Here is a 56,289-nt window from a genome sequence, read left to right on the forward strand (position 1 = left end):
ACTTGCTCCCGATAGCGGTGGGTCAGTCACAAATACAGTGGCTGACACTCTGCTATCGGGAGCAAGTCGAATCGTCGCACCGCCCCTCCCACATTTTCAGACCTCTGTGGTTTCAGCGTGTGCGGCTTTCCTTGGCTCCTGCGCCACCAATGGAATTTCCTTGCCCTCGGCATCAAATAACTTGCCACCCCTGAAATAGTCCCCATCACGCAACGCCGCTACGTCGTGGAAACACAAACTGCGCTCAGTCCCCGCTACAAACACCGACTGCTGGTCCGAATTGCCTACGGTGAAATGGTTGAACGCCAGGTTCAGCAGGATCGCCATGATCGCCGACGAACTGATACCCGAATGGAAAATGGTCGCGAACCAGCTGGGGAACTGGTCGTAGAAACTGGGTGCGGCAATCGGGATCATGCCAAACCCGATGGACGTGGCGACGATGATCAGGTTCATGTTGTTGCGGTAATCCACCTTGGACAAGGTGCGAATACCACTGGCCGCCACGGTACCGAACAGCACAATCCCGGCACCGCCCAGTACCGAGGTCGGCACCGCCGCGATCACCCGCCCCATAAATGGCAGCAATCCGAGGATTACCAGGAACAAGCCGCCGGTTGCCACCACAAAACGACTCTTCACTCCGGTCACCGCCACCAGGCCAACGTTCTGGGCGAAGGCACTCTGGGTGAACGAACCGAAGATCGGCGCGAACATGCTCGACAGCATATCGGCGCGCAGGCCGTTACCCAGGCGCTTGGAGTCGACCTTGGTATCGATGATTTCCCCCACCGCCAGGATGTCGGCCGAGGTTTCCACCAGTGTCACCATCACCACGATGCACATGGAAATGATCGCCGCGATGTGAAAGGTCGGCATACCGAAATGGAACGGCGCAGGGAAACCGAACATGGGCCCCTGGCTGACCCCGGAAAAATCCGCCATGCCGAGGAACACCGCGATCACCGTGCCGATCACCATCGCCAGCAGGATCGACAGGCGCGAGATGGTCGCGCTGCCGATCTTGCTCAATAGCAGCACCAGCACCAGGGTCAACGCCGCCAGGCCGATATTGGGCATGCTGCCGAAATCCGCCGCGCGGCTGTTACCGCCCATGGCCCAGCGCGCCGCCACGGGCATCAGGGTCAGGCCGATGGTGGTGATCACAATACCGGTCACCAACGGCGGGAAGAACTGGGTGATCCGCGAGAACACCGGGGTGATCAACAGCCCGATAAACGACGCGGCCATCACCGCGCCGAGAATCGCCGGTACCCCGCCGGCGCCATCGCTGCCGACAATCGCCACCATGGTTGCCACACCGGCAAACGACACGCCCTGCACCAGCGGCAACTGACAGCCAAAGAACGGCAGGCCAAGGGTTTGCAACAGGGTGGCAAGGCCACCGGCAAACAGCGACGCGGCGATCAACAGGCCGATATCCGCCGGTGACAACCCGGCCGCCTGGCCCACGATCAACGGTACCGCGACGATGCCGCCGTACATGGTGAGCACATGCTGCAGGCCGTAAGCCATGTTGGCGGCGACGCCTAGATTCTCATCTTCCGGCCGCTGCGGTGACGCCTTCGGGATAGTCATGGTGAGGGGTTCTCTGTTTTTGTTGTGGTGACACTGTATGCAATGTTTAGACTAGATGTCCATAGAGTTGTATACAATCAATCGAACAAGATACCCTCCATCGGCGTTACAAAAACAATCTGGCCGTGATGAGCCAGAACGCCAAAAGGACACTAGAACAATGAAAAAGGCATTACAGGGAGCCACCGTTGCACTCACTCTCCTCGGCGGCGGGGAGGCCGTCGCGGTGGAATGGATGAACAACAGCGTAGGTTTTCGCTACGGCCAGCAATTCACCAATCCGAATAACCCCGACGAATTCAGCAAACGCATCTACAGCGTTACCCACGCCAGCGGCTACCGGTATGGCAGCAACTTCCTGAACCTGGACGTGTTCCTGTCCGACAGCCGCGACCCGCGCAAGGGCACCGACCACGGTGGCAGCGAGGTGTACGCGGTGTACCGGCATCAGTTGTATGCGTCACGGGTGCTGGATGTGCCACTGGGCACCGGGCTGATCAAGGATTACGCGCTGACCCTGGGCTTTGATGCCAACCGCAACAACAACGTCGCGTCGGCGAAAAAACGCGCACTGGTGCTCGGCCCGACATTGAAGTTCAACACCGTGGGCGTGCTGGACCTGAGCCTTCTGTACTACAAGGAGCGCAACCACACCGGCATCCCCGGTGCACGGGAGTCGAACCACACGTTTGACGACACCTACATGCTCAACCTGACGTGGATGCGCCCTTTCGAGATCGCCAACCATGCGGCGAAATTCCAGGGCTTTGTGAACTACGTCGGGGAAAAAGGCGCGGACTACCATGGCCGTGACACGGCACCGGAAACCCTGATGCGCAGCGCGCTGATGGTCGCGGTGCGACCGGGCAAGAGCGTGAAGCCGAACCTGTACCTCGGGGTGGGTTACGAGTACTGGCACAACAAGTTCGGCGTGGACGGCGGCCGGGGCAGCCGTACGTCAACGCCGACGGTGAACATGGAAGTGACGTTCTAGGCGGCGGCCAGTTCCGACTTGTCTGCTTTCGGCCGCGCCAGCCAATAGCCCAAGACGGCCAAGGGCGCGGTCGCCAGCATCACGATCGTCGTGATCAGCAACGGTTGCTCGATCATCGATGACACCAACAGGCTGCTGAGAAAGCACAGGCCCAATTGCAGGGTGTTTTGCAGTGCCGCCGCCTTGCCGGAATGTTCTGCAAACGGCATCAGCGCATTCGCCACCACGATCGGGTAGCTGGCGCCGTTGACCAGCGCCATCAGGCAGAACGGAATCAGCAAGGTGGTGAGCGTCGGCACGGTCAAGGTGGCGACCAGGTACAGCGCCACCATGCTGATGCAATAGGCCAGCAGCAACCACGGCAACAGCGTCTTGCCCTGGAAACGCTGCAAAGCGCTACGGCAACTGTAGCCACCCACCAGAAACGCCAATGTCGGCAGCACGTAGCTCAGGCCGATGTCATTCGGGCTATAGCCCATGTCGCCGAGGATGAAGGGTGAAGCGGTCAGCCAGGCGAAGAAACTGGCCGAGCAGGCGGCGAAGATCATCACATTGCCGGTAAACACCCGGGAGGTGAGCAACTGCCAATAGCCAAGGCGCGAAGGTTCGTCTTCCCGCGTCTGAGGTTTCGACACGGAGCGCAGGAACAACGTCGGCAGCAACAACAGCAACGACACCCCCAGCAATACGCCAAAGATGGCTTGCCAACCGAAGTGGTTCAGCACCATCGCACCCAGCAGCGGCGCCAGCGCCGGTGACAACGACATCAACGGCATGATGCTGGCGAACACGCGGTGGGCCTTGTCGGCCGGGTAGCGGTCGATCACCAGCGCCTGCCAGCTCACGGCTGCGGAACACACGCCAATCGCCTGCATAAAGCGCAAGGCCAGCAACTGCGGCGCGGTCTCGACCCAAAACATCCCCGCGCAACCCACCACAAACAGGCTCAAGCCCGCGAGCAGGATCGGCTTGCGCCCCAGGCGGTCGGACAACGGCCCCCACAGCAACTGCCCCACGGCAAAACCCGCGAGGAAGATACTCAGGCTGGCGCCCACCGCGCCCGCACCAATCTGCAACTGCTCGCCCATGGCGCCGAACGCCGGCAAATACATGTCCATGGCGAGGTAACCGAGCATGCTCAGCCCCGCCAGATACCAGGTGAAACCAAAAGAATTTTTCATTGAAACCTTGTTAATCCTGCCATCAAACTATTTGCTGACTGCCGCCCATTATGAAGCTGACAGTTTTGCTGTGAAGCGATAATAATTGGCGGCTGTTATCAATAATTTTGAAGGCAACCCTCATGTGGTCCGAATACTCCCTGGATGTCGTCGATGCGGTAGCGCGCCATGGCAGCTTCAGCGCCGCCGCCCAGGAATTGCACCGCGTGCCGTCAGCCATCAGTTATACCGTACGTCAACTTGAAGAGTGGCTGGCGGTGCCGTTGTTTGTGCGCCGGCATCGTGATGTGGAGCTGACACCCGCCGGCCGTCTGTTTATCGACGAGGCCCGCGGGGTAATGAAAAAAATGCTCGGCACACGGCGCCTGTGCCAGCAGGTGGCCAATGGCTGGAGTGGCCAGTTGAAGGTGGCCGTGGATTCCATCGTCAAACCCCAGCGCTGCCGACAGTTGGTGCTGGATTTCTATCGACAGTTTCCCGAGGTGGAATTGCTGCTGGAATACGAGGTGTACAACGGTGTGTGGGATGCCCTGGCGGATGAGCGCACCGATATTGTCATCGGTGCCACCAGCGCCGTGCCAGTGGCCAGTCACTTCACCTTTCGCGATATGGGCTTATTGAATTGGCTGTGCGTGGTCAGCGCACGGCACCCGTTGGCGGCCATGGAAGGGTTGCTCAATGACGACCAACTGCGCCCCTTCGCCTCGCTGTGCATGACCGACACCTCGCGCAACCTGCCCAAGCGCGACACCTGGACCCTGGATAACCAACGCCGGTTGGTAGTCCCCAACTGGGCCTCTGCCATCGATTGCCTGCGCGATGGCCTGTGCGTCGGCATGGCACCGGCGCATCAGGTATTGCCGTGGATCGAACGCGGTGAATTGGTGGCGCTGCAACTGACGCGCCCCTTCCCGGCCAGCCCATCGTGCGTGGCCTGGGCACAGAGCAAACTGTCCCCGGCCATGGCGTGGTTGCTGGAATACCTGGGGGATACCGAAACCATGAACCAGGAGTGGCTCAACGGTCCTGCCGTAGCAGCTGTCGAGCCCTAGCGAGGCTGCGTCAGACGCACTGCCGATTCAAGCCCGAGGCTCGACAGCTGCGGTCAGGAATCTAGTTCAATAGCCGACTGAGGGCCCGCACGATCATCTCCACCTCCTTGGCATCCAGGGTCAACGGCGGCAGCAGGCGAATGACCTTGCCCCGCGTCACGTTGATCAGCAGCCCATGCTCTTGGGCAGCACGCTGGGCCAGGTCGCGATAGGGGCTGGCCAGCTCAACACCGATCATCAGGCCCTGCCCCCGAATCGCCAGCACCTGCGGATGTTCTTCCAATTCCATGCGTAACCGCGCCAGCAAGCGCTCGCCCTGTTGTGCAGCGTTCTGCAACAAGCCTTGCTCTTCGATAATGTCCAACACCGTGCAGCCCACCCGGCACGCCAGCGGGTTGCCGCCAAAGGTGCTGCCATGACTGCCCGGCGTGAAAAGCGCGGCTACCGCTGCCCTGGCCAGGCAGGCACCGATGGGCACGCCATTGCCGAGGCCTTTGGCCAGGGTCATCACATCCGGGACAATGCCTTCATGCTGGAAGGCAAACCAGGCGCCGGTGCGGCCGATGCCGGTCTGGATTTCGTCGAGCATCATCAGCCAGCCGTGCCGTGTGCAGTGGTCACGCAGGGCTTGCAGGTAACCCGGCGGCGCTGGCAGTACACCACTTTCGCCCTGGATGGGCTCCAACAAGACCGCCGCGATACGTGTGCCAAACGTCTGGGTGATTGCCTCGATCGCCGCCAGATCACCAAACCTGACCTTGAGAAAATCCCCCGGCAAACGTTGGAAACCCAAGCGCACCGAGGGGCCATCGCTGGCCGCCATGGTACCCAGCGTACGACCATGAAAGGCATTCTCCATCACCACCACCAAGGGCTCTTCGATGCCTTTTTTCCAGCCATGCAACCGCGCCAGTTTCAGCGCCGTCTCGTTGGCTTCGGCGCCGGAATTATTGAAGAAGGCACGGTCCAGGCCGGACAGCCGCGTCAGGCGCTGGGCCAGACGTTGTTGCCAGTCGATGCTGTAGAGGTTGGAGGTGTGCAACAACAGGCCGGCCTGCTCGCTGATGGCCGTCACCAGTTTCGGGTGGGAATGCCCGACGTTAGTCACCGCCACACCCGCCACTGCGTCCAGGTATTCGCGCCCCTGCTGGTCCCACAGGCGCGTGCCGAGGCCACGGGTGAAGCTCAGGGCCAGGGGTTGATAGGTGGTCATCAGGCAGGCGGCGGTCATGGTGGCGGACTCCAGTGCATCGTTGAGATAGCAACAGTATCGTTAGCCATCCCAGCTGGATAAACTGCGCCATCCTGCAATGACTTTAAACCAGGACTTGATAATGGACCTGTTCCAAGCGATGTCGGTGTACGTGAAAGTGGTGGAGAGCGGCAGCATGACCGCCGCCGCCCACGCCTGCGGGATGTCGACCACCATGGTCGGCAACCACCTGCGCGCCCTCGAACAACGCCTGGGCGTCAGCCTGCTCAAGCGCACCACCCGCAAACAGAGCCTCACGGAGTTCGGCGGCCAGTATTACCAGCGTTGCCTGGAAGTACTCGGGCTGGTGGCAGACTCCGAGCAATGGGCCGAACAGGCCCACGGCGACATCCCCAAAGGTACCCTGCGCATCACCGCGCCACCGGCGTTCGGCACTGAACGCCTGGCGCCGGCCTTGAGCGAGTTTTCCCAACGCTACCCGCTGATCAAGCTGTACGTGGTGCTCAGCAACCAGCGCATGGACATGGTCGACAGCGGCTTTGACGTGGCTATCCGCTTGGGCGAGCTGGAACCCTCAAGCCTGATCGCCCGACCAATGCAGGACTACACCATCACCCTGTGCGCCTCACCGGACTACCTGGCCCGACGTGGTACACCCCAGACACCCGAGGACCTGCAACAGCACGACTGCCTGGCATTCGCCTACCCTTCCACCGATGACTGGCGCAACGCCGACAAGCTGTGGCGCATGACCGGCGCAGTAGGCGAAGTGGAAATCCCGGTGTCCGGCTCGCTGACCATCAATAGCTCCCAGGCCTTGCGCCAGGCCGCCGTGCAAGGCATGGGGATCGTCATGCTGCCGGATGCCCTGGTGCAGCCCGACCTGCAAACCGGCAAGCTGGTGGCCTTGCTGACCACCTATCAACTGCCCAGCCGGCCCATGCATTTGCTGTACGGCCAGGACCGTTATCGCTTGCCGAAGCTGCGCGCCTTTGTGGACTTCGCCATGGAAAAGTGGGCGCGCTAGAAGCCCACGCCCAACTCGCGCAATCGCGCCGCCGTCTGCTCGGCAGACACGTGGTGAATGCCTTGCCAGCCGAGGGCGACGGCCGCTTCGATATTGCCGGCGACATCATCGATAAACACCACCTCCCCCGGCTGGATATCCGGCAGGTACACCCGTACCTGGCTGAGACTGGCGTGGTAGATCGCCGCGTCGGGCTTGATCAGCTTCAACTCGCCAGACACCACGATGTTGCGAAATTTCCGAAGGAAGGGGTAATTGGCGAGCGCATAGGGAAAGGTCTCGGCCGACCAGTTTGTGAGCCCGAACAGTGGCATGTTGGCCTGATGCAGCGCGTTGAGAATCGCCACGCCTTCGGGCAACGGGCCACGCAGCATTTCGTGCCAGCGGCCGTAATAGGCCGTGATCAAGGGTTCATGCTCGGGGTATTGATCGATCAGGATCTGTGTGGCTTCGGCCAGCGGCCGCCCCGCATCCTGCTCGGTGTTCCAGGCCTGGGTACAGATGTTATCGAGGAACCATTGCCGCTCTTGATCGTCGGCAATCAGTTTGCGATAGAGGTGCTGCGGGTTCCAATCGAAGAGAACACCGCCGAAATCAAAAACGACTGCACGAATCGTCATCAGATCCTCCGTTAGCATGGTTTGAGAGCTGAGGGAGTCTGGCAGATTTACAAGGAGGGAGGTGCGCGCCGGAGCGTAAGACGGATCTGAAAAACCAAAAAAACAAATATGGGAGGGGGACACGCCTCCTCCCACATTTTTAACCGCGTTTAGGCTTGGACCAGACCCTTGATCTTCACGGTCGGGTTCACGTCAGCCTCGTAGTCCACACCATCGATTTCAAAGCCGAACAAGCGCAGGAACTCAGCCTTGTAGCCGGCGAAATCACTGATCTCGTCGACGTTCTCGTCGGTGACCTGGTTCCACAGTGCCGCCACGGCGTCCTGGACCTTCGGTTCCAATTCGGCCAGGTCGGCGCGCAGGCGGCCGTCGGCGTCAAGCTTCGGTTCGCTGCCGTACAGGCTGTCCTTGAACAGGCCGTAGACCTGCTCGATGCAGCCTTCGTGGGTGCCCTGCTCTTTCATCACTTTGAACAGCAACGATAAGTACAGCGGCATGATCGGGATCGCGGAGCTGGCCTGGGTGACCACCGCCTTGAGAACCGATACGCGGGCGTCGCCCTTCAGTGCAGCGAGGTTGTCGCGCAGGGTCAGGACTTTCTTGTCCAGGTCTTTCTTGGCTTCGCCGATGGAACCGTTCCAGTAGATGTCCTGGGTCAGCTTCTCACCGAGGTAGGTGAACGCGGTAGTCTTGGCGCCTTCGGCCAGTACGTCGGCATCACGCAGGGCGTCGATCCACAGCTGCCAGTCGGCGCCGCCCATGACATTGACGGTGCCGTCGATTTCTTCCTGGGTTGCAGGCTCGAGGGTAGTGTCGACCACAACGCCTTTGTCGGTATTGATACCGCGCAGGGTCACAGCCTTGCCGATTGGCTTGAGGGTGGAGTTGTAGACTTCACCGGTTTTTGGATCAGTACGCCGTGGCGCGGCCAGGCTGTAGACGACCAGGTCGATCTTGCCCAGGTCTTTCTTGATGGTTTCGATGGTCAGGCGCTTGATCTCGTCGGAAAACGCGTCGCCGTTGATGCTCTTGGCGTACAGGCCTTTTTCAACGGCAAACTTCTCGAACGCAGCGCTGTTGTACCAGCCGGCGGAGCTCAGCTTGCCTTCTTCGCCTTCTTTCTCAAAAAACACGCCCAGGGTGTCGGCGCCGCAGCCAAACGCTGCACTGATGCGCGCGGCCAGGCCGTAGCCGGTGGAAGCGCCAAGGACCAGCACCTTCTTCGGGCCGTCTTTGATGGCGCCGTGCTCAGTTACGTAGTCGATCTGTTCCTTGACGTTCGCTTCACAGCCAACAGGGTGAGCGGTCACACAGATAAAGCCACGAACCCGCGGTTTGATGATCATAAAATTTCTGCCTCTTCCAAGGTGCCGAAGGCCAATGGTGGCCATTCAACTTCAATCGTACCGGTCTATGACGTCCGAAAAACCGAAGCGTCACGATAGTCGCAAATCTTCTGTTTACAAAATCCAATCCACACGAGCCCACCAGGTTTAAAGACTGTGTCGAGCCTTCACAATTTTGCACTATTTAAAACGCCAATCCGCTGCTGGACGCCTTATCATGACGAAGATGTTTCATTATGTTTCAAAACCCCACCACTCGCGGCCACGGATCCGGACCTGTCGAATGGCGTCCTTCTGGAGCTGAGTTGCATGAACAAGTCTGCTTTGCGTAAGAAAGCGGTATCGGTCGCCTGGGTACTCGGCGTGTTGCTGATTATCGATGTGTTCCCCGAAACCACGCTGGTGTTCCTCTGCCTGGTACTGGTGTGCGGCGTTTACGACTTCCTGCGTAACGGCCTGTATGACAAGCCGACCGTCAAGAAATACTTTATCGGCAGTGGCCGCAATACCTGGCTGCTGGCACCGTTCAACACCCTCTTCGACCTGCTGAGCGCGCGTAACCGTCACGTCTACACGATGGGCGACCTGCCACCCGCCTGGCGCACAGACCTGCAACAGGTGCTCGATGACGCCATGGCCCACAAGGATGAAATCATCGGCTACCTGGATGAACGCATGGCCGAGAAGAAGCGCGGCATGTTGTTTTTCCAGTGGTACGGGCGACCGATCGAAACCACCCTGGATATTCCTGAACTGCGCAAAAAACTGCCGTTCGTGAAAACCATCGGCGTGTCGGTGTTCAACGAGAACCGCTCGACGTCCTTTCACTTCGGCCCCCTGCGCATGATGTTCCGCGTGCTCTACAACATGGCACCGGCGCCCCATCACGATGGCGTGTACATCCAGGTCGGCAAGCACAAGCACTACTGGCACGACGACCCGCTGTTTATCTTTGATGACACGCTGATGCATGCGTCCTTCAACAAGAACGACGCCAAGCGCTACTGCCTGTTTATCGACATCGTACGGCCAACGCCGCTGCCGTCGGTGCTTAACGCCGTCATCGCGGGTTTTGCCGGGCTGGTATTTACCCTGCGTCGGGTTTTCTACAAAAACTGGAAGCTGATTGAGTAAGTTCTGCGGCATGATGGTGTTGGACGGTATTTGCGCTCGGCCCTGCGCCTGAGGTAAATATCCGGCTCGTGCGCCCTAACCTGCGCCCACCATTCTCACGTCATCGCACCTCGACAGGTGCGGTGGCTGCGTTTTCAAGGAATCAGAATGCCCCAACGCCAAGTCATCAATGCCTCCGTCAGCCCCAAGGGCAGCCTCGAAACCCTGTCCCAACGTGAAGTCCAGCAACTGAGCGAAGCCGGTACCGGCAGCATCTACACCCTGTTTCGCCAGTGCGCCCTGGCGATCCTCAACACCGGCGCCCATATCGATAACGCCAAGACCATCCTCGACGCCTACAAGAACTTTGAAGTGCGCATCCACCAGCAGGACCGTGGCGTGCGCCTGGAGCTGTTGAACGCCCCCGCCGATGCTTTCGTCGATGGCGAAATGATTGCCAGCACCCGCGAAATGCTGTTCAGCGCCCTGCGGGACATCGTCTACACCGAGAACGAGCTGGACAGCCAGCGCATCGACCTGAGCAACTCCCAGGGCATCACCGACTACGTATTCCACCTGCTGCGCAATGCCCGCACCCTGCGTCCGGGCGTGGAACCGAAGATCGTGGTGTGCTGGGGCGGGCACTCGATCAACACCGAAGAGTACAAATACACCAAGAAAGTCGGCCACGAACTCGGCCTGCGCAGCCTCGACGTGTGCACCGGTTGCGGCCCGGGCGTGATGAAAGGCCCGATGAAGGGCGCGACCATTTCCCACGCCAAGCAACGCATTACCGGCGGGCGCTACCTGGGCCTGACCGAGCCGGGCATCATCGCCGCCGAAGCGCCGAACCCGATCGTCAACGAACTGGTGATCCTGCCGGACATCGAAAAACGCCTTGAAGCCTTCGTGCGCGTGGGCCACGGCATCATCATCTTCCCCGGCGGCGCCGGTACGGCCGAAGAGTTCCTGTACCTGCTGGGCATCCTGATGCACCCGGACAACCGCGACGTGCCCTTCCCGGTCATTCTCACCGGGCCGAAACAAGCCGCGCCGTACCTGCAACAATTGCATGCCTTCGTCGGCGCCACCCTCGGCGAAGCCGCGCAGGCGCACTACCAGATCATCATCGACGACCCGGCCGAAGTGGCCCGCCAGATGACTGTCGGCCTCAAGGCGGTGAAGCAGTTCCGCCGTGAGCGCAACGACGCGTTTCACTTCAACTGGCTGCTGAAGATCGACGAAGGCTTCCAGCGCCCGTTCGACCCGACCCACGAAAACATGGCCAGCCTGCAACTGAGCCACGCACTGCCGCCCCATGAACTGGCAGCCAACCTGCGCCGTGCGTTTTCGGGAATCGTGGCGGGTAACGTGAAGGACAAGGGCATTCGCCTGATCGAAGAACATGGCCCATACGAGATCCACGGCGACCCGGCCATCATGAAGCCACTGGATGAGCTGTTGCAGGCGTTCGTTGCCCAGCATCGCATGAAGTTGCCGGGTGGCGCGGCGTATGTGCCGTGTTATCGCGTAGTGCAGTGAGCTCGCCAGGTAATTTGCTTACAGCCGCCAGGCTTTACTGGCGGTCGGTCATAGTTTGTATCTCTTTGCGGCATGAGTAAGCGTGCGGGAGGGCTGAGTTCGGACTAGGTTTTCATGACCCCGACTCATCCTCCACCTGAAGAGCGACCTATGGACCAACGGATATTGTCCTCCACCACTCCTTACCCTAAGGTAAGGAGCATCATGTTGGAGATCTTTACCATGGCGACCGCCACACTTACCTCAAAAGGGCAAATCACCATCCCCGTCCAAGTCAGGACCGCACTTGGCCTGGAAACAGGCGACCGCGTCGAGTTCGTCGAAACGGAAGATGGCAAGTTTTCCATCATTGCAGCGAGCAAGACTGTCCATGACCTCAAGGGGCTGGTCCGGAAGCCTGCAAGGGTCGTGTCCATTGACGACATGAACCGCACCATCGCAGCACAGGGAGCGAAGGCTGGATGATCGGACTGGATACCAATGTACTGGTGCGCTACGTCACCCAGGATGATCCCGTTCAATCCCCCAAGGCCTGCGAATTGATCGAATCCCTCACCACGCTTTCGCCAGGGTTTGTCAGCCTGGTGTCCGTGGTGGAGTTGGTATGGGTATTACAGAGCTGCTACCAATGTGCCAAAAATGACATTGTCGTCGTTCTGGAAACACTGCTGCGCACCCGTGAATTGACCGTCGAACATGCCGAGGTCATCTGGCAGGCGCTTCGACGGTTCACGGCCAACAACGCCGATTTTGCCGATTGCCTGATAGAGCGCTGCGCCCACGCGGCCGGGTGCGAATACACCGCTACCTTTGACCTCGGTGCGGCCAAGGCAGCGGGTATGAAGCGTCTGGGCTGAGCGGCAACATTGCGGCAAGGGGCAGGCTTTGGTAAAAGTCGCTAATCCCTGAACGAGAGAACGCCCCACGTGCGCACGCTTCTTCTTGCTGCCCTGGCCCTGACGCCGTCCCTCGCCCTGGCCGAGATCATCTGGCCCGACCTGCCAAAGAGCTGCTTCGTCAGCGGGCGTTCTGCCACTAGTGTGGATGTGGACGCCGGCTGCGCAGCGTTCCTGATCAATGTGCAAGGCAAGGCCGCAGGTACGCCGATCAAGGTGGATATTCCCCAATATGCTTTTCACATCGACGAAGCCAGCGGCAAAGAGACACCGGTGATCATCATCCAGGCCGAAGAGAACGGAGAGGTCAAGGCCGTGGGATACAAGGAACTGGGCACCGATCAACTCGGTGCCGCGCTGCTGCGGGAAGTACGGCTCCTGGGTACAAAAAAACCCTCCTAGTCGGGGCTCAACGAACCCAGCCCCCCACCTGCCAGTGATAGCCATCATTGCGCTGCACCCAATGCGGATGCACATAACGATAGCCTTCTCGCACCGGCTCCCAATGGCCGTGTACGGCAACGTAGCGCCCGCCTTCCCAGCGCCAGTAACCACGTGACCATATGTAACCTTCACGTACGGCAGGCTCGACTTCGATGATCTGGGTCGGCGGCGGTTGTGGCGCAACCACCTCGACATATTCACGCTGTACAGGCCGGCGCTCATGCACCACGCGCTCCTGCACACACCCGGACGCCGCGACCACAACGGCCGCTAATGCCGCGTAACGTAACAACATACAACCCCCTCGGGCGTTATCGCCCAACACCTGCACCGGTAAAAATGCCCCCGTGTTTCAGCCGTGCTCCTGCTCAGGCCTGGGTACTTTTTTAACAGGTTGTGTCTGTCGGATTGCTGAAGCAGCACGCATCAAGGGTGACCGAAGCGTCCCAACACCGCTTCGACAAAGCGTCTCAACTTGGCCGTACGCTGGCGGTTCGCCGTGTAGACAAGGTGCATCGGCCGGCTCGGCGCTTCAAAGTCCGGCAGCACTCTCACCAATTCGCCCCCGGCCAATGCCCGGCGCAAGAAGTCTTCCGGACCGAGCACGATGCCAAAACCATCCAGCGCGGCGGACATCAAGGCCCTGCTTTCATTGATCTGCAAGCGACTGGCAACCTGCACCTTATAAGGCGTCGAAGCCTGGTAGAACACCCACTCGCGATCCGCCGGCCGCGACCAGAAGGCGTAGCCGAGACATTCGTGATGTTCAAGGTCCGCCGGGGCCTGCGGGGTACCGCGTGCCGCCAGGTACTCCGGCGACGCGCAGACCACCAGGCGGTAAGGTGCCAGTGGCCTGGCTGTCAGGCCGGTGGTCGCCAGGGGGCCGATACGAAAAGCGGCTTCATAGCCCTCCTCCACCAGGTCCACGAAACGGTCGGTCAAGTGCAGGTCGATTTCCACATCCGGGTTGTCGCGCAGGAACCCGGTAATCAACGGCATCAGGCTGTAGGATCCGAAGGTGACGGGCGCGGTGATTTTCAGCTTGCCGCGCGGCGTGTCGTTCATGATCTGCGCCAGTGAATCGGCAGCCTCGGCTTCTACCAGGATATGTTTGCAACGCTCGTAGTACGCGCTCCCCAGCTCCGTCAGGCTTTGCCTTCGTGTGGTGCGGTTAAGCAAGCGAGCGCCCAGGCGCTGCTCCAGCGCGGTGACATGTTTGGCCACCATCTGCGGCGACATGCCCAAGCGTTCGGCAGCCCGCGCGTACGAGCCCAACTCAGCAGCTATCACAAAGGCATTCATGCTCGACAGGCGATCCATCACTCCCTACTCCCAGTAACAACATCCACACTAAAACGACGATTTATCGCCGATTGGTTGCCAATCATCATAACCGCTCCCCCATTCATTGGAGCAAGACCATGAAGATTGGTGTTATTGGAGCAGGCTTTATCGGGCGCGCCGTGGCCCAACTGGCGCTGGCGGCCGGGCACGAAGTGATGTTGAGCAACTCCCGTGGCCCCCACACCATGAGCAGCGTAGTGAGCGGCATACTCGGCGTGCAGGTGGGCAGTGCCGACGACGCCGCCAAATTCGGCGATGTGGTGCTCGTGGCGATCCCCCTGGAGCATTACCGCAGCGTCCCGGCGCAATGGCTGGAGGGCAAGACTGTGATGGATGCGAATAATTACTACCCGAACCGCGACGGCCATATCCCGGTACTGGATCGCTTCGAATCCACCACCAGCCGGTTGCTCGCCGAGCATCTGCCCCATTCACATGTGGTGAAAGTGTTCAACGCGATCTTCGCTCCCGACCTGACGCAGGACGCGCGCCCCCACGGTGCCCCCGACCGCCGGGCGTTGCCGGTGGCAGCGGATGACGCCGCAGCGAAGGCACGCGTCATCACGCTACTCGACGAATTGGGTTTCGACGCCGTGGATGCCGGCAGCCTGGATGACAGCTGGCGGCTGGAACGCGGCAAGCCTGCCTATTGCGTCCCGCTGGACCAGGCTGGCTTGAAAGCAGCGCTGGCCGCCGCCGAGCGTACGGTTGAACTGCCGCCTGTCGAACGCACCCGCCGTTAGACACGCATCGAAAAAGCCCGCTGACCGTTACCGGTTCAGCGGGCTTTTTGTTACCGGCAAGGTCCTGACCCAGGACCTCCCCAGCGGCTTACAGCGCCAGGTCAGACGCCGGCTTGCTCGGCTCAGCCGCAGGCTTGGCAGCCTCGGGCGCCTTGACAGCAGCCTTTTGCGGAATCACAGGCGGTGCAGGCAGTTGCAGGATATTGGCGGTGTAGGCCCATTCCTTGGCAACAGCCTCAGGACTGTCGTTCAGCTTGGTGCCGTAGCTAGGCACGATCTGGTGCAGTTTTGCCTGCCACTCAGGGGTCGCAACCTTGTCCTTGAACACTTTCTGCAGCACGGTCAGCATGATCGGAGCCGCGGTGGACGCGCCTGGCGATGCACCCAACAGGCCTGCAATGGTGTTGTCGGCGGAGCTGACCACCTCGGTACCGAGTTTCAGGACGCCGCCCTGCTCTTCGTCACGCTTGATGATCTGCACGCGCTGGCCGGCCTGCCACAGGCGCCAGTCGGATTGCTTGGCGTTCGGGAAGTACTCCTGCAGCGCCTTGAAGCGGTCGTCATCCGACAGCATCAGTTGGCCGGCGAGGTACTCGACCAGTGGGTATTCACGAATACCGACTTTGGTCATTGGCCAGATGTTGTGGGTGGTGGTGCTGGTCAGCAGGTCCAGGTACGAGCCTTCTTTCAGGAACTTGGTCGAGAAGGTGGCGAATGGGCCAAACAGAATCACGCGCTTGCCATCCAGCACGCGGGTGTCCAGGTGCGGAACCGACATCGGTGGCGCGCCAACCGAAGCCTTGCCGTAGGCCTTGGCCAGGTGCTGCTCGGCGACGGTTGGGTTATCGGTCACCAGGAACGAGCCGCCGACCGGGAAGCCAGCGTATTCCTTGGCTTCAGGAATGCCCGACTTTTGCAGCAGGTGCAGTGCACCGCCGCCCGCGCCGATGAACACGAACTTGGCGTCGGTTTCAGTCTTGGTGCCGTCTTTCAGGTTTTTGTAGCTGACACGCCACGAACCGTCGGCGTTCTTGGTGATGTCCTGCACTTCGCTCGACAGTTTCAGGTCGAACTTAGGCGTGGTTTGCAGGTGAGCGACGAACTGGCGGGTGATCTCGCCGAAGTTCATGTCGGTACCCAGCGGGCTCCAGGTGGCCGCGATTTTCTGGTTCGGGTCACGCCCTTCCATCATCAGCGGAACCCACTTGGCGATCTGCGCCGGGTCTTCGGAGTACTGCATGCCGGCGAACAGCGGGCTCGCTTGCAGGGCTTCGTAGCGCTTCTTGAGGAACTTGATGTTGTCATCGCCCCACACAAAGCTCATGTGCGGCGTGGAGTTGATGAACGAACGCGGGTTCTTCAGCACGCCCTGCTGGACCTGCCAGGACCAGAACTGACGGGAGATCTGGAACGCTTCGTTGATCTCGACCGCTTTCGGGATCTCAACGTTGCCGTTCTTGTCTTCCGGGGTGTAGTTCAGCTCAGCCAGGGCCGAGTGACCGGTACCGGCGTTGTTCCAGCCGTTGGAGCTTTCTTCGGCGACGCCATCGAGGCGCTCGACCATTTCCATCGACCAGCCCGGCTCCAGCTCATTGAGCCAGACACCCAGGGTTGCACTCATGATGCCGCCGCCGATCAGCAGCACATCGACTTTCTTTGTCTCTTCCGCGTGAACGGACGTGATCCCCATCGACAAAGCCAGCCCCAGCAGGGCAGTGTTTACTTTTTTAAACATCAGTAGCACCTATGATAAAACGCCATCCGCCCCACCGCCCCTGATCATGGGCAACCCTCAATCACGCTGCGCCAGGCAACGCACCGCGGGGTTTGCACATTCACTCGGGGACCGCAGGGTGGGCACACAAGGCCGACGTATCGACCTCACTTTTATGTCCCTTCTGCGCTGACTTCTTATCATTATTGGCTTCAGCTACCTGGGCGACAGCCAAACGCCGGGACGTATACGGGTGTACGTACCGGGGAAAGACCAGACCAAGACGGCGCGCAGAATATCACGCCACACGGCGTTTATGCGTCGTTTGACCAATTGACAACTCTAAATCGCCGGTTTTAACGCGCGAGTGTCAAGTGTGGCAAGCGCGACCTGAGGTCACAGGGCAGGAACTCTCGGGCAAAAGGCTGTTCTAGACTCCTTCGTCGCTGCTTGCGTAGCATCGACGCACTCCCTCGTACCACCTTTCATCACAGAGCGATCCATGTCTATCCACCAAACTCCCGGGCACGTACTGCCCGCGCGCAGCGCCGCCAAAATGGAAGCCGCCATGGCCGTGGGCGCCTTCGCGATCGGTACCGGCGAATTCGCCATCATGGGCCTGATGCCCGACATCGCGCAAAACCTGGGTTTAAGCGAACCCCAGGTTGGCCACGCCATCAGCGCCTATGCCCTCGGCGTCATGGTCGGCGCCCCACTGCTGGCCATCCTCGGCGCCAAGCTGCTGCGCAAACACATGCTGCTGTTGCTGATGGGCCTGTATGCCCTGGGCAACCTCGCCACTGCGTTCACCCCGACCTTCGGCTCGTTGGTGGCGTTCCGCTTTATCAGCGGCCTGCCCCACGGCGCCTACTTCGGCATTGCTGCCGTGGTCGCCTCGAGCATGGTGCCCAACGACAAACGCGCCGGCGCCGTGGCGCGGGTAATGATGGGCCTGACCCTCGCGATGCTGCTCGGCAATCCTATCGCCACCTTCCTCGGCCAGCACCTGGGCTGGCGCTCGGCGTTTGCACTGGTGAGCGTGATCGCCCTGTGCACCATCGCCCTGGTCTGGCAATTTGTGCCCCATCGCCACGACGAACAACGCAGCGACCCGCGCAAGGAACTGCGCGCCTTCACCAAACCCCAGGTGTGGATGGCGCTGTCCATTGGCGCCATCGGCTTTGCCGGTATGTTCTGCGTGTTCAGTTACCTGGCACCGACCATGCTGGAAGTAACCAAGGTATCCCCCCAGTGGATTCCATTTGGGCTGGCAGCATTCGGCGTGGGCGGGATTATCGGCAACATCGCCGGCGGCAAGCTGTTTGATCGCATGCAGTTTCGCGCCGTGGGCTGGATATTGGTGTGGTCGATGGCCGTGTTGCTGTTCTTCCCCTTCGCGGCGGCCTCGCTATGGGGCGTGCTGCTGAGCATGGGCCTGGTCGGCACCATGGTCTCGTTGGCCGCACCGCTGCAGATCCGCCTGATGGACATCGCCCACGAAGCACCGAGCCTGGCGGCAGCGTCCAACCATGCGGCGTTCAACCTGGCCAATGCGCTGGGACCATGGTTTGGCGGGATGGCGATTACGGCTGGGTTTGGCTGGACCAGCACCGGCTACATCGGCGCGGCGACGGCACTGGTCGGGCTGGGCATTTATCTGATAGCACGGCGGATGCAGGGAGGGCATTAAGCTCAAGCCCCAGGGCTATCAGCACATTTCAATCGCCATGAACAGTGAATAATCGGCGCAATGAGACTATTTCATTTCCGTTCAGGTAAAGTTCAGGTTGGATCCAATAAGCACAAGCTGTAACATATCCGTCATATTTATTCCCAATGACAAGGACGTGTTTTGAGCTTTCCTGACACAGGTGTATTGCAAAGTTTTCCGACGACCCTCACTCATCGCAATGCGACGATCTTCACCACCGACACCACCGACCACAAAACGCAACAGGCGATTCAGGACCTGATCGACACGCGCCACCAACTGACAGATCGCATCAGCGCACCGCTCAAAGGGATGGAAGCCAACCTGTTCGCTAAATCCCAGCCGCTGGACAGCCTCAGGCCCAAATTGCGCGTGACCTTCGGGCGCGCCAAGCGGGACGGTGCGTTTGACTGGCCGGTCGAAGAAGTCATCAACACCCTCGGCGCCCAGAAACGCGGTGCGCCGGTTGCTGGCTTATATGGGTTCGGTTATCGAAAGTCAGCGCTTGGCCTGATCCAGGAATTCTTCATCTTTACCGAGATGCTGGAGGGCCACCTCAATGGCCTGGAATGGCTCAAGCAGGAGCGTGACATCCAGAGCCTGATCACCGCGTCGTTCAAACTGTTGCACTGCCTGCACAGCAAAGGCGTGGTGCATATGGACTTCTGGGCAAACAATGTGATGATCAACCTGGAGCAGCCGACGCACGCCAAGGCCATCGACCTGGAAAACTGCTTTCTCACGCCAACGGACTACTTGACCGAGGTACTGGCGTTTCAATTTGGGTTCTATTATCGGCGGGAAATTTTCCGGTTCATGATCGAAGAGGATTACGACCGGAGGGTGCTGCAAGAACTTGGCAACTACGACGGCATTGATCGCCGTCGTTTTGACGAAATCTACACCTCAAGCAAACATGAGAACATCAGCCGCCGCGCCAGGCGCGAGATTTTCCATAATGGGGTTGTGGTAACGAGCTGACTCACCTCCCACGCCGGGCCATATGCGCCATCAATCATCATGCAACAACCCCGTCCCATATTCCCCATAACTACTCCCCAGGCCACTGCCGCCAAAATTGGTTTTGGCAGCCTTGCTGGAGCTGTGGTCACCAAACGCCTGGCATCCGCCTGAAAAGCAAGGGTCGCCACTCATGCCCGGCGCACCCGAAGAACAAGCGCCCAACAGCAACGTGCTCGTAATCATCACGACTTTGACGAGGTTCGAAATCATTTTTTCAGTTCCCTGTGGACTGGACCGTGGGGGCTTCTCTTGAGAAAGATCGTAGACCTCAACGGCGGAAGGAATTATGAAACTTTGCTGGGGGACAGGGAGGGTTCAGGTTGCCGGCTGGTTGATCGACGGAGGCCGGGTCAAACACAACCGCGAATGGGCAGTAGCCAACTGGTCCTACCTGATCGCATGTCGGGCTCGCAGTGATCGCCTGTAAATCCTCGGCATATTCCATACACGGCAATGTCCGCGTTCGAAGTGGTGAATACCGCAAAACAAGCGTCTCCCACAGCCTAGATCCATCCCTGATAAACTGCGCCCAATTCGCCTCGTTGACTCAGATCCCCAATGTCCCTACACACTGCTACTTTCTCCCGCCGCTTCTCCGTCGCCCCGATGATGGATTGGACCGACCGCCACTGCCGGTTCTTCCTGCGCCTGCTCTCCAAACGCGCCCTGCTCTACACCGAGATGGTCACCACCGGCGCAATCCTCCACGGCGACCATGACCGCTTCCTGCGCCACAACGAAGCCGAGCACCCGCTCGCGCTCCAGCTCGGCGGCAGTGTCCCCGCAGACCTGGCCGCCTGCGCCCGTATGGCCGAGGCTGCCGGTTACGACGAAGTGAACCTGAACGTCGGCTGCCCCAGTGACCGCGTCCAGAACAACATGATCGGCGCGATCCTGATGGCTCACCCGGCCCTGGTGGCCGATTGTGTGAAGGCGATGCGTGATGCGGTGTCGCTTCCGGTGACGGTGAAGCACCGTATCGGCATCAACGGCAGGGACAGTTATGCCCAGTTGTGTGATTTCGTCGGGACGGTGAAGGACGCCGGCTGCACCAGTTTCACCGTGCATGCGCGGATTGCGATTCTTGAGGGCTTGTCGCCGAAGGAAAACCGCGACATTCCGCCGTTGCGGTATGACGTGGCGGCGCAGTTGAAGCAGGATTTCCCTGAGCTGGAGTTTATTCTCAATGGCGGGATCAAGACGTTGGAGCAATGCCATGAGCATTTACAGACGTTTGACGGGGTGATGCTGGGCCGTGAGGCTTATCACAATCCGTATCTGCTGGCGAAGGTGGATCAGCAGTTGTTTGGTAGCGCGCAGCCTGTGATCAGTCGGGCGGAGGCGTTGGCGCAGTTGCGACCCTATATTGCGGAGCATTTGGCGAACGGCGGGACGATGCACCATATAACCCGCCACGTGCTGGGATTGGGGACGGGGTTTCCGGGGGCGAGGAAGTTTCGGCAGTTATTGTCAGTGGATATTCACAAGGCCAGTGATCCGCTGGCGTTGCTGGATCAAGCCGGCGCTTTGTTAGAAGGACGCTGAGTGTCCAGTCATGGGGCAATTGGGTTGAACCTGCTGGCGGTTTTGGCCTCCTATTCAGCAGTACCGCCGGGCATTCAAACGGCTGTTTTCAGGTTGTTGCCCTCGCAAACGATCGAACGCATTTGCGCCCTTGAGCGCCTGCCAGCGCTCGGGTAATGTCATCAGACCCATAGGACAGAGCACGCCCATGACTTCCAAGCTGGAACAACTCAAGCAATTCACTACTGTCGTAGCCGATACCGGCGATTTTTCTACCCTCGCCAAGCTCAAGCCCCAAGACGCCACTACCAACCCTTCTCTGCTGCTCAAGGCCGCGTCGATTCCAGGCTATGCCAAGCTGCTGGATGAGTGCGTGCAGGATTGCAACGGTGATGTCGGCCTGGCCAGCGACCGTTTCGCGGTGGCCGTGGGCCAGGAGATCCTTAAGGTCGTGCCAGGACGCATCTCCACCGAGGTGGATGCCCGCCTGTCGTTCGACACTGATGCCGTACTCAAGCGCGCGCACCGTCTGATCGACCTGTACGACAAAGCTGGGGTTAGCCGTGACCGCGTGCTGATCAAAATCGCGTCCACCTGGGAAGGCATCCGCGCGGCGGAGAAGCTGGAAAAAGAAGGCATCCAGACCAACCTGACCCTGCTGTTCTCATTTGCCCAGGCGGTGGCGTGCGCAGAAGCCGGCGTGTTCCTGATTTCACCGTTCGTAGGCCGTATCTACGACTGGTACAAGAAAGCCAATGGCAACGACTACACCGGCGCTGATGATCCCGGCGTGCAGTCGGTGACACGCATCTACAACTACTACAAGGCTAATGACTACAAGACCGTGGTGATGGGTGCGAGTTTCCGCAACCTGAGCCAGATTGAAGAGCTGGCCGGCTGTGATCGCCTGACCATCAGCCCGGACCTGCTGGAGAAGCTGGCGGCGGATGACGGCAAGCTGGAACGCAAGTTGTCGCCAGGGCACGCCGGAGAAGCGCGAGTGCATCTGACTGAAGCGCAGTTCCGTTGGGAGTCCAACGAGGATGCGATGGCGACTGAGAAGCTGGCGGAGGGGATTCGTCAGTTTGCCCGGGACCAGGAGAAGCTTGAGGCACTGTTGTCCGCCAAGCTGTAAACGGCGCAGGCGGCAAAAAGGGCGGTACCTGTGAGGGTACCGCCCTTTTTTTGCTCTGTTGTCCCCTACGTGCAGGCGATCCCTGGGATCAGTGACGCTCGAGGGCGTTGACGAGGTCGTGGAAGGCTTCGCGGTTGGACTCGTTGAGGCCCATCAGGATCTTGTGCGCTTCCAGCACCTTGACCCGTACGATTTCCTCGGACTGGTCCTGGGACGGCAGGTCGGTGAGGCATTCCGGGCACGGGATCGGGCGATCAACGATGTTGAACACCTGGTCGAAGCCCATGGACTGCAACAGACGGGTGATGTCTTCGTGGGTGGTGACGACGGTCGGCAACAGGCCGACCTTCTGCCGGGACAGAATGGACAACTTGGCCAACAGCCCAAGGGTGGTGCTATCGATGCTGCGGGTTTCAGTCAGATCGATCACGATCGCCGAGAAATTCAACGCCGTGAAAATCCGCTCAATCGTCGCATCCAGCGCCGAACACAAGGTCAGGCGCACTTCACCGACAAACTTCAGGACGAAGGTCCCGTCTTGCTCGGCGAATTGGATTCTTCCGGTACTCATCAAAGATTCCTGCTCAACACCAATAGGGCGATATCATCCGGCATCTCCCCTAGCGTGGCCAATCCAAAAACCTGCCGCAGGCCATCCAGGCTGCCGCCCGCCGACTTGACCTTCTGGGGCAAGGCGGCTTCTTTCTCTTTGAGTGTAGGCTCTGGAAGAAGGTCCAGGATGCCGTCGGACATCAGCGTCAGGCTGAACGTCGGCGGCAGCTCCAGGATGTGGTCTTCGTAGGTGGCTTCATTGAACAAGCCTACGGGTAGGCCACGCCCTTCCAGGTAACGCACACTGTCGGGAGTGTATAAAACAGGCATCGGCAGGTGGCCGCCGATGCTGTAGGTCAAAAGACCGGTTTCTTCATCAATCACGCCACCCACCATCGTCACGTGCTTGCCCAGCTTGCAGCTGATCAAGCCACGGTTGATGTGACCCAGCACCTCGGAGGGGGTGAACTCCGGCAAGGTGCCATTGCGCTTGGATTCGAACAACAGCCGTGTGGTCATGAACTTCAACAACACGGTAACAAAAGCAGAGGAAGCACCATGGCCGGAGACATCGGCCAGGTAGAACGCGACACGCCGCTCGTCTACTCGGAAATAGTCGACAAAATCACCCGACAGGTACAGCGACGGGATGATCTGGTGGGCAAACTGGAATTCGTCGATGGTCCAGGGGCTGACCGGCAGCATGTTCATCTGCACCTGGCGACCGGCGTTCTGGTCTTCCTGGAGCAGGTTAAGGCTGGCTTCGAGTTCGCGGTTGGCGGTTTCGAGCTTTTCGCGGTAGCGCTGGTTCTCGACCAGCAGGCGCGCACGATCCAAGGCGCGGCGCACAGAGTGCTCCAGTACCGCCAGGTCTTCGAGGGGCTTGATCAGGTAGTCGGCAGCGCCCAGACGCAAGGCCTCGACGGCATCGTTCATGACGCCGGCACCGGACACGACAATCACCGGCGTCTGCGGGGCAAGCTCGGTCACCTGGCGAATCAGCTCCAGGCCGCCCATCTGGGGCATGCGCAGGTCGCAGATCACGAGGTCGGGCTGGTCGCGCTCGAATACCTGGAGACCCTGTTGGCCATTACTGGCCTGCAGGACGCTGAAGCCACTGTCTTCCAAATAGGCCGCAAGGCTCGCGCGCACTACTTCGTCGTCATCGATTATCAGCAGCGTGGCACTGGTTTTTTGCATGTGGGCAAACGGCGCCAGAATTAGGTTGGCGTAGGTGGCTCGGCAATGGCCGGGCTCACGTACTGGATTCGCTTTCTAGCCTCTCTGTACTACAACGCAATGGGATTTTTCCCATGCACAACTGTAAAGCAGAGGTGCCCTTCTAAGGCGCAGACGGTACTCCCATCCGCCGGGGGTTTCAAGCTCATGCCGATGGTCGCCGGGCGTCTTTACATCGCAAATCACCGGGAGTTATAAGAACAGCCAAGACCACAACACAAAGTAAGGATGGAACCGATGGGCGAACACGAGCGCGACTACGCCGAAAAACGCGATTTCATCCGCATGCGGGTGGATGCCGAAGTATCTTTGCTCCACGAAGGCCAGGAGTTTGCCGGGGTTTGCGTGGACCTTTCCAGCTCCGGGATGCAGGTGCAGGCACCGCGCCAGTTCGCCGTGGGAGACCTGCTCACCGTGCGCATTGATTCAGAGCACGCGGCGCTCAAGGGCCTGGAGGCTGACACGGAAGTGGTCTGGACCAAAACCGTGGGCGACGAGCAACAACTCGGGCTTAGGATCCTGAAAATGCGCTGAAACCCGCGCACAAAAAAGGCGACCGCCAGGGTCGCCTTTTTTTCATTTCAAAACATCACAGCTTAAAAGTCGTCGACGACCTTGCCATCCTTGACCTTGAACTCGCGGTTCTGCAGGTAGGCATTGCGGATAAAGGTGTACTTGTCGCCGGTGATCAGTTTCTCGCTGTCGAGCAGGCTGGCACGGGTGTCAACGATGTTCAGGCCCATGGTGCTGTTGCGCCAGCCGATATCGTTCATATAGCGGTACGGTTGGGTGTAGCTGTCCACGTATTTGGACGGTGCATCACGCAAGGTGCTCGGGCCCAGCAGCGGGATCATCACGTAGGGACCGCTGCCCACGCCCCAGTAACCGAGGGTCTGGCCAAAGTCTTCATCACTGCGTTGCAGCCCCATTTTGGTGCCGACGTCGATAAAGCCCAGCACGCCGAACGTGGTGTTAACCAGCAAGCGCGCAGTGTCGACCCCGGCATTGTGGGGTTTGAGCTGCAGCACGTTGTTGGCCAGGTTGCCGACGTCACCGATATTGCGGAAGAAGTTATGGATACCATCTTCGACAAATTGCGGGGTGATCCACTGATAGCCTTGGGCCAATGGCTTGAGGGCGTAGGTATCAACGGTGTCGTTGAAGGTGAAGATCGGGCGGTTGACGCTTTCCCATGGATCATCTTCCGATGCAGCCTGTGCAGCGAAAGGCGCCAGCAGGACAGTGGCACACACCGATAGCTGAGCGAAGTAGTGGCTCCAGCGCATAGCTTTTGCTCCTTGAATGGTCTGTCATGGGCGCTATGCCCTGAATAAGGCCGTCAGTATATGACGGAAGTGTCCAATTAGGCAGCTGCTAGGAATAGTCCTAACCCAAATGGACAATTTTCCTACAATTACCCCGCTGTCATCTGCTTGTCATCCTGCCCCGATAGCGTCACAGCTATTTCAGGGATGTCGACATGCCTCACGCCGAGATAGCCATCGCCAACGCGCCCGCCTTGACTGCTGTTCTGTTTGGCCTGAGTGGTTGCCTGGTGGACTTTGGTTCCCGGGCGCGCACCGATTCCCCCTCCCCGGACTCCCAAGCCACACCCGGCGCCCTGAAAATCCTGCGCAGCCTCAAGGAACAAGGCGTCCCCTGTGCCTGGCTGGATGAACTGCCGCCTTCGGTAACCACACCACTGGCCGCCGTACTGCCCAACTGGCTCAAGGCCGCATCCCCCTCCTCCATCCGCTGGCCCGCCCCTCATGCCTGCTGGCAAGCCTTGATGGAACTCAACATTGAACGCCTGGAAGGTTGCGTACTGGTCAGTGGCGAACCGCGCCTGTTGCAATCGGGCCTGAATGCCGGCTTGTGGACCATTGGCCTGGCCTCCTGTGGTTCGCTGTGCGGCCTGGCGCCTGAGCAGTGGCAGGCGCTGAGCGACAAGGAACGCGAGCACAAGCGCGGCAAAGCCACCGTTGAGCTCTATGGCCTGGGGGTCCACTCGGTGATCGATCACCTCGGTGAACTCGGCACCTGCCTGGCCGACATCAGCCTGCGTCAGCTCAAAGGCGAGAAGCCCTGATCGAGATCATGCACAGTCGGCGCCCGTGGATTAATCTACAGGTCAGTCCGTAGACCTTTCACGGCGTGCCGTGGTCTATGCCAGTGCCTATCGATAAAAGGAAGAACGTCATGCCTGATCGCAAAAAACTGGAAGAACAGGTCGAGATCCTGCGCGGGCAGCTGGAACAGGAACCGCCGCTGTCGGAAGAAAAACGTGAAGCGCTGCAAGCCTTGATTGCCAAGTTTGAATTGCAACTTGAACTTGAACCGGCCACTCAGACGCCGAGTATTTCCGACGATGTGAGCCAAGCTGCCATAGAGTTCGACGCTGAGCACCCGGTGATTTCCGGGACACTGCGCAATATCATGATCACCTTGGGCAATATGGGGATCTGACCCGAGCCCAAGCCAGGCGCAGAACCAAAAGGTAGGAGAGGGCTCGCCCCCTCCCATCTTTGTTTACTGACGGGCCAGGCGCACGTTCTGGAACGCCACATCTTCAGTGCTGCGGTAAGGGTTGATATCCAACCCGCCGCGCCGCACATAGCGCGCATACACCGTCAACTTTTCCGGCTTCAGCAAACGCTGCAGGTCAAGGAAGATGCGCTCCACGCACTGTTCATGGAAATCCGAGTGCTGGCGAAAGCTCACCAGGTATTCCAGCAAACTCCCGTGATCCAACGCCGAACCACGGTACTCCACCACCACGCTGCCCCAGTCGGGCTGGCTGGTCACCGGGCAGTTGGACTTGAGCAGGTGGCTGTGCACGCTCTCCTCGACAATGCGCGAGTCATCGCAACGCAGCAGCTCCGGGCGCGGGTGTTCGTAGTTGCTGACACTGATATCCAGATCGTCAATGCACGTGCCCGGCAACGCCATCACGCCTTCGGCCTCAATGTCGGCCAAGCTGCGGATACGCACGGTAACAGGCTTGCCGGCGGCGGCGCTGAGGTCGGTGCGCAGGGTCGCTTCCAGGCTTTGCACATCGGCAAACGCTGTCTGGTTGAGCGAGTTGAGGTACAGCTTGAACGACTTGGACTCGATGATGTTCGGCGAGTCGGCCGGGATGCTGAACTCACCGATGGCCACCACCGGCTTGCCCGACGGCAGCAGCCAGGACAACTCGAAGCAGTTCCAGAAGTCCACGCCCTTGTACGGCAGGGTCTCGGCGCTCAGGCCCAGCTCGGCCCACTTGGCGGCGCGTGGAATCGGGAACAGCAACGAAGGGGTGTAGGTGGAAATGTATTCACTGGACTTGCCCAGCGGCGAATGTTCGGCTGCGGGATGCATGGCGGAAACCTGGCTAAATAAACCGCGCCAGTCTACCAGCCTTTGCCCCCGCCCTTAAGAAACGCCTTACTCAACGGTCAGCTTGCCGACCATGCCCGCCTGGTAATGCCCGGGGAGGTTGCAGGCAAACTCCAGGCCGGTGGCCTTGGTGAACGTCCAGGTCAGCTCAGCAGTCTTGCCGGGTTCCACCAGCACGCTGTTGGGATCGTCGTGTTTCATGCCGCCCATTTCACCGTGGCCCATGGCGCTGTGATCCATCTTGCCCATACCCGTGGAGGTGAGCATGCCGCTGGCCTGCATCTGCAGCATTTCCTTCTGGTGTTCGGCGTGCATCGCCGCGTCACCGAGGTTGAATTCATGCAGCAACTGGCCTTTGTTGACCAGTACAAAGCGCACCGTCTCACCGGCCTTGACGTCCAGCGACTTGGGCGAAAAGGAAATGTCCTGCAGCGTCACTTCCACGGTGCGTGTGGCCTTATCCGCCGGTGCCGGCTGGCCGAACGCGTAGGTATGGGCCGCATCCGCCATTGCATTGAAACTCAACGCCAACAGGCAGCCCGCCAACAACAGGGGTGTACGCAATGCCATCTCGATTCTCCAAAAAGTGTGCAACCTGCTTGGACAGCACTCTAAGAGTGCGCCGCTGCCAGCCAGCTGACTGCTAGATTACAACTTTGTCAGGTTGCGCCCTTCCCCTGGCACCCAAGGTATAAAGCCCCTCGTGAACTGTTGCCAAGAGCCGCCCATGAAATTGCTGATCGTCGAAGACCAACCGAAAACCGGCCACTATCTGCGCCAAGGCCTGGCCGAGGCGGGCTTTACCACCGAACTGGTGGCCGACGGTACCAGCGGCCAGCACCTGGCGCTGACCGGCGATTATGACCTGTTGATCCTGGATGTGATGCTGCCCGGTCGCGACGGTTGGCAAATCCTGCAAGCGGTGCGCAGTGCCGGCCTGGAGATCCCGGTGCTGTTTCTGACCGCCCGGGATGCCGTGGAAGACCGGGTGCACGGCCTGGAACTGGGTGCCGACGATTACCTGGTCAAGCCCTTTGCCTTCTCCGAACTGCTGGCGCGGGTACGCAGCCTGTTGCGCCGTGGCAGCAGCACGCCGCAGGAAACCGCCCTGCAACTGGCCGACCTGCGCCTGGACCTGCTCCGCCGCCGCGTCGAACGGGACGGCCAGCGCATCGACCTCACCGCCAAGGAATTCTCCCTGCTGGAACTGCTGCTGCGCCGCCAGGGCGAAGTCCTGCCCAAGTCGCTGATTGCCTCCCAGGTGTGGGACATGAATTTCGACAGTGACACCAACATCATCGAAGTCGCGATCCGGCGCCTGCGCCTGAAAGTCGACGATCCTTTCCCCACCAAGCTGATCCATACCGTGCGCGGCATGGGTTATGTGCTGGAGGAGCGCAGCCATTGAACCCGCGTCTGTCCCTGGCCAGCCGCCTGGCCCTGCTGTTTGCGGCGTGCACCGCGGTGGTCTCGTTGTTCGCCGGCGTGCTGTTCAACCGTGCCAGCGAGGCGCACTTCATTGAGCTGGACCAACAGCAACTCGACAGCAAGCTGGTGGCGCTGCGCAGTACCTTGCAGGGCGTCGAATCACTGGACTCATTCGCCCAACGCGAAGCGCAGCTGCGAGCCGAACTCAATCGCCAGCCTGACCTGACATTGCGCATCACCGCCGCCGGCCAGCGCTGGCTGGACGATGCACCAAGCGTCAGCCTGCCCGAGGCGCCTGGCCTGCACACCCTGCAGAACGCCGGCACCGACTACCGCGTCTACAACGCCCCCTTGAGGCCCGGCCAGCACGCCTCACCGCAACTGACCCTGATGCTCGACATCACCCATCACCAGCACTTCCTGCAACGCATGCAACATTTGATCTGGCTCACCGTCGGCCTGTCGGCCCTGGCCACCGCGCTGCTGGGCGCCTGGGCTGCACGCAGTGGCTTGCGTCCGTTGCGGCGCATGGGCGAAGTGGCTGCCAGTGTATCGGCCCACTCCTTGACCCAGCGCCTGCCTCAACAGCAAATGCCGGCGGAACTGGCCGAATTGGCCCAGGCCTTCAATGCCATGCTCGGGCGATTGGACGACGCCTTCCAACGCCTGTCGGCCTTCTCCGCCGACATTGCCCATGAACTGCGCACGCCCCTGTCGAACCTGCTGACCCAGACCCAGGTCATCCTGACCCAACCGCGCCCCCTGGAGGATTACCGCGAAGCGCTGCACAGCAACCTGGAAGAGCTGCAATGGATGGCGCAGTTGGTGAATGACATGCTGTACCTGGCCAAGGCGGACCACGGCTTGCTGGTGCCCAAGCGCGAGCCGTTGGTACTGGCGGATGAAGTGGAAACGTTGCTGGAGTTTTTCGCGTTGCTGGCAGAAGACGCACAGGTCTCGCTGGTACGCGAAGGCGGCGCGCAAACCGCCGGCGATTGCGGCATGCTGCGCCGGGCCCTGTCGAACCTGCTGGATAACGCCCTCAGGTTCACCCCGGCCGGCGGCCAAGTGCGCGTGCGGATGGTTGAAGGCGCACGGGGCGTGACACTGACGGTAGAAAACAGCGGGGAAGGTATTCCAGCGCACGTGTTGCCGAGGCTGTTCGACCGGTTCTACCGAGCCGACCCGGCGCGCCATGAGGGCAGCAGCGAGCATGCGGGGCTGGGATTGGCGATTACCCAGTCGATTGTGCGAGCCCATGGGGGGAGGATTTTTTGTGAATCCGCGGCGGGGTGGACAAGGTTTGTGATTGAGTTGCCCAGGGGAAATTGATGCAAGCCGGGCCGGCCCTATCGGGGGCTTGCCCCCGATAGCGGTCTTAAAGACTACGAATACCTAAGGGCATGCGCCGGCTCAATCTTCGCCGCCCGATACGCCGGGTAAATCGTCGCTAGGAAGCTCAACACAAACCCGGCCGTACAAATCAGCACCACATCGCCACTTTGCAGCTCGGAAGGCAGGTTGCTGACGAAGTACACATCCGAACTGAAGATATGCTGCCCGCTCACCCGTTCCAGCCAGCCCACCAGCTCACTCACGTTCAGCGCCGCAATCACCCCCAGCACACCGCCGATCAAGGTGCCGACAATGCCGATCACCGTACCCTGCACCATGAAGATCGCCATGATCTGCCGTGGCGTGGCGCCGATGGTACGCAGGATCGCGATGTCCGCGCCCTTGTCGTTCACCACCATGATCAGCGTGGCGATGATGTTGAACGCCGCGACGGCGACGATCATCAGCAACAACAGGCCGATCATGGTCTTTTCCATCTTCATCGCGCTGAACAGGCTGCCCTGGGTGTGGGTCCAGTCATCGGGCTTGTAGCCGCTGCCGAGGCTGGCGGCGATGTCCGCCGAGACCTTGGGCGCTGCGTACAGGTCTTTCAACGCCAGGCGCACGCTCTGCACCTGGTTCGGCTGCCAATGCTGTATCTCGGCGGCGTCAGCCATGTGGATCAAGGCCATGGAGCCATCCAGCTCGGCGCCGACCTTGAAGATACCCACTACGTTCAGACGCTGCATGCGCGGGGTGATACCACCGGGCGCACTGCTGATCTCCGGGACGATCAGGGTCAATTTGTCGCCCACATTCAGGCGAAAACGCCGGGCGGTGATTTCGCCGACCACCACGCCGAACTCACCGGGCTTCAGGTCTTCCAGTTTGCCCTGCACGATATGCTGGGCCACGATCGACACCTTGCCTTCCTGGGCCGGGTCAACACCGCTGATCTCAATCGGCTGCATCGCGCCCTTGTAGGAGAACATGCCGTCCATCTGCGTGAACGGTACGGCGGCAGTCACTTGCGGATTTTTCATCGCCGCAGCGGCCAGCGGCTGCCAATCGTCGATCGGGTTCACCCCGACGATAGTGGCGTGGGGCACCATGCCAAGGATGCGCGAGCTCATTTCACGCTGGAAGCCGTTCATCACCGACAGCACCACGATCATCGCCAGCACGCCCAGGGCGAGGCCAATCATCGAGGTCATCGAGATGAACGAAACAAAACGGTTGCGGCGCTTGGCGCGGGTATAGCGCGTGCCGATGAAAATCGATAACGGTCTGAACATTCGCGGGCACCGTTGGAAAAATAGAAAACCCGGCGTCAGGCACCGGGCTTGAAACAGGTCAGATGGCGACCAGATGACCTTCCTGCAGGTGCAGCACGCGGTCCATCTGGCGGGCCATGCTCATGTCATGGGTCACCACCAGGAACGCGGTGCGCATCTGGGTGCTCAGTTCCAGCATCAAGTCCTTGATGCCCTGGGCGGTGTGGGAGTCGAGGTTGCCGGTGGGCTCGTCGAGCATCACCAGGCCCGGGTTGTTCACCAGGGCACGGGCAATCGCCACACGCTGGCGCTCACCGCCGGACAGTTCGGCCGGCTTGTGTTCCAGGCGATGGCCGAGGCCGACGCGCTCGAGCAACGCCTTGGCACGCTGGCGCGCTTCCGGGATCGCGGTCTTGCCGATCAACAGCGGCATGCACACGTTTTCCAGGGCGGTGAATTCCGGCAACAGGTGGTGGAACTGGTACACAAAGCCCAACGAGCGGTTGCGCAACTGGCCACGGGCCTTTTCATTCAGGGCCGACAGTTCTTCACCGGCCAGCCATACGCTGCCCTGGGACGGCGTATCGAGGCCGCCCAACAGGTTGAGCAAGGTACTTTTGCCGGAACCGGAACTGCCGACGATCGCCACGCGCTCGCCGGGATGCAGTTCCAGTTGCAGGTTGGACAGCACCACGACCGACTCCGGGCCTTCCTCGTAGGATTTGCCCAGGTTGCGGCAGCTCAGGATTGCTTTTTCACTCATGCCCGATTCACTCATAACGTAAGGCCTGTGCTGGCTGGGTACGTGCCGCGCGCCAGGCTGGATACAGGGTGGCAAGGAAACTCAGGACCAACGCGGCGCCGCCCACCATCAGCACGTCCTGGGCTTGCACCTGGGACGGCAGGTAATCGATGAAGTAGACGTCGGCGTTGAGGAACTTGTGGCCGATCACCTTTTCAAGCAAGGCGATGGCGGCACTGACGTTCAGCGCGGCCAAAATGCCTACCGCAGTGCCGATCAAGGTGCCGACCACGCCGATCACGGTGCCCTGCACCATGAAGATCGCCATGATCTGCCCCGGCGTGGCGCCGAGGGTGCGCAGGATGGCGATGTCGCCCTTCTTGTCATTCACCACCATCACCAGCGTGGAGATGATGTTGAAGGCCGCGACCGCGACGATCAGCAGCAACAGCAGGCCGATCATGGCTTTTTCCATGCGGATGGCCTGGTACAGGTTGCCGTGGGTGCGGGTCCAGTCGCGGGCGTAGTACTGGCTTTCACCCAGGTGCTGGGCGATTTCCCAGGCGCCACGCGGGGCATCGAACAGGTCGTTGAACTTCAGGCGCAGGCCTTGCACCTGGTCCGGCTGCCAGCGATGCAGGCGGGCCAGGTCGGTGAGGTTGGTCAGGCCGAGGTAGCCGTCGATCTCGCCGGCGCCGACGTGGAAGGTGCCGACCACGGTAAAGCGCTTCATGCGCGGGAACATGCCGGCCGGCGTCACGGTGACTTCCGGCGCGACGAAGGTCAGTTTGTCGCCGATGCCCACGCCGAGCTTGGCCGCCGCCTTGTCACCGATGACAATGCCAAAACTGCCGGGGGCCAGATCGTCGAGCTTGCCCTGCAACATGAACTTGTCGATGATCGAGACGTTGCGTTCCTGGGCCGGATCGATGGCATTGAGCAGGATTTTCTGCACCTTGCCGTCGTTGGTCAGCAGCCCCTGCATCTGGGTAAACGGCGCCACGGCCACTACCTTGGGGTTCTGCTTGACCTTGGCGGCCAGGCTTTGCCAGTCGCTGATGGGCGCATCGCCCTCGATGGTCGCGTGGGGCACCATGCCCAGCACGCGGGTGCGCATTTCATGATCGAAGCCGTTCATCACCGACAGCACCACGATCATCACGACCACACCAAGGGCGAGACCGATCATCGAGGTCAAGGAAATGAACGACACAAAATGATTGCGACGTTTTGCACGGGTATAACGCGTGCCGATAAATACGAAGAGAGGTCTGAACATGTCGGGGCTTGTTCGGAGGAAAAGAAGACGTCCCGGTGGCGGGGTCTGGTAAGCAGCTTTACACTCAGACCATTACCGTTACCTGGGGTTCGCCATGTCGACATTAGATGAAGAAGAGCGCCGCGAATACTACCGTATCGACGACATGATCGCACTCCAAATCAAAAGCCTGTCTGCCCCCGAAGCGGCGAGCAAGGAAGTGTTGCTGGATGATTCACCGCTGTTCAATCTGCTCAGTGAACTGCACCTGAGCGAATTTGAAGCCCAGCACCTGCTGCGCCAGCTCAGCGAGAAGGATCGCACCCTCGTGGCCTTTCTCCGCGTGCAGAACAAACGCCTGGATTTGCTCAGCCAAATCATGGCCCGCGGCCTGCTGGATGAGGTCGGCGCCCCGCAGCCGGTGATCATTTCCGAAGGCGGCATCGATTTCCAACACCCCTCCCCCCTGACGGTGGGTGCGCACCTGGCGGTCAAGCTGGTGCTGATGCCCCAGGCGCTCGGCCTGCTGCTGCGCGCGCGGGTCACCCATTGCGATTCCAAGGGCACCGGCTTCGACGTCGGCACGGAATTCGAAGCCATGACCGATGCCCAACGCCAGCTCCTGGCGCGCTACATCCTGCAGAAACAGGCGCAGGAACGGCGCCTGGCACGGGAACAGAGCGACGCCCAAGACACCTGAATTCGTATTTACCCTGCCAGACAACCTGGCGTAAAGGAGCAACTGTGACCCTGATCTACGGCCACCGCGGTGCCAAAGGCGAAGCACCGGAAAACACCCTGACCAGCTTCCAGGCGTGTCTCAAGCACGGTGTACGCCGCTGCGAACTGGATTTGCACCTGTCCATGGACGGCGAGCTGATGGTCATCCACGACCCGACCCTCAAGCGCACCACCGACCGGCGCGGCAAAGTCGTCGAGTATTCGGCGGCAGACCTGGTGAAGATGGACGCGCGCAAAGGCGGCCCGGGCTGGGTCAAGCCTTGCCCGATTCCGCGCCTGGAAGAGCTGTTCGAACAGTGCGACTTCGATCACTGGCAACTGGAAGTCAAAAGCGCCTCGCGCACCCGCGCCGCGACCACCGTGCTGGCCATTCGTGAGATGGCCGTGCGTTTCGGCCTGATGGACAAGGTCACCGTGACCTCAAGCTCGCGGGAAGTGTTGAAGGCGGCGGTTGAACTCACCCCCGACCTGTCACGCGGGCTGGTCGCCGAATATGCGTGGCTCGACCCGCTGAAGGTCGCGCAAAACTACGGCTGTGAGATGCTGGCGTTGAACTGGACGTTGTGCACCCCCGAACGCCTGGAAAAAGCCCAGCGCCAGGGCCTGCACGTGTCCGTGTGGACAGTCAACGAACCTGCGCTGATGCGCAGGCTCGCCGACTTCGGCGTAGATAGCCTGATTACAGACTTTCCCGGTTTGGCCACTGCCACCCTCGAGAATTACTGAAATCGGTCTCCCCGGCCGGCTCAGGCCACCGGCCGGAGCCGCTCAAAAAAGCCGGTTGAGGCCGTCGTAGGCCGCTACCCGATAGGCTTCGGCCATGGTCGGGTAGTTGAACGTGGTGTTGACGAAATACTTGAGGGTATTTTGCTCACCCGGCTGGTTCATGATCGCCTGGCCGATGTGCACGATCTCCGAAGCCTGGTAGCCGAAGCAATGCACGCCGAGGACTTCCAGGGTTTCGCGGTGGAACAGGATCTTGAGCATGCCTTGCGGCTCACCGGCAATCTGCGCACGCGCCATGCTCTTGAAGAACGCCTTGCCCACTTCGTAAGGCACCTTAGCCTTGGTCAGTTCGTGCTCGTTCTTGCCGATCGAGCTGATCTCGGGAATCGTGTAGATCCCGGTCGGCACGTCGTTCACATAACGCCAGCTGCCGTTGTCGACAATGCTGCCGGCGGCCGAACGGCCCTGGTCATGCGCCGCACTGGCCAGGCTTGGCCAGCCGATCACGTCACCGGCACCGTAGATGTTGGTCACGCAGGTGCGATAGTTCTCGTCCACTTCGATCTGGCCACGGCTGTTGACCTTGACCCCGATGTTTTCCATGCCGAGCTTGTCGGTGTTGCCGGTACGGCCGTTGCACCACAGCAAGGCATCGGCCTTGATCTTCTTGCCGGACTTGAGGTGCAGGATCACGCCGTTGTCCAGGCCTTCGACCCGCTCGTATTCTTCGTTGTGACGCACGGTGATGTTGTTGTTGCTGAAGTGGTAGCTCAACGCCTGGGAAATTTCCGAGTCGAGGAAGCTCAGCAACTGGTCGCGGTTGTCCACCAGCTCCACCAGCACGCCCAGGCCGCTGAAGATCGAGGCGTATTCACAGCCGATCACGCCGGCGCCGTAGATGATCAACTTGCGCGGGGTATGGCCCAGGCTGAGGATGGTGTCGCTATCGTAGATACGCGGGTGGTGGAAATCGATGTCCGCCGGGCGATACGGGCGCGAACCGGTGGCGATGATGATGTGCTTGGCCACCAGCTTCTCGACCACGCCGTTGGCGCACACCACTTCGACGGTTTGCTCGTCGGCGAAGCTGCCGGTGCCGAAGAACAGGTCGACACGGTTACGGGCGTAGTAGCCGGTGCGCGAAGCGACTTGCTTGGAGATGACCTTCTCGGCGCTTTTCAACACGTCCGGGAACGAGAACCAGCGCGGCTCACCAATGGCCCGGAACATCGGGTTGGTGTTGAACTGCATGATCTGGCGCACCGAGTGACGCAAAGCCTTGGACGGGATGGTACCCAGGTGGGTGCAGTTACCGCCGACCTGGCGACGGCTATCGACCATCGCCACCTTGCGCCCTGCCTTCGCGGCGTTCATCGCCGCACCTTCTCCAGCCGGGCCGGAACCCAGTACCACCACGTCGTAGTTGTAGACAGCCATGCGTACTCCTCAGAACAGGCCAGGCGCACGGTTGGACGCCTGGCTAAATCATGCCGCGGCCAGCGGTCATGAAGGACAATTTGGCTCAAGTGTGTGAACCGGGGCACAGTCTATATAAGGCTCAACGCCGCGCACATTAACCCTTGGTCGCGTCGTAGGCCAGTTTTGCCTTTACTACAGGAACAGGAAACGGGCATTACACTGCTGACACGCACCTTTGCAGGACGGGCCATTATGCGGCATGTCGTTTTCTGTTTAATGATGATTTTTTCGGTTGTGGTGCATGCAAGTGAGGCAGACCGGCTCCGGCAAGCCGATTTTCCTGCGCAAGCCCATGGACTGGCGCTGAAAAACCAGACGGTGTTCACCTACCTCTGGGCGGATGTGTACGCGGCTGCGCTGTATGCCCCGCAGACTGTGAGCGCCAGGCAGGCATGGGACTCGCAACAGCCGCTGCGCCTTGTGCTGTATTACTTTCGCGACATCGACCGCAACGATGTGATCAAGGCGGCGACGGCCACCTTGGAGCGCCAGCAAGCCAGCCCTCGCCTGAGGATTGAAGTTGACCAGTTGCACGCCAGCTTTCGTAACATCCGCAGCGGTGATCGCTACGCCCTGGACTTTCGCCCCGGCCGTGGCCTGAATCTGGAGATCAATGGGCAGGTGGTGTTCAGCAGCCGCAATGACGCGCTGGCAAGGGCCTACCTGGGTATTTGGCTGGCGCCCAAGGGTTTGTCCGATGATTTGCGCGGCAAACTGCTGAAATGAGTATGCATCCTCTGAACGATCGCTATCGGGGGCAAGCCCTAATGCCAGTCAGTTAAGCGTACATCGCCTCCTGTAGGAGCGAGCTTGCTCGCGAAAAACGCCAACGATAACGCGTGCTTCCTGAATGAACGCGGCGCCTGTGAATTTTTCGCGAGCAAGCTCGCTCCTACAAAAAGCCTTAACTGACTGGCATTAGCCCCCTCCCACATGTCGACTTGTGAATACATTCAAATGTGGGAGGGAGCCTGCTGCCGATGAGGCCCAGCTCGACAACACAAAACCCGCTGCCATGAAAAAGCCCCGAACCAGTCGGGGCTTTTTCATGCAGTGCTAAGGCTTAGCGCGGGAACGCAGGCGGGTTGACCCCGGCCATGTCTTCCATCACGCGAACCACCTGGCAGCTGTAGCCGAACTCGTTGTCGTACCAGACGTACAGCACAACGCGGTTGTCCTGGGTAATGGTCGCTTCAGCGTCCACCACACCGGCGTGGCGCGAGCCAACGAAGTCGGTGGACACCACTTCCTGGGAATTGACGAAGTCGATTTGCTTATGCAGGTCGGAGTGCAGCGCCATGTAGCGCAGGTACTCGTTCATCTCTTCACGGGTAGCGGCTTTCTCAAGGTTCAGGTTGAGAATGGCCATCGACACGTTCGGCGTCGGCACACGGATCGCGTTACCGGTCAGCTTGCCGGCCAGCTCCGGCAGGGCCTTGGCAGCGGCGGTGGCGGCACCGGTCTCGGTGATGACCATGTTCAGCGCGGCGCTGCGGCCACGGCGATCGCCCTTGTGGAAGTTGTCGATCAGGTTCTGGTCGTTGGTGTACGAGTGAACGGTTTCAACGTGGCCGTTGACGATGCCGAACTTGTCATTCACAGCCTTGAGCACCGGCACGATGGCGTTGGTGGTGCAGGAGGCGGCGGACACGATCTTGTCGTCAGCGGTGATTTCACCGTGGTTGATGCCGTGCACGATGTTCTTGAGCTTGCCTTTGCCAGGCGCGGTCAGCACGACGCGGTCGATACCCGGGCAGGCCAGGTGCTGGCCCAGGCCTTCGGCATCACGCCATACGCCGGTGTTGTCCACCAGCAGGGCGTCCTTGATGCCGTACTGGGTGTAATCCACCTCGGTCGGGTTCTTCGCGTAGATCACCTGGATCAGGTTACCGTTGGCGGTGATGGTGTTGTTTTCTTCGTCGATGGTGATGGTGCCGTTGAACGAACCGTGTACCGAATCGCGACGCAGCAGGCTGGCGCGTTTGGTCAGGTCGTTCTCGGCGCCTTTGCGCACCACGATGGCACGCAGGCGCAGGCCGTCGCCGCCACCGGTTTTTTCGATCAGGATGCGCGCCAGCAGGCGGCCGATACGACCGAAACCGTACAGGACAACGTCGGTGCCTTTGCGGGCAGCGGCGTTTTGCTGGCCCACCACATCGGCCATTTCTTCACGCACGAACTGCTCGGCGCTGCGGCCGGCACCTTCCTTGCGGAATTTGTAGGCCAGCTTGCCCAGGTCTACCGAAGCCGCGCCGAGCTTGAGCTCGCTCATGGCCTTGAGCAGGGGGAATGTTTCGTGGACGGAGAGTTCGCTGTCGTCGGCGGAACGATGGCGAGCAAAGCGATGCGCCTTGAGAATCGCGATGACTGATTGGTTGATCAGGCTGCGGCCATAGATCGAGCTCACCACATTGTTATTGCGGTACAGCTGACCGATAAGCGGGATCATCGCTTCTGCGAGTGCTTCACGGTCGATCCATTCACCAAGACACTGGTCGGGCTTCTGAGTCACGGGAACCTTCCACATGTAGGGGCTGAAAAAAGGGGCTACATTATGTCGTCCGACCGCCCGTTGAGCAATGCGCCAACCACAACAAAAAGCCCTTGCAAAAAAATACCACCCCGCTACAGGCCAGGAAACACGCGGGTTTCAGAAGGCCACCAATGGCGCAGTGCCGCCAACTTGTCCGTAACTCTCCGAAACATCCGTGCAAAACGGCACTACATAATGAGTCAAAAGGCTGCTTTGTTTGTCTTAGCCACTACATTTCCTACAAACCGTAATAGGCTCAGTCAGCAACTGACAGGCGGCACCTCGGGCCGTTACAATTACCGACTTTGTCGCAACGCTTGGAGCTCAACCTTCCGTGCCCGTTCTGCGTCTACCGCTTCTCCCTGCCGCGGCAGGTAAACAGCACTGGGGCAACCTGCCCGGTGCCGCCCTGAGCCTGGCCATTGCCGAGGCTGCCAGCGCAGCCAAGCGCTTTACCCTGCTGCTTACCGCCGACAGCCAAAGCGCCGAACGGTTGGAGCAGGAGCTGAGCTTCTTCGCCCCCGATTTGCCGGTGCTGCATTTTCCCGACTGGGAAACCCTGCCCTACGACCTGTTCTCGCCGCACCAGGACATCATCTCCCAGCGCATCGCCAGCCTGTACCGCCTGCCGGAACTGGCCCACGGTGTATTGGTGGTGCCGATCACCACCGCCCTGCACCGCCTGGCGCCGACCAAGTTCCTGCTGGGCAGCAGCCTGGTGCTGGATATCGGCCAGAAACTCGACGTGGAACAGATGCGCACGCGCCTCGAAGCCAGCGGCTACCGCTGTGTCGACACGGTGTATGAGCACGGTGAATTCGCCGTGCGTGGTGCGCTGATCGACCTGTTCCCCATGGGCAGCAAGTTGCCGTACCGCATCGACCTGTTCGATGACGAAATCGAGACCCTGCGCACCTTCGATCCGGAAAACCAGCGGTCCATCGACAAGGTCGAGTCGATCAAGCTGCTGCCGGCGCGGGAGTTCCCGCTGCAAAAGGACGCGGTCACGCGCTTCAAGGCGCGCTTCCGTGAACGCTTTGATGTGGACTTCCGCCGCTGCCCGATCTTCCAGGACTTGAGCAGCGGGATTACCCCGGCCGGTATCGAGTACTACCTGCCGCTGTTTTTCGACGAAACCTCGACCCTGTTCGACTACCTGCCCCAGGACACCCAGGTGTTCTCGTTGCCGGGCATCGAACAGGCGGCGGAAAACTTCTGGAACGACGTGCGCAACCGCTATGAAGAGCGCCGCGTCGATCCTTCCCGGCCTTTATTGCCGCCCGCCGAATTGTTCCTGCCGGTGGAAGACTGCTTCGCCCGCCTGAAAAACTGGCCGCGCGTGGTCGCCAGCCAACAGGATGTGGATACCGGCAGCGGTCGCGAGCGTTTCCCGGCGGCGACGCTGCCGGACCTGGCGATCCAGGCCAAAGCCACGCAACCCCTGGAAGCACTCTCGAACTTCCTCGGCGACTTCCCCGGCCGCGTGCTGTTCACCGCCGAGTCCGCCGGGCGCCGTGAAGTGCTGCTGGAGCTGCTGGAACGCCTGAAGCTGCGGCCGAAAACCGTCGACAGCTGGCCGGATTTTGTCGCCGGCAAAGAGCGCCTGGCGATCACCATCGCGCCACTGGACGAAGGCCTGCTGCTGGATGACCCGGCGCTCGCGCTGATCGCCGAAAGCCCGCTGTTCGGCCAGCGCGTGATGCAGCGTCGCCGCCGTGAAAAACGCGCCGACGCCAACAACGATGCGGTGATCAAAAACCTCACGGAACTGCGCGAAGGCGCGCCGGTGGTGCATATCGACCACGGTGTCGGCCGCTACCTGGGCCTGCAGACCCTGGAGATCGACAACCAGGCCGCCGAATTCCTCACCATGGAATACGCCGAGGGCGCCAAGCTCTACGTGCCGGTGGCCAACCTGCACCTGATCGCCCGCTACACCGGCAGCGACGACGCCCTGGCGCCGTTGCACCGCCTGGGCTCCGAGACCTGGCAGAAAGCCAAGCGCAAGGCCGCCGAACAGGTGCGCGATGTCGCCGCCGAACTGCTCGACATCTATGCCCGTCGTGCGGCGCGCGAAGGGTATGCCTTCGCCGACCCGAAAGCCGACTACGCCACCTTCAGTGCCGGCTTCGCCTTCGAAGAAACCCCGGACCAGCAAACCACCATCGAAGCGGTGCGCGCCGACATGCTCGCGCCCAAGCCGATGGACCGCCTGGTGTGCGGCGACGTGGGCTTCGGCAAGACCGAAGTGGCCATGCGCGCGGCCTTTATTGCGGTACACGGCGGCAAGCAAGTGGCGATCCTGGTGCCGACTACCCTGCTCGCCCAACAACACTACAACAGCTTCCGCGACCGCTTTGCCGACTGGCCGGTGACCGTGGAAGTGATGAGCCGCTTCAAGTCCGCCAAGGAAGTGAATGCCGCCGTCGCCGACCTCGCCGAAGGCAAGATCGACATCGTGATCGGCACGCACAAGCTGCTGTCGGACGATGTAAAGATCAAGAACCTGGGCCTGGTGATCATCGACGAAGAACACCGCTTCGGTGTGCGTCAGAAAGAACAGCTCAAGGCCCTGCGCAGTGAAGTCGACATTCTTACCCTCACCGCCACGCCGATTCCGCGCACGCTGAACATGGCGGTGTCGGGCATGCGCGACCTGTCGATCATCGCCACGCCGCCGGCGCGGCGCCTGTCGGTGCGCACGTTCGTGATGGAGCAGAACAAAAGCACAGTCAAGGAAGCGCTGCTGCGGGAATTGCTGCGCGGCGGCCAGGTGTACTACCTGCACAACGACGTAAAAACCATCGAGAAATGCGCCGCCGACCTCGCCGAACTGGTGCCGGAAGCACGCATCGCCATCGGCCACGGGCAGATGCGCGAACGCGATCTCGAACAGGTGATGAGCGACTTCTATCACAAGCGCTTCAACGTGCTGATCGCCTCGACCATCATCGAGACCGGCATCGACGTGCCTAGCGCCAACACCATCATCATCGAGCGGGCCGACAAGTTCGGCCTGGCCCAGTTGCACCAGTTGCGCGGTCGGGTTGGGCGCAGTCACCACCAGGCGTATGCCTACCTGCTGACACCGCCCCGCCAACAGATCACCGGGGACGCCGAAAAGCGCCTGGAAGCAATCGCCAACACCCAGGACCTGGGCGCCGGTTTTGTGCTGGCCACCAACGACCTGGAAATCCGTGGTGCCGGCGAACTGCTGGGCGATGGCCAGAGCGGGCAGATCCAGGCCGTCGGTTTCACCTTGTATATGGAGATGCTCGAACGCGCGGTGAAAGCCATCCGAAAGGGCGAGCAGCCAAACCTCGACCAGCCCCTGGGCGGCGGTCCGGAAATCAACCTGCGCTTGCCGGCGTTGATCCCCGAAGACTACCTGCCGGATGTGCATGCACGGCTGATCCTGTACAAGCGCATCGCCTCGGCCACCGACGAAGAAGGCCTCAAGGACCTGCAGGTGGAGATGATCGACCGCTTCGGCCTGCTGCCCGAGCCGACCAAGAACCTGGTGCGCCTGACCCTGCTCAAATTGCAGGCCGAGCAGCTTGGGATCAAGAAAGTCGACGCCGGGCCGCAAGGCGGGCGTATCGAGTTCGAAGCGCAGACACCGGTGGACCCACTGGTGCTGATCAAGCTGATCCAGGGCCAGCCCAATCGCTACAAGTTCGAAGGGGCTACGCTGTTCAAGTTCATGGTGCCGATGGAACGTGCCGAAGAACGCTTTAATACATTGGAGGCGTTGTTCGAGCGCCTCATCCCGAAATCTGCTTGAAGGACGCCCCAATGCGCCTGTTCCGCATTCTGAGCCTGTTGTTGGTGGTACTCGCGCCTTCGGCATTTGCCGACAGTCCGTACCAGGTGGAAATGATCCTGGTACGCCAGAACGCGGAGCCGGCGCTCAACAGCCGCGCGGCGCCGGAAAACTGGGATGCGGGCGCGCAGCGGTTGGGCGACAGGCTGAGCCCGCCGCGCCTGAACAATATCGTCGACAAACTCAACGCCGATAACAGCTTCACCGTGCTGGCGCACAAGGCCTGGGAACAGAACCTCGGCGAGCAGCCGGTCAGGATCGCGATCACCGACGGCCAGGAGCAGTTCGGCCAGTTCCCCATCGAGGGCGTGTTAAGCCTGCAACTGGGGCGTTTCACGGATATCGATGCGGACTTCTGGCTCAACACATTCGACAGCAACGGCAGCGTGGTGGCCAGCGAACACCTGAGCCAGAAAGACGTGCGCACCAAGAACAACCAGCTCAACTACCTGGATGGCGGCCATCTGGCACTGCTGATCAAGATCACTTCGCTGACCGCCAAGCCACCCAGCGCCCCCCCGCCCGACATTCAGGACTGATCCAGCGCCATGCCCCTGACGTCGCCGTTGACCAAACCCCTGGCCCCTTCATGGGCCAATCGCTTCAAAGAGCAAAGCCTGGAGCGCGGGCGGCGCTATGCCCTGGAGAACCGCGTGCGCATCGTCGAATCCGGCGACAGCACCATCGTCGCCAGTTGCGAAGGCTCGGGGGGCAACGTTTACCGGCAGACCATCTCCTTGCGCGAATCGGCCAAGGGCGCGCTGATCCTGGTGGACAGCCGCTGTACCTGCCCGGTGCACACCAACTGCAAACACATCGCGGCGGTGCTGCTCAAGGTCCAGGAAACCCTGGCCTACCCGGCGGCCGCCCAGGATGCCGAGTTGCTGGAAAAACTCCAGGCCGTGCTGGATAACCGCGTGGTGTTGCCGCAGGTGGTGATGGAGGATGTGGTGCCCGTGCCGCGCCTGTGGCTGGCCAGCGTCGAGTTCAGCGCATTTGAACCGCGCAACGGCAAGATGCAACGCTATATCCAGCACCGTGCGGCGTTGTCGTTCAACTACCTGGGCAACTATGTCAGCGGGCAAAAGAACGCCGATATCATCGTGCGCCAGGAAACCCACAGCCTGCGCATCAAGCGCCATCCCGCGCTGGAGCAGCCCTATCGCGAGCAACTGCGCCTGCTCGGTTTCAAGATCGCCACGCGCCAGAGCAAGGCCTTGCCGGAAAGCGCCGGCGAGCTGTTCGAGATGGTTAATGACAGTGCCTGGCTGAACTTCACACTCAATGCCTCGCCGACCCTGCGGGCCGAGGGTTGGGAGTTGCAGATCGACGAAGACTTCGGGTTTGACCTGAGCGCGGTCGACGACTGGTACGCCACTGTCGATGAAGGCCCCGAGCGCGACTGGTTCGACCTGGAACTGGGGATTATCGTCAACGGTGAGCGCCTGAGCCTGCTGCCGATCCTGCTCAACCTGATGCGCTCCCACACCGAGATCCTCAACCCGGAAAAACTCGCGCGGCGCCGCGATGACGAGCTGATCCTGGTGAATATCCCCGGCCTGCCCAATGGCGGTCATGGCCCTCTGCAAGTGGCCCTGCCCTACGGCCGCCTGAAACCGGTACTGGCCACCCTCGGTGAGTTTTACCTGCAGGAGCCGGGCACCACCGCGCTGCGCCTGGCCAAGGCCGATGCGATTCGCCTCAACCCGCTGGAAGACCTGCCCCTGCAATGGGAGGGCGGCGAGAAGATCCGCAACTTTGCCCAGCGCCTGCGGGACATCAAGGACTTCACCTGTGTGGCACCCGAAGGCCTGAACGCGACCTTGCGGCCTTATCAACTGGAAGGGTTGAGCTGGATGCAGTCGCTGCGCCAGCTGGAGGTGGGCGGCATTCTTGCGGATGACATGGGCCTGGGCAAAACCCTGCAGACCCTGGCGCATATCCTCAGTGAAAAGATCGCCGGACGCCTGGACCGGCCGTGCATGGTGGTGATGCCCACCAGCCTGATCCCCAACTGGTTGGACGAAGCGGCGCACTTCACCCCGCAACTCAAGGTGCTGGCGCTGTACGGGGCCACGCGCAAAAAACACTTCGCCAGCCTGCAGGACTACGACCTGCTGTTGACCACCTACGCGCTGCTGCCCAAAGACATCGAGCACCTGGCCGCCCTGCCCTTGCATGTGCTGATCCTCGATGAAGCCCAGTACATCAAGAACCCTTCCAGCAAGGCTGCCCAGGCCGCGCGCGAGCTGAATGCCCGGCAGCGCCTGTGCCTGAGCGGCACACCGCTGGAAAATCACCTGGGCGAGTTGTGGTCGCTGTTCCACTTCCTGCTGCCGGGCTGGCTGGGCGACGTCAAAAGCTTCAACCGCGACTACCGCGTCCCCATCGAAAAGCGCGCCAGCGAAGTACGACTGCAGCACCTCAACGGTCGGATCAAACCCTTCCTGCTGCGCCGCACCAAGGAGCAGGTGGCCACGGAGCTGCCGCCCAAGACCGAGATCATTCACTGGGTCGACCTCAATGAGGCCCAGCGCGATGTGTACGAGACCATGCGCCTGGCCATGGACAAAAAGGTCCGCGACGAAATCACCCGCAAAGGCGTGGCGCGCAGCCAGATCATCATCCTTGAAGCACTGCTGAAGCTACGCCAGGTGTGCTGCGATCTACGCCTGGTCAACGATGCGACCCTGCCCACCCGCGGCAGCAGCTCGGGCAAGCTCGACAGCCTGATGGAAATGCTCGAAGAGCTGTTTGAGGAAGGTCGCCGGATCCTGTTGTTTTCCCAGTTCACCTCGATGTTGAGCCTGATCGAAGTGGAGCTGAAAAAGCGCGGTGTCGCCTACGCCCTGTTGACGGGCCAGACCCGCGACCGGCGCACACCGGTGAAGGATTTCCAGAGCGGCAAGTTGCAGATTTTCCTGATCAGCCTGAAGGCCGGCGGTGTAGGGCTGAACCTGACCGAAGCCGATACCGTGATTCACTACGACCCTTGGTGGAACCCGGCCACGGAAAACCAGGCCACCGACCGCGCATACCGCATTGGCCAGGAGAAGCCGGTGTTCGTGTACAAGATGATCGCGCGGGGCACGGTGGAGGAGAAAATCCAGCACCTGCAAAAGGAAAAATCCGACCTGGCAGCGGGTGTGCTGGATGGGCGTACCACGGGGGATTGGCAGTTGGGCAACGACGATATCGAGGCGTTGTTTGCGCCGTTGCCCAATAAGCAGGAAAAGCGCTAGATCAGCTGTGCATCCCGCAAAGCGCCAAGTGCGGTGAGCCAGCGCGGATCCTGCTTGTAGTCAGTCGAAGCAATCGCCTGCCCACGCATACGCGCGATGCGGGCCGACGGCGTGACCTTCATGCGCTGCGCCGCACTCAGCGCCAGCTCAGCCGCCGCACGGTCGTTGCACACCAGCCCCATGTCGCAACCTGCGGTCAGCGCCGCCTCGATCCGACTGGCCGCGTCGCCGACCACATGGGCACCGGCCATCGACAGGTCATCGCTGAAAATCACCCCATCGAACTGCAACTCGCCGCGCAGGATGTCCTGCAACCAGCGGCGTGAGAAGCCGGCAGGCTGCGCATCCACCTGCGGGTAGATAACATGCGCCGGCATCACTGCCGCCAACTGCTTGCTCAGGCGTGCGAAAGGCACCAGGTCATTGGCGCGAATCTGTTCCAGGCTGCGTTCGTCATTGGGAATCGCGACGTGAGAGTCGGCCTCGGCCCAGCCATGGCCCGGGAAGTGCTTACCGGTGGCGGCCATGCCGGCGCTGTTCATGCCACGGATAAAGGCACCGGCAAGCACGGCGGCGCGCTCGGGATCGCCCTCGAAGGAACGGGTGCCGACCACGGCGCTGCGCCGGTAGTCCAGGTCCAGTACCGGGGCGAAGCTCAGGTCGAGGCCGACCGCCAGCACTTCAGTGGCCATGATCCAGCCGCACTGCTCGGCCAGGTACTCGGCGTTGGGGTTGTCCGCCAACGCGCGCATGGCCGGCAGGCGCACAAAGCCTTGGCGCAGGCGCTGTACGCGACCGCCTTCCTGGTCGACCGCCAGCAGCAGGTCCGGGCGCACCGCACGAATCGCCGCGCTCAATTCCCGCACCTGGCGCGGATGCTCGATATTGCGCGCAAAAATGATCAGGCCACCGACCTCAGGCTGGCGCAACAGGTGGCGATCCTCGGCCGTCAGCCAAGTACCGGCCACGTCGACCATCAAAGAACCTTGCAGGGCAGCAGTCATAAACCTTCCTTAAATAACGCACGCAACCCGTTGTCCTCACCAGGCGCAGTGAGGACAACAGGTTGCGCGTAAATAGCTGAATTCGGCATGGGCGGCTAGCTTAGCGGATGCAAGCGGCCGCGCACACCCGGAGCGGTCAAACCTTGGCGGCAGCTGGCGTGGATTTGCTGCGTGGGCGCAACTGGGCGGCAGCCATGGCCGAGTCGGTCACGCCGGTTTCAGCGCGCATACCGGCGGCAAGGAATGGCACCATCAGGCGCATGACCTGCTCAATGGAAGTGTTCACGCCGAAATCGGTCTCGGCAATCGCACGCAACGCCTTGATCCCGGACATGCTGAATGCGGCCGCACCGAGCATGAAGTGCACGCGCCAGAACAGTTCGATCGGCGGAATACGCGGGGCGGCTTCGTTGACCAGCAACATATAGCGGCGGAATACCTTGCCGTACATGTCTTCCAGGTAACGGCGCAAGTGGCCCTGGCTCTGGCTGAATGCCAGGCCCAACAGGCGCATGAAGATCGACAGGTCATTGCCGCTGCGTGGCTGAACCACCAGCGCCTGCTCCACGAGCATTTCCAGCAGGTCTTCCAGGGTCGGCTTGTGGTCGGCCTTGGCCTGGCGGCGCTCGAGTTCACGGTCGAGGCTGGCACAGAACGGCCCCAGGAAGCGCGAGAATACCGCCTGGATCAGGGCCTTTTTCGAGCCGAAATGGTAGTTCACCGCGGCGAGGTTGACCCCGGCCTTGCTGGTGATCAGCCGCAATGAAGTTTCAGCAAATCCTTTTTCCGCGAACAATTGCTCGGCAGCATCGAGAATGCGTTCAACGGTTTCCGACTGGGCCATGGATACTCCGCCTGACAAACACTTGTTTGAAACATACGTTTCAGGGTGTGTCTTGTCAAGCCTGCAAGTTCGCTTTCCGGCCGGGCAGTCATCTATTTCATCGCTATTTAATCACATACTCCCAGGTCTGTAGGCAGCGCTATCTCTGCCTTGTAGGACAGTTAACGAATGACCGTCCAGCGGAGGCGTAGAAAAGGATGATTGCCAAGCGCAGTCCACTGTATATAATCCCAGTCACTGTATAAAAAGACAGAGCGATCAACATGCTAAAACTGACGCCACGCCAAGCTGAGATTCTGGCTTTTATCAAGCGCTGCCTCGATGACAACGGCTACCCGCCGACACGAGCCGAAATTGCGCTGGAACTGGGGTTCAAGTCCCCCAACGCCGCCGAAGAACACCTCAAGGCCCTCGCTCGCAAAGGCGCGATCGAGATGACCCCCGGTGCTTCACGGGGTATTCGCATCCCTGGCTTCGAAGCCAAGGCCGACGAATCGACACTGCCGATCATCGGTCGCGTCGCCGCCGGCGCGCCCATCCTGGCACAGCAGCACGTCGAGGAATCCTGCAACATCAACCCGACCTTCTTCCACCCTCGCGCCGACTACCTGTTGCGGGTACATGGCATGAGCATGAAGGACGTGGGTATCTTCGATGGCGACCTGCTGGCCGTCCACACCACCCGAGAAGCCCGTAACGGCCAGATCGTCGTCGCCCGTATCGGCGATGAAGTCACCGTCAAACGCTTCAAGCGCGAAGGCAGCAAGGTCTGGCTCCTGGCCGAGAACCCTGAGTTCGCCCCGATTGAAGTGAACCTGAAAGATCAGGACCTGGTGATCGAAGGCCTGAGCGTCGGCGTCATTCGCCGCTAAAGGAGGCATCATGCAGCTCGTGCACACCCCCCAACACACACAACTGTCGCTGTTCGAGGCCTTTATGGCCCAACCCCTTGCGCCCATCCTCAAGGAAACGGTCGAGGCGCCCTGGAGCGCCGAACCTGAGGCGTTCAGTGAACTGTCGTTGCGCGGTGCGGCCGGGAGCTGCCTGAGCCTGCTGGCGCCGATCCTTCGTGAACTGAGCGAGGAACAGGATGCACGCTGGTTGACGCTGATCGCCCCGCCCGCCAGCCTGACCCAGGCCTGGCTGCGGGATGCCGGCCTTAATCGCGAGCGCATCCTGCTGCTGCAACCGCGCGGTGCGCAAAGTGCTCAGCAGTTGACCTGTGAAGCCTTGCGCCTGGGCCGTAGCCACACCGTGGTGAGCTGGCTCAACCCGCTGAATGCCACTGCCAAGGCACAGCTGATCAGCGCAGCGCGTACCGGCGATGCACAGAGCTTGAATATTCGATTGGGTTAATTCTGTGTGCCGCAGGCTATCCCTGTGGAGGGGGCCTGTTGTGGTGAGCGGGCTTGCCACAACAGCGAACCCACTTGCCACACTCAGTGAAGAACGCGCGGGCCGTCTTCTTTCTCGGGCTCGCCTTCTGCCAGGCGACCGGCCATCTGCACACCAACGCTCAACATGGCTTTTGCCACTTCCACGTGCTGGCCCTGCAGGAACACCTTGGCGTCCTCGGAAAAATCCAGGATAACCAGAGAACCTTCGTCCTCGGCCCGGCGCAGCTCGATTCGGCCGTCAGGCAACTCAACAATTTCCAGAAAGGACGTCGGCATAAAAGTCTGTTCTCCACGAAAGGCCGGGATTATATCAGTCATCCGCCCGGCCTCGCTGAGGATCTGAAGAGGTTTCTTTACGGTTTGATGAACGGTGCCATGTGAATCCGACCAACGTTCAGCACTCGTTCAAACCTTCACGAAAGCGCAATGCCATCTTTTTCAGCGCCTGACGCCAGCCTTCCAACTCTTCGCGACTCAGTGGCTCGGGCTCTTCCTCTTCCAGCGCCACCGCCACGATCAAGGGCTGGGTCACATCGCCCTTGGGCACATGGGGAACACGGGGCGGCTGAAACATATCCGCATGGGCCTTAAGCAGACGCGCGACCCAGCTGTCAGGGCTCTGCGCCATTTCCACCAACTCGGCCAGCTCAGGGATCGCCATGCTTTCCAGCACCTCACGATTCATGATCATTTCCGCACGGGGCGAACCGGCCTGGGGCAAGCGGTAGAACCCGGCGATCTCATGACACAAGCCCAGTAACGCACCATACAGGTGGAACAACGCGGCTTCACGCCCGGCCTGGACCAGCGCAATCGCGTTCATCTCCTTCCCCTCCTCGGCACGGCCAAGGGCTTCCAGGGACAAACCCGCAAAATAAATTTTCTGATTGGTACGGGTATAGAGCTCGTTGGCCATAACGGCAATCTCCACAACGAATAAGCGTGATGCTGGCTATGTAGGAGCGAGCTTGCTCGCGAAAAACTTCAGAGCACCGTTCGGCGCCAGGTTTTCGCGTAATCGTTAACAACCTTCGCGAGCGAGGACCAGGCGTCCTCCTCGTTCCCACAGCAAGCAAAAGCCGTCTATACAGACGGCTTCTAACGTTAACAAACTAGCGGGTCAAGCGCCCTGGCGCTTGTCCTCGACCTTCCACTTGCCACCGTCGTAGAACGCTTTCCAGCCGGTTGGCTTGCCGTCCACTTCGGTCTGCACGTACTGCTCCTTGGTCTTGCGGCTGTAGCGGATCACGGCTGGGCGACCATCCGGGTCCTTCTTCGGCGCGTCACACAGGAAGTGGTACTTCGGATCGATCTCGTCCTTGTGCGGCACGATCTCCAGCACCAACGGCGCTCGGGTCTCGCGATTTTTCGGGAACTGGCTGGCCGCAAGGAACAGGCCCGAGGCGCCGTCACGCAGGATGTAGGTGTCGTTGACCTTCTCGCACTTGAGTTCCGGCATCTTCACCGGGTCCATCTTCGGCGGCGCCGCGTCACCGCTTTTCAGCAGTTTGCGCGTGTTCTTGCAGGTCGGGTTGGTGCAACCGAAAAACTTGCCGAAGCGACCGGTCTTGAGCTGCATCTCGCTGCCGCACTTGTCGCATTCCAGGCTCGGGCCTTCATAGCCCTTGATGCGGTAGCTGCCCTCTTCGATCTCGTAGCCGTCGCAATCCGGGTTGTTACCGCAGATGTGCAGCTTGTGCTTCTCGTCCAGCAGGTAGGCGTCCATCGCCGTGCTGCAGATGGGGCAGCGGTGCTTGCCACGCAGTACCAGCGACTCGGATTCACCCTCGTCGTCGGCGGCGATTTCATCACCCGGCACCAGGTTGACGGTGGCCTTGCAGCGTTCTTTCGGCGGCAGGCTGTAGCCCGAGCAACCGAGGAACACGCCGGTGGATGCGGTACGAATCTGCATCGGACGGCCACAGGTCAGGCACGGGATGTCGGTCATCACCGGCTGGTTGGCACGCATGCCGCTCTCGGGGCTTTCAGCCACTTCGAGTTTTTTCTTGAAGTCGCCGTAGAACTCGTCGAGCACGTTTTTCCAGTCGCGCTCGCCCTGGGCCACGTCATCGAGGTTCTCTTCCATACCGGCGGTAAAGCCGTAGTCCATCAGGTTGGAGAAGCTCTCGGACAGGCGCTCGGTAACGATATCGCCCATCTTTTCCGAATAGAAACGACGGTTGTGCAGCGCGACGTAGCCACGGTCCTGGATGGTGGAGATGATCGCCGCGTAGGTCGACGGACGACCGATACCGCGCTTCTCCATCTCTTTCACCAGGCTGGCTTCCGAATAACGCGCCGGCGGCTTGGTGAAGTGCTGGGACGGGTCGAGCTTGATCAGCTTCAGCGTGTCGCCCTGGGCCATGTCCGGCAGCACATCGTCATCGCCAGGCTTGGCGATCTGCGGCATCACACGGGTGTAGCCGTCGAACTTGAGGATACGGCCCTTGGCACGCAACTCGAAATCGCCCGCACCCACGCTGACAGTAGTGGACAGGTATTGCGCCGGCAGCATCTGGCAAGCCAGGAACTGGCGCCAGATCAGCTCGTAGAGGCGCTCAGCGTCGCGCTCCATGCCACTCAGCTTGCTTGGCTCGGTGTTGGCATCGGAAGGACGAATCGCTTCGTGAGCCTCCTGGGCGCCTTCTTTGCTGCTGTAGACGTTCGGCTTCTCCGGCAGGTACTTCTTGCCGAATTCGCTTTCAATATAGGTACGCGCCATCGCCACCGCGTCTTGCGACAGGTTGGTGGAGTCGGTACGCATATAAGTGATGTAGCCGGCTTCGTACAGACGCTGGGCCATCATCATGGTTTTCTTCACCCCGAAGCCCAGGCGGTTACTTGCGGCCTGTTGCAGGGTGGAGGTGATGAACGGCGCCGACGGCTTGCTGCTGGTCGGTTTGTCTTCACGCTTGACGATGCTGTAGCTGGAGGCCTTGAGCTTCTCCAGCGCGGCCATGGCCTGGGCTTCGTTCAGCGGCTTGAACGCCTCGCCTTTCTCACGGGCCACTTCGAAGCGCACGTTGGCGCCCTTGGCGGTGCCCAGGTCGGCGTGGACTTCCCAGTATTCCTCGGGGTTGAACGCACGGATCTCACGCTCGCGCTCCACCACCAGCTTGACCGCTACCGATTGCACACGGCCGGCGGACAGGCCACGGGCGATCTTGGCCCACAGCAGCGGCGAGACCATGTAACCCACCACGCGGTCGAGGAAACGACGGGCCTGCTGGGCGTTGACACGATCGATGTCCAGCTCGCCCGGCTTGGAGAAGGCTTCCTGGATCGCTTTCTTGGTGATTTCGTTAAACACCACACGCTTGTAGCGGCTGTCATCACCGCCGATGGCTTCCCGCAGGTGCCAGGCAATGGCTTCCCCTTCGCGGTCCAAGTCCGTTGCGAGATAGATGGTGTCGGCATCCTTGGCGAGCCGGCGCAGCTCTTCGATGACCTTTTCCTTGCCCGGAAGGATTTCGTACTTGGCCTTCCAGCCATGATCCGGGTCCACACCCATGCGCGAGACCAGCTGCTTGCGCGCTTTCTCTTTAGGCGTGAGCACCGGACCTTCGCCCGCAGCCGCCTTGCCGCGCTTGGCGGCAGGCTCCTTGCTGGCGCTAGCCGAACCGCTGGTGGGCAGGTCTCGGATATGGCCGATACTCGACTTCACCACGTACTCGTTGCCCAAGTACTTGTTGATGGTCTTGGCCTTAGCCGGGGATTCCACAATGACCAGCGATTTGCCCATGGATCGGAAAATTCCTGAATTCGAGAAGTGAAAGGCAGTTGGCGCCTGACGCGGCAACGCTATATATAGTGGCAACAAGGTGAGGTCAAGCGCAGCATTCTGCGCGACCTGCCGTTATTGCCCTGAAAAAAGACTGGGTTCGACCTGGACCAAAGCAAAGCGCGGGACCTGCTCGCCGTCAACTTCGACGGTCTCCAGGAACATGCTCAAGGGGCGCACCCAAAAGCCGTAATCGCCATACAGTGCTTGGTAGAACACCACTTCTTCTTCGGTCTCGGAATGCCGTGCCACGCTGAAAACGCGGTACTGCGGACCTTTATAATGTTGGTAGAGCCCTGGTTCGACTTTCATGCTCTGGCCCCCTTACAAAATTTGTTGAAAAAAATATTAAAAATTCCAAAAAACAAAAACCGGGGCACTGGGCCCCGGCTTCCGTCGACTCAACGCTTAGACGCGTTCGAAGACGGTGGAGATGCCTTGGCCGAGACCAATGCACATGGTTGCAACCCCAAGGTTACCGCCATTTTGCTTCATCACGTTAAGCAAAGTGCCGGAAATACGCGCACCGGAGCAACCGAATGGGTGGCCCAGGGCAATCGCACCGCCGTGCAGGTTAACCTTCTCGTTCATCTTGTCGAGCACTTTCAAATCTTTCAGCACCGGCAGGGCCTGTGCAGCGAAAGCTTCGTTGAGTTCGAAGAAGTCGATATCGGAGATGGTCAGGCCCGCGCGCTTCAAGGCTTTTTGTGTCGCCGGTACTGGACCATAGCCCATGATTGCCGGGTCCACACCCGCCACCGCCATCGAACGAATCACTGCCAGCGGCTGGATGCCGAGGTCCTGGGCACGCTGCGCCGACATCACGATCATGCACGAGGCACCGTCGGTGATTTGCGACGAAGTACCCGCCGTCACGGTGCCGCCCTTCGGATTGAAGGCAGGCTTGAGGGCCGCCAGGCTTTCCAGGGTGGTATCCGGACGAATGGTTTCGTCGTAGTCGAACAGCTTGAGGAAACCGTTCTCGTCGTAGCCGTTCATCGGGATGATTTCATCCTTGAACTTGCCTTCCACGGTCGCCTTGTGGGCGAGCTGGTGGGAACGCACGCCGAACGCGTCCTGGGCTTCACGGGTAATGCCGTGCATCTTGCCGAGCATTTCCGCGGTCAGGCCCATCATGCCCGAGGCTTTTGCCGCGTACAGCGACATGTGCGGGTTAGGATCGACGCCGTGCATCATGCTGACGTGGCCCATGTGCTCCACGCCACCAACCACGAATACATCACCGTTGCCGGTCATGATCGCCTGGGCGGCGGTATGCAGCGCACTCATGGACGAGCCACACAGGCGGCTGACGGTCTGGCCGGCTGCCGTGTGCGGGATCTGCGTCATCAGCGACGCCATGCGCGCGATGTTCCAGCCCTGCTCCAGGGTCTGGTTGACGCAGCCCCAGATCACGTCCTCGACTTCGTTCGGGTCGACCTTGACGTTGCGTTCCAGCAGCTTGCTGATCAGGTGCGCCGACATGTCTTCAGCGCGGGTGTTGCGGTGCATGCCGCCCTTGGAGCGGCCCATCGGCGTACGACCGAAGTCGACAATCACGACGTCTCTTGGATTCAAGCTCATAAATATTCTCGCTCTAGTCGTCTGGGCACTTAACCGAAGAAGCGCTGGCCGTTCTTGGCCATCTCACGCAGCTTCGCGGTCGGGTGGTACAGCGGGCCCAGATCAGCGTATTGATCAGCCAGGGCAACGAACTCGGCCACACCGATCGAGTCGATGTAACGCAGCGCACCACCACGGAATGGAGGGAAGCCAATACCGTACACCAGGCCCATATCGGCCTCGGCGGCGGTTTCAACGATGCCGTCTTCCAGGCAACGCACGGTTTCCAGGCACAGGGCGATCATCATCCAGTTGATGATGTCCTCATCCGACACCTCACGCTGTTCGTAGATGACCGGAGCCAGCACTTCGTGCACCGACGGGTCGGCCACTTTCTTCTGCTTGCCCTTCTTGTCCGCCTCGTAGGCGTAGAAACCCTTGCCGTTCTTCTGGCCCAGGCGCTTGGCCTCGTAGAGCGCGTCGATCGCCGAGCGGCGGTCGTCTTTCATGCGGTCCGGGAAGCCTTCAGCCATCACGTCACGACCGTGGTGGCCGGTGTCGATGCCGACCACGTCCATCAGGTACGCAGGGCCCATTGGCCAGCCGAATTTTTCCATGACCTTGTCGATGCGCACGAAGTCCACACCGGCACTCACCAGCTTGGCGAAACCACCGAAGTACGGGAACAGCACGCGGTTGACCAGGAAGCCCGGGCAGTCGTTGACCACGATCGGGTTCTTGCCCATTTTCTTGGCGTAGGCAACGGTGGTGGCAATCGCCAGCTCGCTGGACTTCTCGCCACGGATCACTTCCACCAGCGGCATCATGTGCACCGGGTTGAAGAAGTGCATGCCGACGAAGTTTTCCGGACGCTTGAGGGCCTTGGCCAGCAGCGAAATGGAAATGGTCGAGGTGTTCGAGGCCAGGATGGTGTCGTCTTTGACGTGGCCTTCAACTTCAGCCAGTACCGCCTGCTTGACCTTCGGATTCTCGACAACCGCTTCGACCACCAGGTCGACATGGCCGAAATCGCCGTAGGACAGCGTAGGACGAATACCGTTAAGCACTTCAGCCATCTTCGCCGCAGTCATACGACCTTTATCAACGCGGCCGACCAGCAGTTTGGCGGCTTCGGCCAGGCCCTGCTCGATACCGTGTTCGTTGATGTCCTTCATCAGGATCGGCGTGCCTTTGGACGCCGACTGATAGGCGATACCGCCGCCCATGATACCGGCGCCGAGCACGGCAGCCTGTTTCACGTCCTTGGCGATTTCGTCGTAGGCCTTGGCCTTTTTCTTCAGCTCCTGGTCGTTCAGGAACAGGCCGATCAGGCTCTGGGCCGCCGAGGTCTTGGCCAGTTTGACGAAGCCTGCTGCTTCCACTTCCAGGGCTTTGTCGCGACCGAAGTTCGCGGCCTTCTGGATGGTCTTGATCGCTTCAACCGGCGCCGGGTAGTTCGGGCCGGCCTGGCCAGCCACGAAACCCTTGGCGGTTTCGAACGACATCATTTGTTCGATGGCGTTGAGCTTGAGTTTTTCCAGCTTCGGCTGACGCTTGGCCTTGTAGTCAAATTCGCCGCTGATGGCGCCCTTGATCAGGTTCAACGCGGCTTCGGCCAGCTTGTCCGGAGCCACCACGGCGTCGACGGCACCGACTTTCAGTGCGTCTTCGGCACGGTTTTCCTTGCCGGCGGCAATCCACTCGATGGCGTTGTCGGCACCAATGATGC

The 56,289-nt window shown here is 60.6% G+C and carries 53 protein-coding genes (1 of these 53 only partly in view); 26 read left to right on the plus strand and 27 right to left on the minus strand.

Going from position 1 to position 56,289, the window contains the following annotated elements; genetic code table 11:
• Positions 1-96: 96 nt before the first annotated feature.
• Complete coding sequence (locus PspCFBP13509_RS00005; RefSeq protein ID WP_074844531.1) at positions 97-1,599, minus strand: nucleobase:cation symporter-2 family protein; 1,503 nt, start codon at positions 1,597-1,599, stop codon at positions 97-99.
• A gap of 160 nt (positions 1,600-1,759) precedes the next feature.
• Here PspCFBP13509_RS00005 and PspCFBP13509_RS00010 point away from each other — a divergent pair, with 160 nt between their 5' ends.
• On the plus strand, positions 1,760-2,593 hold the full coding sequence (locus tag PspCFBP13509_RS00010) for a nucleoside-binding protein (RefSeq protein WP_065928129.1): 834 nt from the start codon (positions 1,760-1,762) through the stop codon (positions 2,591-2,593).
• Here PspCFBP13509_RS00010 and punC read toward each other — a convergent pair.
• Positions 2,590-3,774: a purine nucleoside transporter PunC gene (gene punC, locus PspCFBP13509_RS00015; RefSeq protein WP_137211409.1), complete on the minus strand. Its 1,185-nt coding sequence runs from the start codon at positions 3,772-3,774 to the stop codon at positions 2,590-2,592. The two genes, PspCFBP13509_RS00010 and punC, sit on opposite strands and share 4 nt — an antisense overlap.
• Positions 3,775-3,896: 122 nt before the next feature.
• On the opposite strand from punC, the gene punR reads away from it, so the two are divergent.
• Positions 3,897-4,826, plus strand: a complete 930-nt coding sequence (gene punR / locus PspCFBP13509_RS00020) for a DNA-binding transcriptional activator PunR (RefSeq protein ID WP_074844525.1) — start codon at positions 3,897-3,899, stop codon at positions 4,824-4,826.
• Positions 4,827-4,887: 61 nt separating this feature from the next.
• On the opposite strand, the gene PspCFBP13509_RS00025 is transcribed toward punR, so the two are convergent.
• Positions 4,888-6,057: an aspartate aminotransferase family protein gene (locus PspCFBP13509_RS00025; protein WP_137211410.1), complete on the minus strand. Its 1,170-nt coding sequence runs from the start codon at positions 6,055-6,057 to the stop codon at positions 4,888-4,890.
• Between the two features lie 103 nt (positions 6,058-6,160).
• Here PspCFBP13509_RS00025 and PspCFBP13509_RS00030 point away from each other — a divergent pair, with 103 nt between their 5' ends.
• Positions 6,161-7,066: a LysR family transcriptional regulator gene (locus PspCFBP13509_RS00030; protein ID WP_137211411.1), complete on the plus strand. Its 906-nt coding sequence runs from the start codon at positions 6,161-6,163 to the stop codon at positions 7,064-7,066.
• Here the strand turns inward: PspCFBP13509_RS00030 and PspCFBP13509_RS00035 are convergent.
• Together PspCFBP13509_RS00035 and fabV are read right to left on the minus strand one after the other, a co-directional pair.
• Positions 7,063-7,686 (minus strand): HAD family hydrolase, encoded by a 624-nt coding sequence (locus PspCFBP13509_RS00035; RefSeq protein ID WP_065928134.1) that lies wholly within the window; start codon positions 7,684-7,686, stop codon positions 7,063-7,065. The genes PspCFBP13509_RS00030 and PspCFBP13509_RS00035 overlap by 4 nt on opposite strands.
• Positions 7,687-7,835: 149 nt before the next feature.
• A complete protein-coding gene (fabV, locus tag PspCFBP13509_RS00040; protein ID WP_065928135.1) occupies positions 7,836-9,032 on the minus strand; it encodes an enoyl-ACP reductase FabV in 1,197 nt (398 codons plus the stop codon).
• 309 nt (positions 9,033-9,341) lie between these two features.
• Between fabV and PspCFBP13509_RS00045 the strand changes: the two genes are divergently transcribed.
• From PspCFBP13509_RS00045 to PspCFBP13509_RS00065, 5 genes are all read left to right on the plus strand, one after another.
• Positions 9,342-10,166: an aspartyl/asparaginyl beta-hydroxylase domain-containing protein gene (locus PspCFBP13509_RS00045; RefSeq protein ID WP_027604202.1), complete on the plus strand. Its 825-nt coding sequence runs from the start codon at positions 9,342-9,344 to the stop codon at positions 10,164-10,166.
• A gap of 147 nt (positions 10,167-10,313) precedes the next feature.
• Entirely contained in the window at positions 10,314-11,687 is a 1,374-nt protein-coding gene (gene ppnN / locus PspCFBP13509_RS00050) for a nucleotide 5'-monophosphate nucleosidase PpnN (RefSeq protein WP_065928136.1), read from the plus strand.
• A 207-nt stretch (positions 11,688-11,894) separates the two neighbouring features.
• A complete protein-coding gene (locus PspCFBP13509_RS00055; RefSeq protein ID WP_137211560.1) occupies positions 11,895-12,152 on the plus strand; it encodes an AbrB/MazE/SpoVT family DNA-binding domain-containing protein in 258 nt (85 codons plus the stop codon).
• Positions 12,149-12,544 (plus strand): PIN domain-containing protein, encoded by a 396-nt coding sequence (locus PspCFBP13509_RS00060; protein ID WP_053132385.1) that lies wholly within the window; start codon positions 12,149-12,151, stop codon positions 12,542-12,544. Before PspCFBP13509_RS00055 ends, PspCFBP13509_RS00060 begins: the two co-directional genes overlap by 4 nt.
• Positions 12,545-12,613: 69 nt before the next feature.
• Positions 12,614-12,985, plus strand: a complete 372-nt coding sequence (locus PspCFBP13509_RS00065; protein ID WP_065928137.1) for a hypothetical protein — start codon at positions 12,614-12,616, stop codon at positions 12,983-12,985.
• A 7-nt stretch (positions 12,986-12,992) separates the two neighbouring features.
• Here the strand turns inward: PspCFBP13509_RS00065 and PspCFBP13509_RS00070 are convergent, their stop codons facing one another.
• Together PspCFBP13509_RS00070 and PspCFBP13509_RS00075 are read right to left on the minus strand one after the other, a co-directional pair.
• Positions 12,993-13,322 (minus strand): YXWGXW repeat-containing protein, encoded by a 330-nt coding sequence (locus PspCFBP13509_RS00070; protein ID WP_065928138.1) that lies wholly within the window; start codon positions 13,320-13,322, stop codon positions 12,993-12,995.
• Between the two features lie 131 nt (positions 13,323-13,453).
• Positions 13,454-14,329: a LysR family transcriptional regulator gene (locus PspCFBP13509_RS00075; RefSeq protein WP_137211561.1), complete on the minus strand. Its 876-nt coding sequence runs from the start codon at positions 14,327-14,329 to the stop codon at positions 13,454-13,456.
• A 71-nt stretch (positions 14,330-14,400) separates the two neighbouring features.
• Between PspCFBP13509_RS00075 and PspCFBP13509_RS00080 the strand changes: the two genes are divergently transcribed.
• The gene (locus PspCFBP13509_RS00080; protein WP_256097801.1) at positions 14,401-15,114 is read left to right on the plus strand and encodes an NADPH-dependent F420 reductase; all 714 of its coding nucleotides are present in this window, start codon (positions 14,401-14,403) and stop codon (positions 15,112-15,114) included.
• Positions 15,115-15,202: 88 nt separating this feature from the next.
• Here the strand turns inward: PspCFBP13509_RS00080 and mqo are convergent, their stop codons facing one another.
• Positions 15,203-16,849, minus strand: coding sequence for a malate dehydrogenase (quinone) (gene mqo / locus PspCFBP13509_RS00085; protein ID WP_065928140.1), 1,647 nt, complete (start codon positions 16,847-16,849; stop codon positions 15,203-15,205).
• A gap of 481 nt (positions 16,850-17,330) precedes the next feature.
• Between mqo and PspCFBP13509_RS00090 the strand changes: the two genes are divergently transcribed.
• Positions 17,331-18,518, plus strand: a complete 1,188-nt coding sequence (locus PspCFBP13509_RS00090) for an MFS transporter (RefSeq protein WP_065928141.1) — start codon at positions 17,331-17,333, stop codon at positions 18,516-18,518.
• A 162-nt stretch (positions 18,519-18,680) separates the two neighbouring features.
• On the plus strand, positions 18,681-19,520 hold the full coding sequence (locus PspCFBP13509_RS00095) for a lipopolysaccharide kinase InaA family protein (RefSeq protein ID WP_065947407.1): 840 nt from the start codon (positions 18,681-18,683) through the stop codon (positions 19,518-19,520).
• A 30-nt stretch (positions 19,521-19,550) separates the two neighbouring features.
• On the opposite strand, the gene PspCFBP13509_RS00100 is transcribed toward PspCFBP13509_RS00095, so the two are convergent.
• Positions 19,551-19,772 carry a hypothetical protein gene (locus PspCFBP13509_RS00100; RefSeq protein ID WP_083221170.1) on the minus strand — a complete coding sequence of 74 codons (222 nt, stop codon included), beginning with the start codon at positions 19,770-19,772 and terminating at the stop codon, positions 19,551-19,553.
• 348 nt (positions 19,773-20,120) lie between these two features.
• On the opposite strand from PspCFBP13509_RS00100, the gene dusA reads away from it, so the two are divergent.
• Entirely contained in the window at positions 20,121-21,107 is a 987-nt protein-coding gene (gene dusA / locus PspCFBP13509_RS00110; protein WP_065947406.1) for a tRNA dihydrouridine(20/20a) synthase DusA, read from the plus strand.
• A 187-nt stretch (positions 21,108-21,294) separates the two neighbouring features.
• Positions 21,295-22,221: a transaldolase gene (gene tal / locus PspCFBP13509_RS00115; RefSeq protein ID WP_065928144.1), complete on the plus strand. Its 927-nt coding sequence runs from the start codon at positions 21,295-21,297 to the stop codon at positions 22,219-22,221.
• Between the two features lie 88 nt (positions 22,222-22,309).
• On the opposite strand, the gene rssC is transcribed toward tal, so the two are convergent.
• Both rssC and rssB read right to left on the minus strand, forming a co-directional pair.
• Positions 22,310-22,792: an anti-sigma factor antagonist RssC gene (rssC, locus tag PspCFBP13509_RS00120; RefSeq protein ID WP_010212025.1), complete on the minus strand. Its 483-nt coding sequence runs from the start codon at positions 22,790-22,792 to the stop codon at positions 22,310-22,312.
• Positions 22,792-23,973, minus strand: a complete 1,182-nt coding sequence (rssB, locus tag PspCFBP13509_RS00125; RefSeq protein WP_027604216.1) for a two-component system response regulator RssB — start codon at positions 23,971-23,973, stop codon at positions 22,792-22,794. Before rssB ends, rssC begins: the two co-directional genes overlap by 1 nt.
• A 276-nt stretch (positions 23,974-24,249) precedes the next feature.
• Between rssB and PspCFBP13509_RS00135 the strand changes: the two genes are divergently transcribed.
• Complete coding sequence (locus PspCFBP13509_RS00135; protein ID WP_065947405.1) at positions 24,250-24,546, plus strand: PilZ domain-containing protein; 297 nt, start codon at positions 24,250-24,252, stop codon at positions 24,544-24,546.
• Between the two features lie 62 nt (positions 24,547-24,608).
• Here the strand turns inward: PspCFBP13509_RS00135 and PspCFBP13509_RS00140 are convergent, their stop codons facing one another.
• On the minus strand, positions 24,609-25,298 hold the full coding sequence (locus PspCFBP13509_RS00140; protein ID WP_027604219.1) for an MlaA family lipoprotein: 690 nt from the start codon (positions 25,296-25,298) through the stop codon (positions 24,609-24,611).
• A gap of 194 nt (positions 25,299-25,492) precedes the next feature.
• Between PspCFBP13509_RS00140 and PspCFBP13509_RS00145 the strand changes: the two genes are divergently transcribed.
• Together PspCFBP13509_RS00145 and PspCFBP13509_RS00150 are read left to right on the plus strand one after the other, a co-directional pair.
• On the plus strand, positions 25,493-26,101 hold the full coding sequence (locus PspCFBP13509_RS00145) for a phosphatase (protein ID WP_065928146.1): 609 nt from the start codon (positions 25,493-25,495) through the stop codon (positions 26,099-26,101).
• A gap of 110 nt (positions 26,102-26,211) precedes the next feature.
• Entirely contained in the window at positions 26,212-26,478 is a 267-nt protein-coding gene (locus PspCFBP13509_RS00150) for a DUF4404 family protein (RefSeq protein WP_065928147.1), read from the plus strand.
• Between the two features lie 63 nt (positions 26,479-26,541).
• On the opposite strand, the gene queF is transcribed toward PspCFBP13509_RS00150, so the two are convergent.
• Positions 26,542-27,372 carry an NADPH-dependent 7-cyano-7-deazaguanine reductase QueF gene (gene queF, locus PspCFBP13509_RS00155; RefSeq protein WP_065947404.1) on the minus strand — a complete coding sequence of 277 codons (831 nt, stop codon included), beginning with the start codon at positions 27,370-27,372 and terminating at the stop codon, positions 26,542-26,544.
• 66 nt (positions 27,373-27,438) lie between these two features.
• Positions 27,439-27,960: a copper-resistant cuproprotein CopI gene (gene copI / locus PspCFBP13509_RS00160; protein WP_065928149.1), complete on the minus strand. Its 522-nt coding sequence runs from the start codon at positions 27,958-27,960 to the stop codon at positions 27,439-27,441.
• Positions 27,961-28,117: 157 nt separating this feature from the next.
• On the opposite strand from copI, the gene PspCFBP13509_RS00165 reads away from it, so the two are divergent.
• Positions 28,118-28,798: a heavy metal response regulator transcription factor gene (locus PspCFBP13509_RS00165; protein WP_027604224.1), complete on the plus strand. Its 681-nt coding sequence runs from the start codon at positions 28,118-28,120 to the stop codon at positions 28,796-28,798.
• A complete protein-coding gene (locus PspCFBP13509_RS00170; protein WP_137211412.1) occupies positions 28,795-30,150 on the plus strand; it encodes a heavy metal sensor histidine kinase in 1,356 nt (451 codons plus the stop codon). Before PspCFBP13509_RS00165 ends, PspCFBP13509_RS00170 begins: the two co-directional genes overlap by 4 nt.
• Positions 30,151-30,203: 53 nt before the next feature.
• Here PspCFBP13509_RS00170 and PspCFBP13509_RS00175 read toward each other — a convergent pair whose 3' ends face one another.
• The 3 genes from PspCFBP13509_RS00175 to PspCFBP13509_RS00185 are packed head-to-tail and all read right to left on the minus strand — an operon-like array spanning position 30,204 to position 33,448.
• A complete protein-coding gene (locus PspCFBP13509_RS00175) occupies positions 30,204-31,448 on the minus strand; it encodes a lipoprotein-releasing ABC transporter permease subunit (protein ID WP_065928151.1) in 1,245 nt (414 codons plus the stop codon).
• Between the two features lie 58 nt (positions 31,449-31,506).
• Complete coding sequence (lolD, locus tag PspCFBP13509_RS00180; protein ID WP_024074097.1) at positions 31,507-32,190, minus strand: lipoprotein-releasing ABC transporter ATP-binding protein LolD; 684 nt, start codon at positions 32,188-32,190, stop codon at positions 31,507-31,509.
• A gap of 7 nt (positions 32,191-32,197) precedes the next feature.
• Positions 32,198-33,448 carry a lipoprotein-releasing ABC transporter permease subunit gene (locus PspCFBP13509_RS00185; RefSeq protein ID WP_027604228.1) on the minus strand — a complete coding sequence of 417 codons (1,251 nt, stop codon included), beginning with the start codon at positions 33,446-33,448 and terminating at the stop codon, positions 32,198-32,200.
• Positions 33,449-33,542: 94 nt separating this feature from the next.
• On the opposite strand from PspCFBP13509_RS00185, the gene PspCFBP13509_RS00190 reads away from it, so the two are divergent.
• Both PspCFBP13509_RS00190 and PspCFBP13509_RS00195 read left to right on the plus strand, forming a co-directional pair.
• On the plus strand, positions 33,543-34,127 hold the full coding sequence (locus tag PspCFBP13509_RS00190; protein ID WP_065928153.1) for a PilZ domain-containing protein: 585 nt from the start codon (positions 33,543-33,545) through the stop codon (positions 34,125-34,127).
• 44 nt (positions 34,128-34,171) lie between these two features.
• Positions 34,172-34,894 (plus strand): glycerophosphodiester phosphodiesterase, encoded by a 723-nt coding sequence (locus PspCFBP13509_RS00195; RefSeq protein WP_027604230.1) that lies wholly within the window; start codon positions 34,172-34,174, stop codon positions 34,892-34,894.
• A gap of 42 nt (positions 34,895-34,936) precedes the next feature.
• On the opposite strand, the gene sthA is transcribed toward PspCFBP13509_RS00195, so the two are convergent.
• On the minus strand, positions 34,937-36,331 hold the full coding sequence (gene sthA, locus PspCFBP13509_RS00200; protein WP_005786183.1) for a Si-specific NAD(P)(+) transhydrogenase: 1,395 nt from the start codon (positions 36,329-36,331) through the stop codon (positions 34,937-34,939).
• Between the two features lie 234 nt (positions 36,332-36,565).
• Between sthA and PspCFBP13509_RS00205 the strand changes: the two genes are divergently transcribed.
• Positions 36,566-37,099, plus strand: a complete 534-nt coding sequence (locus PspCFBP13509_RS00205; protein WP_065928154.1) for a chalcone isomerase family protein — start codon at positions 36,566-36,568, stop codon at positions 37,097-37,099.
• A gap of 337 nt (positions 37,100-37,436) precedes the next feature.
• On the opposite strand, the gene PspCFBP13509_RS00210 is transcribed toward PspCFBP13509_RS00205, so the two are convergent.
• Positions 37,437-38,900 (minus strand): glyceraldehyde-3-phosphate dehydrogenase, encoded by a 1,464-nt coding sequence (locus PspCFBP13509_RS00210; protein WP_027604232.1) that lies wholly within the window; start codon positions 38,898-38,900, stop codon positions 37,437-37,439.
• A 340-nt stretch (positions 38,901-39,240) separates the two neighbouring features.
• On the opposite strand from PspCFBP13509_RS00210, the gene mfd reads away from it, so the two are divergent.
• From mfd to PspCFBP13509_RS00225, 3 genes are read left to right on the plus strand one after another with little or no spacing between them, the layout of a single operon-like run.
• Positions 39,241-42,690, plus strand: coding sequence for a transcription-repair coupling factor (gene mfd, locus PspCFBP13509_RS00215; protein WP_065939340.1), 3,450 nt, complete (start codon positions 39,241-39,243; stop codon positions 42,688-42,690).
• Between the two features lie 11 nt (positions 42,691-42,701).
• Positions 42,702-43,268 carry a CsiV family protein gene (locus tag PspCFBP13509_RS00220; RefSeq protein WP_065928156.1) on the plus strand — a complete coding sequence of 189 codons (567 nt, stop codon included), beginning with the start codon at positions 42,702-42,704 and terminating at the stop codon, positions 43,266-43,268.
• A 9-nt stretch (positions 43,269-43,277) separates the two neighbouring features.
• A complete protein-coding gene (locus PspCFBP13509_RS00225) occupies positions 43,278-45,971 on the plus strand; it encodes a DEAD/DEAH box helicase (protein ID WP_137211413.1) in 2,694 nt (897 codons plus the stop codon).
• On the opposite strand, the gene nagZ is transcribed toward PspCFBP13509_RS00225, so the two are convergent.
• Positions 45,968-46,975 (minus strand): beta-N-acetylhexosaminidase, encoded by a 1,008-nt coding sequence (gene nagZ / locus PspCFBP13509_RS00230; protein WP_137211414.1) that lies wholly within the window; start codon positions 46,973-46,975, stop codon positions 45,968-45,970. The two genes, PspCFBP13509_RS00225 and nagZ, sit on opposite strands and share 4 nt — an antisense overlap.
• 136 nt (positions 46,976-47,111) lie before the next feature.
• Positions 47,112-47,819: a TetR/AcrR family transcriptional regulator gene (locus tag PspCFBP13509_RS00235; protein WP_027604237.1), complete on the minus strand. Its 708-nt coding sequence runs from the start codon at positions 47,817-47,819 to the stop codon at positions 47,112-47,114.
• A gap of 263 nt (positions 47,820-48,082) precedes the next feature.
• Between PspCFBP13509_RS00235 and lexA the strand changes: the two genes are divergently transcribed.
• Positions 48,083-48,691 (plus strand): transcriptional repressor LexA, encoded by a 609-nt coding sequence (gene lexA / locus PspCFBP13509_RS00240; protein WP_003172575.1) that lies wholly within the window; start codon positions 48,083-48,085, stop codon positions 48,689-48,691.
• A 10-nt stretch (positions 48,692-48,701) separates the two neighbouring features.
• Positions 48,702-49,175 carry an SOS-induced cell division inhibitor SulA gene (sulA, locus tag PspCFBP13509_RS00245; RefSeq protein ID WP_027604238.1) on the plus strand — a complete coding sequence of 158 codons (474 nt, stop codon included), beginning with the start codon at positions 48,702-48,704 and terminating at the stop codon, positions 49,173-49,175.
• Positions 49,176-49,258: 83 nt separating this feature from the next.
• Here sulA and PspCFBP13509_RS00250 read toward each other — a convergent pair whose 3' ends face one another.
• From PspCFBP13509_RS00250 to fadB, 6 genes are all read right to left on the minus strand, one after another.
• Positions 49,259-49,492: a hypothetical protein gene (locus PspCFBP13509_RS00250; RefSeq protein WP_010212068.1), complete on the minus strand. Its 234-nt coding sequence runs from the start codon at positions 49,490-49,492 to the stop codon at positions 49,259-49,261.
• 118 nt (positions 49,493-49,610) lie between these two features.
• Positions 49,611-50,132: a DUF6586 family protein gene (locus PspCFBP13509_RS00255; RefSeq protein WP_027604239.1), complete on the minus strand. Its 522-nt coding sequence runs from the start codon at positions 50,130-50,132 to the stop codon at positions 49,611-49,613.
• Positions 50,133-50,336: 204 nt separating this feature from the next.
• Complete coding sequence (topA, locus tag PspCFBP13509_RS00260; RefSeq protein ID WP_065928159.1) at positions 50,337-52,958, minus strand: type I DNA topoisomerase; 2,622 nt, start codon at positions 52,956-52,958, stop codon at positions 50,337-50,339.
• Between the two features lie 114 nt (positions 52,959-53,072).
• A complete protein-coding gene (locus PspCFBP13509_RS00265; RefSeq protein ID WP_027604241.1) occupies positions 53,073-53,309 on the minus strand; it encodes a DUF1653 domain-containing protein in 237 nt (78 codons plus the stop codon).
• 96 nt (positions 53,310-53,405) lie between these two features.
• Positions 53,406-54,581 carry an acetyl-CoA C-acyltransferase FadA gene (fadA, locus tag PspCFBP13509_RS00270; protein WP_026136849.1) on the minus strand — a complete coding sequence of 392 codons (1,176 nt, stop codon included), beginning with the start codon at positions 54,579-54,581 and terminating at the stop codon, positions 53,406-53,408.
• A 29-nt stretch (positions 54,582-54,610) separates the two neighbouring features.
• Positions 54,611-56,289, minus strand: partial view of a fatty acid oxidation complex subunit alpha FadB gene (gene fadB / locus PspCFBP13509_RS00275; RefSeq protein WP_065947397.1) — the 3' portion only. 469 nt of this gene lie beyond the right edge of the window; 1,679 of the gene's 2,148 nt are visible here — the last part of the coding sequence; the start codon falls outside the window, past its right edge; its stop codon occupies positions 54,611-54,613.

It is taken from the genome of Pseudomonas sp. CFBP13509, from assembly GCF_005233485.1.
Lineage (GTDB): Bacteria > Pseudomonadota > Gammaproteobacteria > Pseudomonadales > Pseudomonadaceae > Aquipseudomonas > Aquipseudomonas marginalis.

Bases quoted from the DNA above. Each gene is read 5' to 3' on its own strand.
- PspCFBP13509_RS00005 (WP_074844531.1), bottom strand. From the start codon at position 1,599: ATGACTATCCCGAAGGCGTCACCGCAGCGGCCGGAAGATGAGAATCTA.
- PspCFBP13509_RS00010 (WP_065928129.1), top strand. From the start codon at position 1,760: ATGAAAAAGGCATTACAGGGAGCCACCGTTGCACTCACTCTCCTCGGC.
- punC (WP_137211409.1), bottom strand. From the start codon at position 3,774: ATGAAAAATTCTTTTGGTTTCACCTGGTATCTGGCGGGGCTGAGCATG.
- punR (WP_074844525.1), top strand. From the start codon at position 3,897: ATGTGGTCCGAATACTCCCTGGATGTCGTCGATGCGGTAGCGCGCCAT.
- PspCFBP13509_RS00025 (WP_137211410.1), bottom strand. From the start codon at position 6,057: ATGACCGCCGCCTGCCTGATGACCACCTATCAACCCCTGGCCCTGAGC.
- PspCFBP13509_RS00030 (WP_137211411.1), top strand. From the start codon at position 6,161: ATGGACCTGTTCCAAGCGATGTCGGTGTACGTGAAAGTGGTGGAGAGC.
- PspCFBP13509_RS00035 (WP_065928134.1), bottom strand. From the start codon at position 7,686: ATGACGATTCGTGCAGTCGTTTTTGATTTCGGCGGTGTTCTCTTCGAT.
- fabV (WP_065928135.1), bottom strand. From the start codon at position 9,032: ATGATCATCAAACCGCGGGTTCGTGGCTTTATCTGTGTGACCGCTCAC.
- PspCFBP13509_RS00045 (WP_027604202.1), top strand. From the start codon at position 9,342: ATGAACAAGTCTGCTTTGCGTAAGAAAGCGGTATCGGTCGCCTGGGTA.
- ppnN (WP_065928136.1), top strand. From the start codon at position 10,314: ATGCCCCAACGCCAAGTCATCAATGCCTCCGTCAGCCCCAAGGGCAGC.
- PspCFBP13509_RS00060 (WP_053132385.1), top strand. From the start codon at position 12,149: ATGATCGGACTGGATACCAATGTACTGGTGCGCTACGTCACCCAGGAT.
- PspCFBP13509_RS00070 (WP_065928138.1), bottom strand. From the start codon at position 13,322: ATGTTGTTACGTTACGCGGCATTAGCGGCCGTTGTGGTCGCGGCGTCC.
- PspCFBP13509_RS00075 (WP_137211561.1), bottom strand. From the start codon at position 14,329: ATGAATGCCTTTGTGATAGCTGCTGAGTTGGGCTCGTACGCGCGGGCT.
- mqo (WP_065928140.1), bottom strand. From the start codon at position 16,849: ATGTTTAAAAAAGTAAACACTGCCCTGCTGGGGCTGGCTTTGTCGATG.
- PspCFBP13509_RS00090 (WP_065928141.1), top strand. From the start codon at position 17,331: ATGTCTATCCACCAAACTCCCGGGCACGTACTGCCCGCGCGCAGCGCC.
- PspCFBP13509_RS00100 (WP_083221170.1), bottom strand. From the start codon at position 19,772: ATGATTTCGAACCTCGTCAAAGTCGTGATGATTACGAGCACGTTGCTG.
- dusA (WP_065947406.1), top strand. From the start codon at position 20,121: ATGTCCCTACACACTGCTACTTTCTCCCGCCGCTTCTCCGTCGCCCCG.
- tal (WP_065928144.1), top strand. From the start codon at position 21,295: ATGACTTCCAAGCTGGAACAACTCAAGCAATTCACTACTGTCGTAGCC.
- rssC (WP_010212025.1), bottom strand. From the start codon at position 22,792: ATGAGTACCGGAAGAATCCAATTCGCCGAGCAAGACGGGACCTTCGTC.
- rssB (WP_027604216.1), bottom strand. From the start codon at position 23,973: ATGCAAAAAACCAGTGCCACGCTGCTGATAATCGATGACGACGAAGTA.
- PspCFBP13509_RS00135 (WP_065947405.1), top strand. From the start codon at position 24,250: ATGGGCGAACACGAGCGCGACTACGCCGAAAAACGCGATTTCATCCGC.
- PspCFBP13509_RS00140 (WP_027604219.1), bottom strand. From the start codon at position 25,298: ATGCGCTGGAGCCACTACTTCGCTCAGCTATCGGTGTGTGCCACTGTC.
- PspCFBP13509_RS00145 (WP_065928146.1), top strand. From the start codon at position 25,493: ATGCCTCACGCCGAGATAGCCATCGCCAACGCGCCCGCCTTGACTGCT.
- PspCFBP13509_RS00150 (WP_065928147.1), top strand. From the start codon at position 26,212: ATGCCTGATCGCAAAAAACTGGAAGAACAGGTCGAGATCCTGCGCGGG.
- queF (WP_065947404.1), bottom strand. From the start codon at position 27,372: ATGCATCCCGCAGCCGAACATTCGCCGCTGGGCAAGTCCAGTGAATAC.
- copI (WP_065928149.1), bottom strand. From the start codon at position 27,960: ATGGCATTGCGTACACCCCTGTTGTTGGCGGGCTGCCTGTTGGCGTTG.
- PspCFBP13509_RS00165 (WP_027604224.1), top strand. From the start codon at position 28,118: ATGAAATTGCTGATCGTCGAAGACCAACCGAAAACCGGCCACTATCTG.
- PspCFBP13509_RS00175 (WP_065928151.1), bottom strand. From the start codon at position 31,448: ATGTTCAGACCGTTATCGATTTTCATCGGCACGCGCTATACCCGCGCC.
- lolD (WP_024074097.1), bottom strand. From the start codon at position 32,190: ATGAGTGAAAAAGCAATCCTGAGCTGCCGCAACCTGGGCAAATCCTAC.
- PspCFBP13509_RS00185 (WP_027604228.1), bottom strand. From the start codon at position 33,448: ATGTTCAGACCTCTCTTCGTATTTATCGGCACGCGTTATACCCGTGCA.
- PspCFBP13509_RS00190 (WP_065928153.1), top strand. From the start codon at position 33,543: ATGTCGACATTAGATGAAGAAGAGCGCCGCGAATACTACCGTATCGAC.
- sthA (WP_005786183.1), bottom strand. From the start codon at position 36,331: ATGGCTGTCTACAACTACGACGTGGTGGTACTGGGTTCCGGCCCGGCT.
- PspCFBP13509_RS00205 (WP_065928154.1), top strand. From the start codon at position 36,566: ATGCGGCATGTCGTTTTCTGTTTAATGATGATTTTTTCGGTTGTGGTG.
- PspCFBP13509_RS00210 (WP_027604232.1), bottom strand. From the start codon at position 38,900: ATGTGGAAGGTTCCCGTGACTCAGAAGCCCGACCAGTGTCTTGGTGAA.
- PspCFBP13509_RS00220 (WP_065928156.1), top strand. From the start codon at position 42,702: ATGCGCCTGTTCCGCATTCTGAGCCTGTTGTTGGTGGTACTCGCGCCT.
- PspCFBP13509_RS00225 (WP_137211413.1), top strand. From the start codon at position 43,278: ATGCCCCTGACGTCGCCGTTGACCAAACCCCTGGCCCCTTCATGGGCC.
- nagZ (WP_137211414.1), bottom strand. From the start codon at position 46,975: ATGACTGCTGCCCTGCAAGGTTCTTTGATGGTCGACGTGGCCGGTACT.
- PspCFBP13509_RS00235 (WP_027604237.1), bottom strand. From the start codon at position 47,819: ATGGCCCAGTCGGAAACCGTTGAACGCATTCTCGATGCTGCCGAGCAA.
- lexA (WP_003172575.1), top strand. From the start codon at position 48,083: ATGCTAAAACTGACGCCACGCCAAGCTGAGATTCTGGCTTTTATCAAG.
- sulA (WP_027604238.1), top strand. From the start codon at position 48,702: ATGCAGCTCGTGCACACCCCCCAACACACACAACTGTCGCTGTTCGAG.
- PspCFBP13509_RS00250 (WP_010212068.1), bottom strand. From the start codon at position 49,492: ATGCCGACGTCCTTTCTGGAAATTGTTGAGTTGCCTGACGGCCGAATC.
- PspCFBP13509_RS00255 (WP_027604239.1), bottom strand. From the start codon at position 50,132: ATGGCCAACGAGCTCTATACCCGTACCAATCAGAAAATTTATTTTGCG.
- topA (WP_065928159.1), bottom strand. From the start codon at position 52,958: ATGGGCAAATCGCTGGTCATTGTGGAATCCCCGGCTAAGGCCAAGACC.
- PspCFBP13509_RS00265 (WP_027604241.1), bottom strand. From the start codon at position 53,309: ATGAAAGTCGAACCAGGGCTCTACCAACATTATAAAGGTCCGCAGTAC.
- fadA (WP_026136849.1), bottom strand. From the start codon at position 54,581: ATGAGCTTGAATCCAAGAGACGTCGTGATTGTCGACTTCGGTCGTACG.